The 55,104-nt window shown below is 65.1% G+C and carries 56 protein-coding genes (1 of these 56 running past the window's edge); 28 read left to right on the forward strand and 28 right to left on the reverse strand.

Features of this window, described 5'->3' with window-relative positions:
* Positions 1–206: 206 nt before the first annotated feature.
* Together U5A52_RS05020 and U5A52_RS05025 are read left to right on the forward strand one after the other, a co-directional pair.
* Positions 207–638, forward strand: a complete 432-nt coding sequence (locus U5A52_RS05020; RefSeq protein ID WP_321911447.1) for a DoxX family protein — start codon at positions 207–209, stop codon at positions 636–638.
* Between the two features lie 70 nt (positions 639–708).
* Positions 709–978 carry a hypothetical protein gene (locus U5A52_RS05025; RefSeq protein WP_321911446.1) on the forward strand — a complete coding sequence of 90 codons (270 nt, stop codon included), beginning with the start codon at positions 709–711 and terminating at the stop codon, positions 976–978.
* A gap of 50 nt (positions 979–1,028) precedes the next feature.
* Here U5A52_RS05025 and U5A52_RS05030 read toward each other — a convergent pair whose 3' ends face one another.
* Positions 1,029–2,504: an MFS transporter gene (locus U5A52_RS05030; RefSeq protein ID WP_321934103.1), complete on the reverse strand. Its 1,476-nt coding sequence runs from the start codon at positions 2,502–2,504 to the stop codon at positions 1,029–1,031.
* Between the two features lie 136 nt (positions 2,505–2,640).
* Positions 2,641–3,942 (reverse strand): MFS transporter, encoded by a 1,302-nt coding sequence (locus U5A52_RS05035; protein WP_321911442.1) that lies wholly within the window; start codon positions 3,940–3,942, stop codon positions 2,641–2,643.
* 385 nt (positions 3,943–4,327) lie between these two features.
* On the opposite strand from U5A52_RS05035, the gene U5A52_RS05040 reads away from it, so the two are divergent.
* Positions 4,328–5,062 carry a response regulator transcription factor gene (locus U5A52_RS05040; RefSeq protein ID WP_321911440.1) on the forward strand — a complete coding sequence of 245 codons (735 nt, stop codon included), beginning with the start codon at positions 4,328–4,330 and terminating at the stop codon, positions 5,060–5,062.
* 103 nt (positions 5,063–5,165) lie between these two features.
* Here U5A52_RS05040 and U5A52_RS05045 read toward each other — a convergent pair whose 3' ends face one another.
* Positions 5,166–5,435, reverse strand: coding sequence for a hypothetical protein (locus U5A52_RS05045; protein WP_321911770.1), 270 nt, complete (start codon positions 5,433–5,435; stop codon positions 5,166–5,168).
* A 239-nt stretch (positions 5,436–5,674) separates the two neighbouring features.
* Positions 5,675–6,007 (reverse strand): hypothetical protein, encoded by a 333-nt coding sequence (locus U5A52_RS05050; RefSeq protein ID WP_201697413.1) that lies wholly within the window; start codon positions 6,005–6,007, stop codon positions 5,675–5,677.
* A gap of 229 nt (positions 6,008–6,236) precedes the next feature.
* Between U5A52_RS05050 and U5A52_RS05055 the strand changes: the two genes are divergently transcribed.
* Complete coding sequence (locus tag U5A52_RS05055; protein ID WP_321934104.1) at positions 6,237–9,407, forward strand: transglycosylase domain-containing protein; 3,171 nt, start codon at positions 6,237–6,239, stop codon at positions 9,405–9,407.
* Positions 9,408–9,492: 85 nt separating this feature from the next.
* On the opposite strand, the gene U5A52_RS05060 is transcribed toward U5A52_RS05055, so the two are convergent.
* Both U5A52_RS05060 and U5A52_RS05065 read right to left on the reverse strand, forming a co-directional pair.
* Entirely contained in the window at positions 9,493–10,035 is a 543-nt protein-coding gene (locus tag U5A52_RS05060; RefSeq protein WP_321911432.1) for a glycine zipper family protein, read from the reverse strand.
* 25 nt (positions 10,036–10,060) lie between these two features.
* A complete protein-coding gene (locus U5A52_RS05065) occupies positions 10,061–10,432 on the reverse strand; it encodes a hypothetical protein (protein ID WP_321934105.1) in 372 nt (123 codons plus the stop codon).
* 520 nt (positions 10,433–10,952) lie between these two features.
* On the opposite strand from U5A52_RS05065, the gene U5A52_RS05070 reads away from it, so the two are divergent.
* From U5A52_RS05070 to U5A52_RS05095, 6 genes are all read left to right on the forward strand, one after another.
* Positions 10,953–11,303, forward strand: coding sequence for a DUF2844 domain-containing protein (locus tag U5A52_RS05070; protein ID WP_321934106.1), 351 nt, complete (start codon positions 10,953–10,955; stop codon positions 11,301–11,303).
* Between the two features lie 17 nt (positions 11,304–11,320).
* Positions 11,321–12,553, forward strand: a complete 1,233-nt coding sequence (locus tag U5A52_RS05075) for a DUF3443 family protein (protein ID WP_321934107.1) — start codon at positions 11,321–11,323, stop codon at positions 12,551–12,553.
* Between the two features lie 402 nt (positions 12,554–12,955).
* Entirely contained in the window at positions 12,956–14,653 is a 1,698-nt protein-coding gene (locus U5A52_RS05080; protein WP_321934108.1) for a methyl-accepting chemotaxis protein, read from the forward strand.
* Positions 14,654–14,668: 15 nt separating this feature from the next.
* On the forward strand, positions 14,669–15,511 hold the full coding sequence (locus U5A52_RS05085; protein WP_321934109.1) for a protein-glutamate O-methyltransferase CheR: 843 nt from the start codon (positions 14,669–14,671) through the stop codon (positions 15,509–15,511).
* Positions 15,495–16,049: a chemotaxis protein CheD gene (locus U5A52_RS05090; RefSeq protein WP_321934110.1), complete on the forward strand. Its 555-nt coding sequence runs from the start codon at positions 15,495–15,497 to the stop codon at positions 16,047–16,049. The genes U5A52_RS05085 and U5A52_RS05090 overlap by 17 nt, the downstream gene beginning before the upstream one ends.
* Positions 16,046–17,536 carry a chemotaxis protein CheW gene (locus U5A52_RS05095; RefSeq protein WP_321934111.1) on the forward strand — a complete coding sequence of 497 codons (1,491 nt, stop codon included), beginning with the start codon at positions 16,046–16,048 and terminating at the stop codon, positions 17,534–17,536. The genes U5A52_RS05090 and U5A52_RS05095 overlap by 4 nt, the downstream gene beginning before the upstream one ends.
* A gap of 35 nt (positions 17,537–17,571) precedes the next feature.
* Here U5A52_RS05095 and U5A52_RS05100 read toward each other — a convergent pair whose 3' ends face one another.
* Positions 17,572–18,297 (reverse strand): TetR/AcrR family transcriptional regulator, encoded by a 726-nt coding sequence (locus tag U5A52_RS05100; RefSeq protein WP_321934112.1) that lies wholly within the window; start codon positions 18,295–18,297, stop codon positions 17,572–17,574.
* Between the two features lie 194 nt (positions 18,298–18,491).
* Here U5A52_RS05100 and U5A52_RS05105 point away from each other — a divergent pair, with 194 nt between their 5' ends.
* The 4 genes from U5A52_RS05105 to U5A52_RS05120 are packed head-to-tail and all read left to right on the forward strand — an operon-like array spanning position 18,492 to position 24,167.
* Positions 18,492–19,673 carry an isovaleryl-CoA dehydrogenase gene (locus tag U5A52_RS05105; RefSeq protein WP_158759228.1) on the forward strand — a complete coding sequence of 394 codons (1,182 nt, stop codon included), beginning with the start codon at positions 18,492–18,494 and terminating at the stop codon, positions 19,671–19,673.
* A gap of 35 nt (positions 19,674–19,708) precedes the next feature.
* Positions 19,709–21,316, forward strand: a complete 1,608-nt coding sequence (locus U5A52_RS05110; protein WP_321911415.1) for a carboxyl transferase domain-containing protein — start codon at positions 19,709–19,711, stop codon at positions 21,314–21,316.
* A gap of 19 nt (positions 21,317–21,335) precedes the next feature.
* Positions 21,336–22,124: an enoyl-CoA hydratase/isomerase family protein gene (locus tag U5A52_RS05115; RefSeq protein WP_321934113.1), complete on the forward strand. Its 789-nt coding sequence runs from the start codon at positions 21,336–21,338 to the stop codon at positions 22,122–22,124.
* A gap of 33 nt (positions 22,125–22,157) precedes the next feature.
* Positions 22,158–24,167, forward strand: a complete 2,010-nt coding sequence (locus U5A52_RS05120) for an acetyl/propionyl/methylcrotonyl-CoA carboxylase subunit alpha (protein WP_321934114.1) — start codon at positions 22,158–22,160, stop codon at positions 24,165–24,167.
* 140 nt (positions 24,168–24,307) lie between these two features.
* Here the strand turns inward: U5A52_RS05120 and U5A52_RS05125 are convergent, their stop codons facing one another.
* On the reverse strand, positions 24,308–25,153 hold the full coding sequence (locus U5A52_RS05125; protein WP_321934115.1) for a helix-turn-helix transcriptional regulator: 846 nt from the start codon (positions 25,151–25,153) through the stop codon (positions 24,308–24,310).
* Between the two features lie 37 nt (positions 25,154–25,190).
* Positions 25,191–25,748, reverse strand: a complete 558-nt coding sequence (locus U5A52_RS05130; RefSeq protein ID WP_321934116.1) for a carboxymuconolactone decarboxylase family protein — start codon at positions 25,746–25,748, stop codon at positions 25,191–25,193.
* Positions 25,749–26,082: 334 nt separating this feature from the next.
* Between U5A52_RS05130 and galU the strand changes: the two genes are divergently transcribed.
* The 3 genes from galU (at position 26,083) to U5A52_RS05145 (ending at position 29,271) form a co-directional block, all read left to right on the forward strand.
* Positions 26,083–27,027, forward strand: a complete 945-nt coding sequence (galU, locus tag U5A52_RS05135) for a UTP--glucose-1-phosphate uridylyltransferase GalU (RefSeq protein ID WP_321911768.1) — start codon at positions 26,083–26,085, stop codon at positions 27,025–27,027.
* Positions 27,028–27,208: 181 nt separating this feature from the next.
* Positions 27,209–27,946: a response regulator gene (locus U5A52_RS05140; RefSeq protein WP_028202613.1), complete on the forward strand. Its 738-nt coding sequence runs from the start codon at positions 27,209–27,211 to the stop codon at positions 27,944–27,946.
* Complete coding sequence (locus U5A52_RS05145; protein ID WP_321934117.1) at positions 27,943–29,271, forward strand: ATP-binding protein; 1,329 nt, start codon at positions 27,943–27,945, stop codon at positions 29,269–29,271. The genes U5A52_RS05140 and U5A52_RS05145 overlap by 4 nt, the downstream gene beginning before the upstream one ends.
* A gap of 96 nt (positions 29,272–29,367) precedes the next feature.
* Here U5A52_RS05145 and U5A52_RS05150 read toward each other — a convergent pair whose 3' ends face one another.
* Positions 29,368–30,114 carry a hypothetical protein gene (locus U5A52_RS05150; protein ID WP_321934118.1) on the reverse strand — a complete coding sequence of 249 codons (747 nt, stop codon included), beginning with the start codon at positions 30,112–30,114 and terminating at the stop codon, positions 29,368–29,370.
* 276 nt (positions 30,115–30,390) lie between these two features.
* Positions 30,391–30,867, reverse strand: a complete 477-nt coding sequence (locus U5A52_RS05155; RefSeq protein ID WP_321934119.1) for a carboxymuconolactone decarboxylase family protein — start codon at positions 30,865–30,867, stop codon at positions 30,391–30,393.
* Positions 30,868–30,963: 96 nt separating this feature from the next.
* On the opposite strand from U5A52_RS05155, the gene U5A52_RS05160 reads away from it, so the two are divergent.
* The gene (locus tag U5A52_RS05160; RefSeq protein WP_321934120.1) at positions 30,964–31,440 is read left to right on the forward strand and encodes a MarR family transcriptional regulator; all 477 of its coding nucleotides are present in this window, start codon (positions 30,964–30,966) and stop codon (positions 31,438–31,440) included.
* Between the two features lie 3 nt (positions 31,441–31,443).
* Here the strand turns inward: U5A52_RS05160 and U5A52_RS05165 are convergent, their stop codons facing one another.
* From U5A52_RS05165 to U5A52_RS05195, 7 genes are all read right to left on the reverse strand, one after another.
* Complete coding sequence (locus tag U5A52_RS05165; RefSeq protein WP_321934121.1) at positions 31,444–32,205, reverse strand: CDP-diacylglycerol diphosphatase; 762 nt, start codon at positions 32,203–32,205, stop codon at positions 31,444–31,446.
* Positions 32,206–32,483: 278 nt separating this feature from the next.
* Positions 32,484–33,938, reverse strand: coding sequence for an indoleacetamide hydrolase (gene iaaH / locus U5A52_RS05170; RefSeq protein WP_321911398.1), 1,455 nt, complete (start codon positions 33,936–33,938; stop codon positions 32,484–32,486).
* Positions 33,939–33,997: 59 nt separating this feature from the next.
* On the reverse strand, positions 33,998–34,918 hold the full coding sequence (locus U5A52_RS05175) for a ferritin-like domain-containing protein (RefSeq protein WP_321911396.1): 921 nt from the start codon (positions 34,916–34,918) through the stop codon (positions 33,998–34,000).
* A gap of 64 nt (positions 34,919–34,982) precedes the next feature.
* Positions 34,983–35,198 carry a transcriptional regulator gene (locus U5A52_RS05180; protein WP_321911394.1) on the reverse strand — a complete coding sequence of 72 codons (216 nt, stop codon included), beginning with the start codon at positions 35,196–35,198 and terminating at the stop codon, positions 34,983–34,985.
* A 378-nt stretch (positions 35,199–35,576) separates the two neighbouring features.
* The gene (locus tag U5A52_RS05185) at positions 35,577–36,263 is read right to left on the reverse strand and encodes an NAD(P)H-dependent oxidoreductase (RefSeq protein WP_321934122.1); all 687 of its coding nucleotides are present in this window, start codon (positions 36,261–36,263) and stop codon (positions 35,577–35,579) included.
* Positions 36,264–36,678: 415 nt separating this feature from the next.
* Positions 36,679–37,011 carry a hypothetical protein gene (locus U5A52_RS05190; RefSeq protein ID WP_321911390.1) on the reverse strand — a complete coding sequence of 111 codons (333 nt, stop codon included), beginning with the start codon at positions 37,009–37,011 and terminating at the stop codon, positions 36,679–36,681.
* A gap of 258 nt (positions 37,012–37,269) precedes the next feature.
* Entirely contained in the window at positions 37,270–38,568 is a 1,299-nt protein-coding gene (locus U5A52_RS05195; RefSeq protein ID WP_321934183.1) for a cyanate transporter, read from the reverse strand.
* Between the two features lie 205 nt (positions 38,569–38,773).
* On the opposite strand from U5A52_RS05195, the gene U5A52_RS05200 reads away from it, so the two are divergent.
* Complete coding sequence (locus U5A52_RS05200) at positions 38,774–39,499, forward strand: GntR family transcriptional regulator (protein WP_321911389.1); 726 nt, start codon at positions 38,774–38,776, stop codon at positions 39,497–39,499.
* Between the two features lie 16 nt (positions 39,500–39,515).
* Here the strand turns inward: U5A52_RS05200 and U5A52_RS05205 are convergent, their stop codons facing one another.
* Both U5A52_RS05205 and U5A52_RS05210 read right to left on the reverse strand, forming a co-directional pair.
* A complete protein-coding gene (locus tag U5A52_RS05205; RefSeq protein WP_321911388.1) occupies positions 39,516–39,728 on the reverse strand; it encodes a hypothetical protein in 213 nt (70 codons plus the stop codon).
* Between the two features lie 104 nt (positions 39,729–39,832).
* Complete coding sequence (locus tag U5A52_RS05210) at positions 39,833–40,456, reverse strand: glutathione binding-like protein (protein ID WP_321934123.1); 624 nt, start codon at positions 40,454–40,456, stop codon at positions 39,833–39,835.
* A gap of 79 nt (positions 40,457–40,535) precedes the next feature.
* Between U5A52_RS05210 and U5A52_RS05215 the strand changes: the two genes are divergently transcribed.
* The 4 genes from U5A52_RS05215 to U5A52_RS05230 all read left to right on the forward strand — a co-directional run bounded on the left by U5A52_RS05215 (position 40,536) and on the right by U5A52_RS05230 (position 42,279).
* Positions 40,536–41,213, forward strand: coding sequence for a TetR/AcrR family transcriptional regulator (locus U5A52_RS05215; RefSeq protein ID WP_321934124.1), 678 nt, complete (start codon positions 40,536–40,538; stop codon positions 41,211–41,213).
* 114 nt (positions 41,214–41,327) lie between these two features.
* Positions 41,328–41,522 (forward strand): DUF1653 domain-containing protein, encoded by a 195-nt coding sequence (locus U5A52_RS05220; RefSeq protein WP_321911383.1) that lies wholly within the window; start codon positions 41,328–41,330, stop codon positions 41,520–41,522.
* 45 nt (positions 41,523–41,567) lie between these two features.
* A complete protein-coding gene (locus U5A52_RS05225) occupies positions 41,568–41,762 on the forward strand; it encodes a YqaE/Pmp3 family membrane protein (RefSeq protein WP_028209664.1) in 195 nt (64 codons plus the stop codon).
* 127 nt (positions 41,763–41,889) lie between these two features.
* A complete protein-coding gene (locus tag U5A52_RS05230) occupies positions 41,890–42,279 on the forward strand; it encodes a hypothetical protein (RefSeq protein WP_321934125.1) in 390 nt (129 codons plus the stop codon).
* A gap of 159 nt (positions 42,280–42,438) precedes the next feature.
* On the opposite strand, the gene U5A52_RS05235 is transcribed toward U5A52_RS05230, so the two are convergent.
* Complete coding sequence (locus U5A52_RS05235; RefSeq protein WP_321934126.1) at positions 42,439–42,702, reverse strand: DUF4148 domain-containing protein; 264 nt, start codon at positions 42,700–42,702, stop codon at positions 42,439–42,441.
* A gap of 388 nt (positions 42,703–43,090) precedes the next feature.
* Here U5A52_RS05235 and U5A52_RS05240 point away from each other — a divergent pair, with 388 nt between their 5' ends.
* Positions 43,091–43,378 (forward strand): DUF4148 domain-containing protein, encoded by a 288-nt coding sequence (locus tag U5A52_RS05240; RefSeq protein WP_321911377.1) that lies wholly within the window; start codon positions 43,091–43,093, stop codon positions 43,376–43,378.
* 84 nt (positions 43,379–43,462) lie between these two features.
* Here the strand turns inward: U5A52_RS05240 and U5A52_RS05245 are convergent, their stop codons facing one another.
* From U5A52_RS05245 to U5A52_RS05255, 3 genes are all read right to left on the reverse strand, one after another.
* Positions 43,463–43,789 carry a 2Fe-2S iron-sulfur cluster-binding protein gene (locus U5A52_RS05245; RefSeq protein WP_321911375.1) on the reverse strand — a complete coding sequence of 109 codons (327 nt, stop codon included), beginning with the start codon at positions 43,787–43,789 and terminating at the stop codon, positions 43,463–43,465.
* Positions 43,786–44,916 (reverse strand): VIT1/CCC1 transporter family protein, encoded by a 1,131-nt coding sequence (locus U5A52_RS05250; RefSeq protein ID WP_321911374.1) that lies wholly within the window; start codon positions 44,914–44,916, stop codon positions 43,786–43,788. The genes U5A52_RS05245 and U5A52_RS05250 overlap by 4 nt, the downstream gene beginning before the upstream one ends.
* A gap of 88 nt (positions 44,917–45,004) precedes the next feature.
* Positions 45,005–46,972, reverse strand: coding sequence for a sigma-54-dependent Fis family transcriptional regulator (locus tag U5A52_RS05255; protein ID WP_321934127.1), 1,968 nt, complete (start codon positions 46,970–46,972; stop codon positions 45,005–45,007).
* Between the two features lie 289 nt (positions 46,973–47,261).
* On the opposite strand from U5A52_RS05255, the gene U5A52_RS05260 reads away from it, so the two are divergent.
* Together U5A52_RS05260 and U5A52_RS05265 are read left to right on the forward strand one after the other, a co-directional pair.
* A complete protein-coding gene (locus tag U5A52_RS05260) occupies positions 47,262–47,483 on the forward strand; it encodes a DUF2964 family protein (protein WP_158759257.1) in 222 nt (73 codons plus the stop codon).
* Between the two features lie 355 nt (positions 47,484–47,838).
* Entirely contained in the window at positions 47,839–48,129 is a 291-nt protein-coding gene (locus U5A52_RS05265) for a DUF1488 domain-containing protein (protein ID WP_321911371.1), read from the forward strand.
* A gap of 159 nt (positions 48,130–48,288) precedes the next feature.
* Here the strand turns inward: U5A52_RS05265 and U5A52_RS05270 are convergent, their stop codons facing one another.
* From U5A52_RS05270 to U5A52_RS05285, 4 genes are all read right to left on the reverse strand, one after another.
* Positions 48,289–48,822: a cytochrome b gene (locus U5A52_RS05270; RefSeq protein ID WP_321934128.1), complete on the reverse strand. Its 534-nt coding sequence runs from the start codon at positions 48,820–48,822 to the stop codon at positions 48,289–48,291.
* A 185-nt stretch (positions 48,823–49,007) separates the two neighbouring features.
* Positions 49,008–50,309 (reverse strand): NCS2 family permease, encoded by a 1,302-nt coding sequence (locus tag U5A52_RS05275; protein WP_321911368.1) that lies wholly within the window; start codon positions 50,307–50,309, stop codon positions 49,008–49,010.
* Between the two features lie 331 nt (positions 50,310–50,640).
* Positions 50,641–50,910, reverse strand: a complete 270-nt coding sequence (locus U5A52_RS05280; protein WP_321911366.1) for a DUF4148 domain-containing protein — start codon at positions 50,908–50,910, stop codon at positions 50,641–50,643.
* Positions 50,911–50,983: 73 nt separating this feature from the next.
* A complete protein-coding gene (locus tag U5A52_RS05285) occupies positions 50,984–51,982 on the reverse strand; it encodes an AraC family transcriptional regulator (RefSeq protein WP_321934129.1) in 999 nt (332 codons plus the stop codon).
* Positions 51,983–52,207: 225 nt separating this feature from the next.
* On the opposite strand from U5A52_RS05285, the gene U5A52_RS05290 reads away from it, so the two are divergent.
* Both U5A52_RS05290 and U5A52_RS05295 read left to right on the forward strand, forming a co-directional pair.
* A complete protein-coding gene (locus U5A52_RS05290) occupies positions 52,208–53,341 on the forward strand; it encodes an acyl-CoA dehydrogenase (protein WP_321911362.1) in 1,134 nt (377 codons plus the stop codon).
* A gap of 65 nt (positions 53,342–53,406) precedes the next feature.
* Positions 53,407–55,104, forward strand: the 5' portion of a protein-coding gene (locus tag U5A52_RS05295; protein WP_321934130.1) for an AMP-binding protein. Its footprint extends 15 nt past the window's final position; only the first 1,698 of its 1,713 coding nucleotides appear in the window; its start codon is at positions 53,407–53,409; its stop codon lies beyond the right edge, outside the window.

Below are 55,104 nucleotides of genomic sequence, written 5' to 3' on the forward strand. Positions count from 1 at the left end.
CATCGCGAGCGAATCGCCGCATTCGCTGCTACGTAAATTCCATAGCATTCCGAATCAATTGCCGGCCTGGTTTCCGGGTTCGTTTGCGTCGCTCCGGCGTACGGCACGCCCTGGCGCGTCACGCTTCGTCTGCCGTTCCCGTATCAATTCGAGGGAACTGACCGTGCGCCCCGTGGTCATTCCGATATTGCATACCGGAGCCCTCCATGACCCGTCCCGCCGATTCCTTCATCATCTTCATCGCCCGCATCGCGCTCGCCATTCTGTTTCTCTGGGGCGGTGCCATGAAGCTGCTGGGGTACGCGGGGTTCGTCGGCTACCTGCACTCGAAGGGCGTGCCGTATGCCTCGTATGGCGCAATCGTGGCGACCGTCATCGAACTGCTCGGCGGCATCGCGCTCGTGCTGGGCGTGCGCACACGCGCGGTTGCGTTCCTGCTGGCCCTGTACGCTATTGTCACGGCGATACTGGGCCATGACTTCTGGAACGTGACCCAGGCGGCGGCGCAGCAAGATGCGGTCATTCACTTCTGGAAAAACGTGGCGATCGCGGGCGGTTTCCTGTTGTTGAGCGTGACGGGCGCGGGACGTGCTTCCGTTGATGGCATGCGCGCGCCGCGCGGCGGCCTGCGAGGCTGACGCCTATGTATGGCGAGGCGCGAGTGTCGAATCACAACCACCGGGCAACCGGGTGTAAAGGGAGCAGGCCTTGATACAGAACTTCGACTTCAACGTGGCAGGCAAGACCGGGCAGTTCTGCGCGAGTCTTGCGGAGGACGGCACGCGGCGCGTGTTCATCAGCTATGCGGATACCGCGAAGACGCTGGTGATTCTCGACGCCACCGGGATTCTCGGCGCGCTCAAGGCCGAGCTCGAAGAGCCCGACCAGCTGATTGCCCACGCCATCCGCAAGGCGCAGAGCGATGGCTTGATCGCCCGCGCGATCGACTCCGGCACGATCCAGGAGGCGTCGCTGTAATTTGGCGCCGCAGTGCGCCATCACAGCGCGTCACGACAACTCGCACTGCATCAGCGCGATTCCGGCTCGTTCATCCGCGCAGGCGCGGCACGGCGCACGCGCGCATGCGCCGGATCGGTTTTCACGAACCAGGCGAGCCCGGCCGCCGTGAGCAGAAGCGCCGTCGAAACCGCCGTTTCCGCACGCAGGCCGGCCACCACCTGTGCCGCGAGCGCGCCGCCCGCGAGCGCACCGAAGGCCGCCACTCCCACCGCACCGCCCGCCTGACGCGCCGTATTGAGCAGCGCCGAGGCCGTGCCCGCGCGCGCGGGTTCGACTGAGGAAAGCACGGCCGTCGTCATCGCAGGCACGGCGAGGCCCATGCCCGAGGGAATCAGCAGGAAGGCGAGCAGCACGAAGGCGAGCGGCGTCGCGGCGTCCACGCCGACCAGTAGCGCATAGCCCGCACCCGCGATCAGCGCGCCGACGATCATCGGCCGGCGCGTGCCGTAATGCGCCACCACATGGCCGCTCACGATATTCGAGAGCAGGAACCCGCCGGTGAGCGGAATGAACGCAAGGCCCGCCTGCAACGGCGTTTCGCCGCGCGCATGCTGCAGGTAAAGCGCGAGCACGAACACGGTGCCGTAATACGTGAGATTCACGCAGATACCGAACAGCACGGCCGCGCTGAACGTGCGGTTGCGCAGCATGGCGAGCGGCACCATGGGGTCGCGCGTGCGCGCTTCGAGCGCGACAAACGCCAAACTCGCTACGAACGCGAGCGCAAAGCCGCCGGCCACGGCCCAGTGCGCGAAGCCGAGCGGCCGCCATTCGATCACGGCGCCCGTAAAGGCCGTGAGCGCCACGATGGCGAGGAGCTGGCCGCGCACGTCGAGGCTGCGCGCGGCGGGCGCGCCGGCAGCGGTGGATTCGTGCTGGTGGCGGCGCGGCGCGGGAATCCACGCGAGCGTCGCCCACAGGCCGGCCGCGCACAGTGGCAGGTTGACGAGGAAAATGCTGCGCCAGCCGAATGCCGCGATCAGCAGGCCGCCCGCCACCGGGCCCGCGGCGATCGAGATGGCGCCCGCTGCGGTCCAGAAACCCACGGCGCGTGCCCTCAGCCCGCGGTCGTGGCGGCACGCTTCATTGAGCAACGCGAGCGAGTTGGGCAGCATGGCCGCCGCGCCCGCGCCCTGCACCGCGCGGGCGGCGATCAGCATGACCGGATTGGCCGCGAGCCCGCAGGCGAGCGAGGCGAACGCGAACACGACAAGACCGGCGGCGTAGAGGCGGCGCGCGCCGTAGCGCTCGCCGAGCACGCCGCCCGAGAGCATCAGCACCGCGAAGGCGAGCGTGTAGGCGTCGACGATCCATTGCAGGCCCGCGACGTTCGCATGGAGATCGGTTGCGACGCGCGCGAGCGCGATATTCACAATGGTCACGTCGAGCTGCGTGACGACGAACCCGATGCTGACGGTTGCGACGATACGCGTGAGCGCGGGCGTGAAATGGCCGTGGGCGGGGGTGGGGTGTGAGGTATTCATGCGCCCATGGTAGGACGCTCGCCGGCTTCGACGTTTCAGCGCGAGGTGAATCGTCGAAGCCGCCGGAAAAATGGTGCCGGACCGGCCGGGCGCTCAGTGTGCGCTCAGCGTGCGTTCAGAGCGCCCGGCGGGGCATTTACGACTCCCGGTGCGGGTCCTTGAAGAACAGCGTGGTGATCGCGCCGAGCACGCAGATCGCGGCCACGTAATAAGTGGGCGCGAGCGGCGCGGACTTCATCAGCAGTGCGACGACGATCGGCGTGAGGCCGCCGAACACGGCATACGCCACGTTGTACGAGAACGAGATGCCCGAGAAGCGCACCACGGGCGGGAACGCGTTCACCATCACATACGGCACCGCGCCGATCGTGCCGACCAGCAGCCCGCTCACCGCGTAGAGCGGCATGAGCATCGAACTGTCCACGGCGATCTGGCGGAACAGCACGTAGTACGAGATCGCGAGCGCAATGCCGCCAATGGCCAGCACGCGGCGCGCGCCGAAGCGGTCCGCGAGCGCGCCCGCGCTCACGCAGCCTACCGTGAGAAAGAGCGTGGCCACGCAGTTCGCCAGCAGCGACGTGGTGGCGTCGAGATGGAACTGCTTTTGCAGCAGCGGCGGCGTCATGAGGATCACGACGACGATGGCGGCCGACAGCATCCACGTGAGCAGCATCGAGACGATCACGGCGCGGCCGTGGTCGCGCAGCACGGCCTTGAGCGGAATTTCTTCGGCGAGCGACTTGCGCGCCTTCATTTCCGCGAACACGGGCGTTTCGTGCAGCCACTGGCGCAGATACACCGAGAACATGCCGAACAGCCCGCCGATCAGGAACGGAATGCGCCAGGCATACGCGGCGATGTCGCTCGGGGCGTAGTGATGATTGACGGCCGCGGCGATCAGCGAGCCGAGCAGGATGCCGAACGTGAGGCCCGCCGTGAGCGTGCCGCACGCATAGCCGATATGGCGGCGCGGCACGTGCTCGGAAACGAACACCCACGCGCCCGGCACCTCGCCGCCCACGGCTGCGCCTTGCAGCACGCGCAGCGCGAGCAGCAGCACGGGCGCGAGCACGCCGATCGAAGCAAAGGTGGGCAGGCAGCCCATGGCGAGCGTGGGCAGCGCCATCAGCAGCACGGAGAGCGTGAACATGCGCTTGCGGCCGAGCAGGTCGCCGAAATGCGCCATGACAATGCCGCCGAGCGGGCGCGCGAGGTAGCCCGCCGCGAAGATGCCGAAGGTCTGCAGCTGGCGCAGCCAGTCGGGAATCGTTGCGGGGAAGAACAACTGGCCGATAGCCGGCGCGAAGAACACGAAGATGATGAAGTCGTAGAACTCGAGGGCGCCGCCAAGCGCGGCGAGCCCGAGCGTCTTGTAGTCGCTGCGGGTGAGCGCGCGCGCAGCGGCAGGCGTGCGCACGCCAATGTCTGTTGCTTGCATTTCCGAAAAACCAGGATGTTGTTATGTACGACGTTGCATGTAGCGCGTGAAGAACGCGTGCGGACGTCCGTGATGGCCGAATTTGCCTGGTGCGCGCGTGGCGCGGGGGCGGCGGTCGTCGGATAGGCGGGCGCAAGGGTGGGGGCACGGCAACAGCGCGTCCGCGCGGGTGGGCGGACGTGCCGACGAGTTCAGGCCAGCCGGAGATTCTACAGGAAGCTTGCCGGCCGCCAGACGCGGGCCTGGCCTGCGTCCGTCAGAGCGCGCATGGGCGGCTGTGGGAAAGCGCTGCGGCCGATTGGATTTCGGACTCGTCCGATGGGCAGTTTTTGCACATCTCCACAAAATTGCACGCTTCGATAGTCGATTCATAAAAGGACCCACTATGCGCATCGCGATTTTCCAGCGCGACGCTGCCCATCGCCAGCAACTCGAGCGCGTGTTGACGCAATGCGGTCACGCCTGCGTTCAGTTCAGCGACGCGCTCACACTGGCGAGGACGCTGGCCGCATCGACGGTCGACATGCTCGTGCTCGACTGGCAGGGCTCGCAGGTTGCCGGCGCCGAGTTGCTGAGAACGTTGCGGGCAGTGAACGGCAGTCAGATTCCGGTGCTTTTCGTCTCGGAAGACGCGTCCGACGAGAGCGTGGTGCGCGCGTTTTCGGTTGGCGCAGACGACTATGTGGGCCTGCCAGTGTGCCCTTCGGTGCTGCGCGCGCGCGTGAACGCGCTCTTGCGCCGCGCGTTTCCCGACCGCTACGAGAATATGACGATCGACGCGGGTCCCTATCACTTCGATATGCGGCGTCAGGCTGTCAGCGTGCATCGCAAGCCCGTGGAGCTTTCGACTACGCAATACCGGCTCGCCGCGCTGTTCTTTTCGAACATCGGCCGGGTGCTCTCGCGCGATCATATTTACGCGATGGTGTGGGGGCGCGAGTTGCATACGCTGACCCGCACGATCGACAGCCACGTGTCGCGCCTGCGTCTGCTGCTGGAGATCGAGACGCCGAACGGCTTCCGGCTCCAGCCGGTATACAAGAGCGGCTACCGGCTACTGCGCTTGCAGGACGAAAATGAGGCGTTCGCCGCCGAAAATGAGGAGCTCGAGCCGGCTTGAGGCGACGCGCGCACCGTTATGCGGTTCGGCAAAAAAAACGGCGGCACGCAATGCGTGTCGCCGTCTTTTTTGTTCGACGTGTCCGGTGCGGCGCGCGGCAACCTCAGCGCGCGAGGCCGAGTCCTTGCAGCACGGCGTTGCCTTCCGACGTGAGGCGGATGCGCGCGTCACCGGCGGCGTCCTGCACCTGCTCGACGAGGCCGGCTTCCTTGAGCATGGGAATTTCCGGTTTGGCGTGCGCATCGATCGGCGCATGCAGCAGCAACAGGAGGGTCGCAAGCTCGTGGTGGCTGAGCAAACGGCGCAACAAGGTGCGGCGAACGGGCTTCGCACCGGGCGCTGCCTCGCTGTTGACCTGACTCGTCGTCTGGATCTGCGGATCTTGCTGTTTCACGGAACCTCCTGCTGCATGCGTTTCTTCTGAGTGAAGCGATGATGCGCACGAAGACTTAAGCGATTCTTAAAACGCCTGGCGAAAATGTGTCAGCGCGCTACACAGCGCGCATGAATGTAAAAGGCTGTAATAGACGGGCGTCAAACTGCGAAAAAGCGCAAAAAGGCGCTTTCGGCACGCGCACGTCGCGGCTGCGGCGCAAGCCGCCCGTCAAATGCTCAAGGCGCGCAGGTTTTGCTCGCGCCCTCGATCCACAGGTTCGAGGCGTGGCGTTTGCCGGCGTAATAGCGGTAGGTCGTCGCACCGTTGTCGGTGCGAACCTTGATGACGTTCGAGTCGCCGAACTCGAGCATCTGGCCTTGCGGCAGCGGCGAGGTGGTAAAGCTGGCGCCGTGACGCTGGGCTTCCACGGTCAGGCACGAGATCACGTCCTGGACCGACCGGTTGGTTGTGGAATCGATGACCGGCTGACCCGCGTCCGGGTTGCTCTGAAACCACGCGCACGCGCCGAGCGTGAGCGAAAGGGCAAGGGGCACGGCAAGCTTCTTCATATTTCCCGGTATCCAACCAAATAGTCAGTCAATCATTATATCGGGAGCATCTCCCGTGCCACGGGGCTCGCGCAAAATGCCGCAAAACTGTCACGCACCGGGCATAGGTGTTGCGGCAGTGCGACGAGCGTGCGGAGCCCTACATAGCGGCACGCAAGATCCTACGGAGAGAGATAGACTATCTGAGGGGTGCCGCCTGGAAATCTGACGTGACGTCAGGAGAATACGCATGAACCGCCCATCGGTACGCTTTCCTGTTCGCGCCGCTGGCGCTGGCTCACTTTTCAGGTGGGTCAAGTGGGGATTCGTCGTCGCGTTTCTGGCCGCCCTCGTCATCATCGCGCGCATCGTGCAGATCGAAATCGATACGTCGCGTCTGCAGGCGCGCTACCTTTCCGAACTCACGCGTGACATAGGCTATACGGTCGAGAACGGGCCGAGCCACAGCATCCGCTTTCCCACCACGAACGGGCCGTACGACGTGCGGCTCGGTTATGCGCAATTGCCCACCTTCGCGAACCGGCTTGCGGAACGCGGTTTCGCGATCGCGGCGCAGGCGCGCGATTCGGATCGCATGCTCGCCGTGGCCGACCAAGGGCTTTTCCTGCCCTTCGAAGAAAAGGATCAGGCCGGGATCGTGCTGCGCGACGCGTCGGGTGCGACACTGTTCCATACGCGTTATCCGCAGCGCGCCTACGAGAATTTCGACGCGGTGCCGCCCGTGGTGCGCGACTCGCTGCTTTTCATCGAGGACAAGTACCTGCTGGCCCCGGATCAGCCGAACCGCAACCCGGCCATCGACTGGGGGCGTTTTAGCCGCGCGCTCGTCGACCAGGGGGCGCGCCTCGTGAACCGGCATCAGCAAACGCCGGGCGGCAGCACGCTCGCCACGCAGATCGAGAAGTTCCGGCATTCGTCGGGCGGCCGTACCTCGACGCCGCCGGAGAAGCTGCGCCAGATCGCGTCCGCTTCGCTGCGCGCTTACCTGGACGGCCCGCAGACCATGCCTGCGCGCCAGCAGATTCTCGTGCACTACCTGAATTCGGTGCCGCTCTCCGCCAAGCCGGGTGTGGGTGAAGTCAACGGTCTTGGCGACGGCCTCGCCGCCTGGTATGGGCGCGACTTCCGCGACGTCAACCGGATCCTGCGCGCGCCGCTTACGCCCGAGTCGCTCGACACGCAGGCGTTGGCGTTCCGCCAGGTGCTCTCGCTGCTGATCGCCCAGCGCGCGCCTTCGTATTTCCTGCAAAAGAACAACGACGCGCTCGCGAAACTGACCGACAGCTACATCCGCCTGCTTGGCGCCGGCGGCGTGATTACGCCCGCGTTGCGCGACGCCGCGCTCGCCACGCAACTCTCGCTCGACCGCTCGAAGCCGTCGCAGCGCGCGCCGGTGTCGTTCATGGAGCGCAAGGCGGTGCTGACGCTGCGCACTCAACTCATGCAGGCGCTCGGACTGAAGACGCTTTACGACCTCGACCGCCTCGATCTCACCGCCACGGCTACGCTCGTCGACAGCGTGCAGCAGGCCGTGGCCGAGCGCCTTGCCGACGCCGCGACGAAGGATGGCGCGCGTCAGGCGGGTCTGGTCGGCTTCGAGATGCTGCGCCCCTCCGACGATCCTTCGAAGATCGCGTATAGCTTCACGCTGTTCGAGCGCAGCAACGGCGAAAACCTCGTGCGCGTGCAAACGGACAGCGTGAACCAGCCATTCGACATCAATTCGGGTGCGCGGCTGAATCTGGGGTCGACAGCGAAGCTGCGCACGCTCGTGACGTATCTGCAGATCGTGAGCGCACTGCACGCGCGGTACGCGGCCGATGACGTGAAGTCGTTGCGCGCGATGCTGCCGCAAATCGATCCGAGCGACGCGCTCACGCGCTGGGCCGTCGACTATCTTTCGAAAACGTCCGACCGCTCGCTGCATGCCATGCTCGAAGCGGCCGTGGAGCGCAAGTATTCGGCCAACCCGGGCGAGACGTTCTACACCGGCGGCGGCGCGCAGAGCTTCAACAATTTCGAGTCGAGTGACAACGCGCAGATTCTCACCGTGCACCGCGCGTTCCAGCATTCGGTGAATCTGGTGTTCGTGCGGCTCATGCGCGACATCGTTCACTACGAGATGATCCAGACTTCGGGGCCGCCCGCGCAGTGGCTCGACGACCCGGCCGTGCGCACGCGCTTTCTCACGCAGTTCGCCGATGGTGAAAGCCAGGTCTACATGAAGCGCTTCTACACGCGCTACGCGGGCAAGAGCAACGACGAAGCGCTGGCGATCTTGCTGCAGCACACGCGCAAGGGCCCGGCGCGCATTGCGACCGTGCTGCGCAGCGCGAAGCCCGATGGCCAGCTGCCATGGTTCGACGCACAGATGCGCGCGCAACTCAAAAACACGAAGTTCCAGTGGCTCGACGACGAAGACCTCGCGCGCTACTACGACAAGTACGCAATCGACAAATTCAACCTCAACGATCGTGGCTATATTGCGGGCATTCACCCGCTCGAACTGTGGTTGCTGAATTACTTGCGCACGCACCCGGATGCGACGCTCGCGCAGGTTCAGGAAGCGAGCCGCGACACGCGACTTTATACCTACTCGTGGCTCTTCAAGACGAAGTACCACGCCACGCAGAACCGGCGCATTCGCCACATGATCGAGCTGCGCGCCTATGACGCGATCGGCAAGTCCTGGCGCTCGCTCGGTTATCCGTTCGACAGCATCACGCCTTCGTATGGCGCGGCGATCGGCGCGTCGGGCGACCGGCCCGCGGCGCTCGCGCAGCTCATCGGCCTCATATCGAGCAACGGCGAAAAGCTGCCGACGCATAGTTTCGAGTCGCTCGACTTTGCGCGCGGCACACCCTATGAGACGCACTTCGTGCATGCGTCCACGCCGCCGCAAGCGCTGGTTTCGCCCGAGATTTCGCAGGTGGTGCGCGAGTTGCTGACGGCGGTGGTGGAGGGCGGCACGGCCAAGCGCCTTGCCGAGGGCATGACGCTCCCCGACGGCAAGACGCTGCCGGTCTACGGCAAGACCGGCACCGGCGACCAGCGCTTCAACGTGTACGCGCCGGGCGCGCGGCTGATCGAATCGCGCAAGGTGAACCGCAGCGCGACCTTCGTGTTCGTGATCGGCAACCGCTTCTACGGCACGCTCACGGCATGGGTGCACGAGCCTTATGCGGCGCGCTACACGTTCACGAGCGCGCTGTCTGTGCAACTGCTGAAGTCGCTTGCGCCCGTGTTGCAGCCGCTGCTCGAATCGCGGCCCGCCTCGGATGGCGATGCGAAACCCGATCCCGTGCACGCCGCACAGCAGATGACGCTGATCGACCCGCAATCGGGTGAAATGCACCGTGTGGTGTGGAACGGCAAGGCGCTCGAGCTCGATTCGCACTGAATCGGGCTACTCGGCATCCAAAGCAAAACGCGGGGCTTGGCGCATGCGCCAAGTCCCGCGTTCTTTTTATGCGGTCAATACCGCTTCAATAGCCGCTAGGCGGCGGAGGCGCCGACCCCGGCGGGGGCGGCGGCAAATAGCGGGGCGCTGTCTGGAATTGCTGCTGCGGCGCCTGGAACTGCTGGGGTTGCGACATCGTCATGTTGCCGGGCGCCGGTATGCGGTTGCCGGTGGCGTACATGCATTGCAGATAGGCGTAGTCGTAGCGGCGCTGCACGTCCCACGCGGAGCCCTGGGCGTTGCCCATGCCGACCGCGCTGCCGGCAAGCAGGCCCGCGCCCGCGCCGATGGCCGCGCCCTGGCCCCCGCCGAATGCCGCGCCCGCGGCCGCGCCGAGCGCCGTGCCCACCACGGCGCTGCCGAGGCCTGCGCCGGTCGCCGCCTGGTTCGCGGTGACGCCGCCTACCTGCTGGAAGGCGAATTGGCGGCAATTCGCGTCGTCGGCGCGGAACTGGTCGAAGGTTTTGCCTGTGCCGGGCAAGGCCATCACGCTCGGCCCCGTGGGCGTCACGGCGCATGCGCTCAGGAGCCCCGCGGCGGCGAGTAGCGCGAGATACGTGTATTTCATTTGCGGCTCGATATCGTCAAGGTGGTCAGTTCGAAGGCGCCGGCTGGGCGGGAACCGCGCGCCAGCCCGACGAGCATTGCTTTACATACGGATAGTAGGTTCTCGACTCGTCGCAGTAGTACCAGGTGTCGGCGTTTGCCTGCTGCTCGCCCACTGCATCGCCGGGGCCCGGCTGCGGGTCCATCGGGGCGCCGGCTTGCCCCTGCTCGATGTAGTCGGGCGCCTGTGGCGGCGCGACGATGACGGGCGGCGCGTAGTAGTACGGTACGGGCGCGACCGGGTAGTAATACGGCACACCGCCGCCGATGAACACGCCGACGCGCGCCGCCTGTGCTACCCCGCATACGCCGACAAGCGCGGCCGCTGCGGCCCCGAGAAACAGTTTCGACCTTCTCACACACGATCTCCAGAAACGGGCAGGCTGGGGCAACGGCGCGCGCCAGCCAATTATCGAACGCTAAGACATCGGCGGAACCAATGCAATTACGCGAGTTGCGCCGATTTTTCGAGTTGTTACAAACGCTGGCAGGTTTATGGGGTGCGAAGCTCTCCCGGAGCGCAAACGGCGCGCAACGGCTGGCTTCGTGGCCCATGTTTCACGCAAATGCGCGCAGTGAGGGACGAGCGCGCGCCGCCCGGCTGTAACAATTGGATATCGATCTTCTTGCAGCTTGCGCCCTGCCTTGGCCATCAACAAATCGAAAAAGCCATTTCGATTTTCTGAATGCAGGCCCTTTGTTGGATTGACATAGACTTCTCGCGCCTCACTGCTGCAGCGCGCCGCTGTGCGTTCACATAATTAATAAGGACTACGACATGAGAAAAAATCTTACTTGTCTTGTCGCGATGTCGCTGCTGTCCGCGTCGCCGGCGTGGGCCGCGCTGGGGGGACACCCACCTACGCCGGAGTGCGTAGCGTGCCCGACGCCCGTCTCATGGCAGCCGGCAAGTCGGCCGTCGCCCGCTACACCGTCAATACCTCGACCCTTGCCAATGGCGCGACGATTCGCGAATACCTCGATGCGAAAGGCATCGTCTTCGCGCTCTCGTGGCGCGGCCCGCGTGTGGGATCGCTCGAAACGCTGCTCGGCAGCTATTTCCCCGCGTGGCAGAAAGGACTCGCCAGCGCCCACGCCGCGCGCGGCGGCGGCTATGGACCGGTCGCATTGCGCGAGGACGATCTCGTCGTGGAGTCGGGTGGTCATATGGGTGCGCTGACAGGTCGAGCCTGGCTGCCGCAGGGCTTCAGCACGGACGAAATCCAGTAAGGCAACGGGGAGACGCAATGAAAAGAATCACGTGGATCTCGGTGCTCGTACTGAGCTTCGTCCTGACTGCTTGCGGCGGAGGCGGTGGGGGCGGGGACAGCGTCGTGCCGGCGAAACCGGACGCAGGCACGGCGGGCGGCACGAGAGGTGCGGGCAACACGGTCCCGGTGCGCGTTTCGTCGGCGACGAGCGTGCGCAATTTCCCGCTCGTGAGCGTGACGATCTGCCAGCCGAACAGCAGCGCGCGGGCCAACTGCGCCACGATCGACAACGTGCTGCTCGACACGGGTTCGTTTGGCTTGCGCCTCTATGCCTCGGCGATTCCTTCCGCGACCCTCGCCGCGCTGCCGGTGCAGACCGATGCAGTCAGCGGCAGCAGCGTCGGTGTGTGTGCCGCTTTCGGCTCCGGCCACACCTTGGCCAGTTTGCGCAACGCCGACGTCAAGCTCTCGCAGGAGGTCGCCGCCGCCGTGCCGATCCAGGTGATGAGCGACCCGGCCATCGTGTCCGGCACGCCGGACGCCTGCGTGTGGAACACGGCGCTGAATTCGCCGGCCGTGCTGGGCGCGAACGGCATCCTCGGCATCGGTACCGCGCGCTACGATTGCGGTTCCGCGTGCGCGGCAGCGCCGCTGGAAGGCTATTACTACGCCGATACCCGCCCGGCCAAAGCCGTCGCGATGCCAGTCATGCGGCAGATCATCAATCCCGTCGCGCTGTTTCCCATCGACAACAATGGCGTCATTGTCGATATGCCCGCGGTCTCGTCGCTTGGCGCGAGCGCGGTGGACGGCACGCTCACGTTCGGCATCGACACCCAGGCGAACAACCCGTTGAGCGGCGCCGGCGCGACGGTTCTGGCCACGGACAGCTGCGGCAACTTTGTCGCGAAGTACAGCGGTTCGACGGCAGTCGCCGGATTCATCGATTCCCGATCGAACGCGACGTTCTTCGATGACCGCTCGATCATGCAATACAACGGATTCTTCGCGCCGCCAGTCGACTGGACGCGCAATGTCGTGCTGAACGATTCCACTGGTGTGAGCGAAAACGTGACGGTGAATATCGGCAACGCGTTCGCGCTACTCGCTTCCAGCAATTTCGCCTTCAACAACCTCACGGCTTACATGGCTCAAACGGTCGATCTCGGCCTGCCGTTCTTCCTGGGCCGGCGCGTCTACTACGGGATCGACGGCGCACGTTCCGCCGGCGGTGGGAAGGGTCCCTATGTGGCATACATGAATCGCTAGTTGCACGCGGCGACTTTAAAAGCGAAAGCGCACTGTAAAGTGCGCTTTTTTTATTACTCAATAACTGAGGAAATGGAATCTAAAACGTTTTCAGTATTGATTGCATGAAATGGCGTTTCAATTGCCAATTTTTCATTAAATGAATATTGGAATTGAAGCAGCTGTATCTCATGAAAAAAATATCGCGCGATGGCTAACGCGGGGCCGAACGAAAACGTTTGCCTTAGCACAAACCCCTGGTCAAGTTAACCAGATAGTGAGCCGATAAAACACGGGTAAGAGATGCAGCATCGAGGCGCCACGAGCGCCAAATAAAAAATCCGAGAGAAATCGCCCGAACCTGACGGCGGCACGCCGCAATCCGATTTGCATCGAAAGCGAACCCAATACGAGGGCAGGACCATGGAACAATCGACACCGGATCGTCAGATCGAATTACGCGAATTAAGCGCAGTCAATGCAGCGCTAAATCGTGTTCAGGCAGTCATTGAATTCGACCTTCAAGGCACCATTCTTCACGCCAATGAGAATTTCCTCGCGACGCTCGGCTATACGCTCGAGGAAGTGCGCGGCAAGCATCACCGGATGTTCTGCGATCCTGATTATGTGCGTACCGAGGCTTATCGGCAGTTCTGGGACCGGCTTGGCCGCGGCGAGTTCGACCGCGGCGAATACCGGCGCGTAGGGCGCGGCGGCCGCGAGATCTGGATCAACGCGTCATACAATCCGGTGATCGACGAAAACGGCCGGCCCTACAAGGTCATCAAGTTCGCCACCGATATCACCGCCGCCAAGCAGCAGCACGCGGAATACGAAGGGCGTCTGCGCGCCATCGACAAGGCCCAGGCCGTGATCGAGTTCGACACGGGCGGTGTCGTGCTGCACGCGAACCAGAATTTCCTCGATACGCTCGGCTATCGTCTCGAAGAAATTCTCGGCAAACATCACCGCACGTTCTGCGAGGAGTCGTACGCGGCCAGCCCCGACTATCGCGAGTTCTGGGCCAAGCTCAATCGCGGCGAGTTCGACGCGGGACGTTACAAGCGCATCGCCAAGGGCGGCCGCGTGGTGTGGATCCAGGCGACCTATAACCCGATCTTCGACGTGAATGGCCGGCTCTACAAAGTCATCAAGTTCGCCAACGACGTGAGCGCCCAGGTCGAGCTGGAAGAGAGCGTGCAGCGCCGCGCGCAAGACGATCAGCGCAAGGTCGAGAAGCTGCTCGGCGTGGTGAGTCGCGCGGCCGCCGGCGACCTCACGGGCGACGTCGAGGTCACCGGCGAGGAGCCGATCGACCAGCTGGCCGCCGGCATCAAGGGCATGATGAGCGACCTCGCGGGCGTGATCGGCAAGGTGGTCGAATCGGCGGGCACCTTCAAGGACTCTTCGCAGGACATCGCCGCGCGCGCGGACACCGTGGCGAGCGGCGCACAACTGCTCGGCGCGACGGTCGAGGAAATGAACGCGTCGATCGAGGAACTCACGGCGTCCATCAACTCGATCGCCGACAATTCGCGCGGCGCCGACCAGCTCGCCAAGGACACGCAACAGGAGGCGGAGCGCGGCGCGAAGGCCGTGACGCGATCGATCGAGGCGATGGAGTTGATCAACCGCTCGTCGGAGGATATTGGCGAGATCATCAAGGTCATTGGCGAAATCGCAAGCCAGACCAATCTGCTCGCGTTCAACGCGGCGATCGAGGCGGCGCGCGCGGGCGAGCACGGCCTCGGCTTCTCCGTGGTCGCCGATGAAGTGCGCAAGCTGGCGGAACGCTCTTCGCAAGCGACGAAGGAAATCTCGAAGCTCATCAACGAGTCGGTGAAACGCGTTGCGCAGGGCAGCGAAATTTCGAAGCAGGCGGGCGAAGCCTTCGAGAAGATCGTGGCGGGTGTGAGCCGCACGACCCAGGCGATTTCGGAAATCTCATGCGGCGCGGACGAGCAGCTCATTGCGGCCCGCGAGGTGAGCGCCGCGATTCAGCAGGTCGCCGAAGAAACCGAGAAGTCGGCGGGCGCGTGCGACACGATCGCGCGCGCGGCGGCGTCGCTCAAGGGCGGGGCGGTGGGTCTCGACACGACAGTGGCGCGCTTCGTGGTGTGAAGTCTGGAGGTTGCAGTGGATATCGATCAGGATGCCGAATTGTCGGTGCGTAACGCGCTGTTCGAGAAGGTGCGCCGGCATACCGGCATCGCGATGAACGAGCGCAAGTGGACCATGCTCAAGGGCCGCTTGCGCCGCCGCATCATGACGCTCGGGCTGCCCGACTATGGCGATTATTTGCGCTTGCTCGACGGCAGCTCGGACGAGGTGCGCGACTTCATCGATCTCGTCACGACGAACGAAACGTCGTTCTTTCGCACGCCCCGCATCTGGGAGTATCTGGCGGGCGAATTCCTGCCGCGATGGGCAGCACAGCGCAAGGGCGAGCCCTTGCGCGTCTGGTCGGCTGCAGCGTCGAGTGGCGAGGAGGCGTGGACAACGGCCATGCTCTGCGAGGAGTTGCGCTTGCTGCATCCCTCGCTACGCTATGCGATCGTCGGCACCGATATCTCCGACGGCATTCTTGCGAGTGCACGCGCCGGACACTATGCCGGCCGCAGCATGGAGAGCCTGCGCCAGCAGCGGCCGGAACTCGTGCAGCGGTATTTCCGCAGCGACGCGGCGGGCATCAGCGTGAACGAGCCCTTGCGCACGCACGTGAGCTTTCGCCGTCACAACCTCTACGACGTGCCGCGCGATCTCGGCCAGTTCGATCTGGTCCTGTTGCGCAATGTCCTGATCTATTTCGATCTCGAAGGCCAGAAGGCCGTGCTCGCCAACGTGCGGCGGGCGATGCGGCCGGGCGCCGTGCTGATCGTGGGCGAGTCCGAATCGCTGAGCCGCGTCGCAGCGGGATTCGTCTTCGAACAGCCGCTCATCTATCGCAATGAGGTACGTGAACATGAGCATCCAGCGTGACGTGCAGGTGCGAATGTGTGAAATCGCCGTGAGCAGCGGCGAGGAAGGGAAAATCCTGCGCGCGACGCTGGGGTCGTGCGTGGGCATCGGGCTTCTGTGGCGCTCGCGCGCGACATACGGGTTAGCCCATTGTCTGTTGCCCGAGCCCACGGGAGGCGCACGGGTCGCCGGTGCTCCGCAGGCCGGCAATGGCGCGAAGTACGTGATCGAAGCGTTGCCGAAACTGCTCGCCATGATGCACGCCCACGAGGCCCGCGAAGGCGATATCGAGGCTGTGCTCGCGGGGGGCGCGAACATGATGCACCATCGCACGACAATTCACGAACCGATCGGAGAGCTAAACGTTCGTATTGCGCGCCAGATGCTGGCCGACGCGCGGCTGAAACTCGTGCATGTCGACGTGGGCGGCGAGTGCGGTCGCCAGCTGAGCATCGACTGCGAGCAGCATCACTATGCTGTGCGCCACTTCTCGCGCTCACTCGAGCCGAAGTCCTCTGCGATGCCCTCGCAGTTGCCGGAACAAGGAGTCACTCGATGAGTCTACGCACGCTTGCAGCCGGCCCGAACGTGGAACTGTACGGCTCGTTCCATCTGGCGGGCACCGAACTGGCGCTGCCGGTGTCCGCCTTGCAGGAGGTCGTCAATCCGCCCGAGACGCTCACAGCGATCCCGCTTGCACCGTCGTATTTGCTCGGGCTTTTCAACCTGCGCGGCACGCTGATTCCCGTGGTCGATCTGCGGCAGCTGCTGCGTTTGAACGCCGAGAGCACGAGCGCGGCGCGCAAGGTCGCCATTGTCGAATCCGGCGGCGTACGCGTAGGGCTGCTGTTTGACGCGACGGGCGAAATTTTGCGTGTGCCGCGCGAGCAGGTCATCACGCTCGACGTGCCCGAGGGCAGCCCGCCCATGGCGATTGGCGCGGTGCTCAAGCTCGACGGCGGCGAGCGCATTCTGCAGGTGCTCGCGCCCGCGGTGCTGCTCAGTTTGCGCGACATGCCGCAGCTCGCGCAAACGGCGCCGCGCGCGGCCGAGCGGCGGGCGCACCAGGGGCAACGCCGCCAGAACGTATCGTTCAAGGTGGGCGCCACGGCGCTCGCGCTGCCGATGGACGCGATCCAGGAAATTATCCGCGTGCCGGCCTTGCAGCAGTCGCCGCTCGCCAACGAGGTATGCATCGGCATGCTGAACCTGCGCGGCGCGACGATTCCCGTGCTCGATTTCAGCGCGCTGCTGGGCTTCGCGCGCGCGAGCGGCGACGAGGCGCGTGTGGACGAGCGGCGCATTGTCGTGCTTCATCGCAACGACCTGCATTTCGGCATGCTGGTGGACGAAGTGGCGAGCATCGTTGCGTACCGCGAAGAAGACCTGCTGCCCATGCCGGCTTACGGCGGCAATGCGCAGCGCTCGCTGTTCGCGGGTTATCTGGCGGCCGAAGAAGATGGCGCGGGCGTGCTGCTCATGAACGCCGACGCGCTGTTTGCCAACGAGCGTGTCGTGGCGCTCGCGGCGGGTCATCGCGATCTGTATCGCAACGCTCTGACGCAGGCGGCGCAAAAGCGCGGTGCAGGCACGCGGCAGACGCTCGTTACGTTCCGCATCGGCCAGTTGATCGGCGTGCGCATCGCCCAGTTACGCGAGGTAATCGACTATCGCGACGACATCGTGCATACGCCGGGGCTGCCCGGCGTCGTGCGCGGCATGCTCAACCTGCGCGGCGTGCTCGTGACCGTGATCGACGTGCGCGCGATGTACGGCATGCCGCCGTATGAGGATCTCGCGCGCGCGAAGGTGCTGATTGTCGAATACGAGCGTGAAAAATACGGACTGCTTGTCGATTCGGTCGAAGATATCGTGACGCTGACCGGTTCGGCCCAGCTCGCGTTGCCGCAGTCGTTCACGCGCAGCGAAGGCGCGTGCGTGCGCAACGACATGCGCGAAGCCGTGGAACTGCCGGGCAAGGGCACGCTGATGCTGCTCGACCCCGCTTCGCTATGCGCGCGCGTGGCCGAGGAAGCGGCGGTTTGATGGCTGGCCAACCAGTGTGCGAAGCGGCGCGCCGGCTAGCGCGCGGCGCGTTCGCGCTCGAGCCGGCGCACCGCTTCACCCACGTCCTGGCTGAATTGCGCTAGCGCGGCGAGTTCGAGGTTGGGCGGCTGCAGGGCCGACCAGAGCGCATCCACGAGCCGGTCGGCCGTGGCGTCGATGTCCGTGCGGCGGTTGGCGAGCGTCGCGTCCCACAGCACGTGCTCCATGGGCCCGAACACCAGCGAACGCAGCAGCCGCAGCGGCAGGTCGTTGCGGATCTGGCCGTTTTCCTGGCCGCGCGCGAGCACCCGCATGAGCGGCGCCGTGTAGCGGCGCTGCATTTCCGTGAGCGCGTCGCTCAGATCGTGGTGGCGCGTGCGGCCTTCCGAGAGCACCAGTTCGCAGATGCCGGTGCCGCTCTCCAGCATCAACTGCAGATGCATGCGCACGATGAATGCAAACTGCTGGCGCACGGTGCCGTCGCGCGGCAGGCCGCCTTCGATCGCGGCGATCGATTCGTCATACCAGTCGCCGATCACGCGCGCGCACAACTCCCGTTTGCCCCGAAAGTAGCTGAACACCGTTGCCTCGGACACACCGAGTCGCTGGGCGATCTCGGCCGTGGTGGCGCGCGCGTACCCTTTTTCCGAGAACACCTCGCGACCCGCTTGCAGGATTTCCCGCACGCGCTGCTGCGACTTGCGGCCCGCCGGCTGGCGGCGCGAGGCGGGCAGGACGGCTTTCTGGGCAACGGCTTCCATGTTGAGCTTGATTCAATTTACGTCAGGGTGGAATTCATTATCTACGAAAGAATCGCCGCCAGACAAGGAAATTTCATCTGCATGACAACTTGAGCGTCACTCAGAAATACCTATTGACGTTAACGTAAATGTGGCGTGAAATGGGCGTCCATGGGGCGAAGCACCGCCCGGACCGAGATTCTCTGGAGACACACATGAGCAACGTACCCGGTTTGCAGTTCCCGCTTGGCGAAGAAGTCGAAATGCTGCGCGACAGCATCGCCGGCTTTGCGGCGAAGGAAATCGCGCCGCGCGCGGGCGAAATCGACCGCACCGACCAGTTCCCGATGGACCTCTGGCGCAAGTTCGGCGACCTGGGCGTGCTCGGCATGACGGTTTCGGAGGAATACGGCGGCGCGAACATGGGCTACACGGCTCACATGGTCGCGATGGAGGAAATCTCGCGCGCGTCCGCCTCGGTCGGCCTGTCATACGGTGCGCATTCGAACCTGTGCGTGAACCAGATTCATCGCAACGGCACCGAGGCGCAAAAGCGCAAGTACCTGCCGAAGCTCGTTTCGGGCGAACACATCGGCGCGCTCGCCATGAGCGAGCCGAACGCGGGTTCGGACGTCGTGAGCATGAAGCTGCGCGCGGAAAAGAAGGGCGACCGCTACGTGCTCAACGGCACGAAGATGTGGATCACCAACGGCCCGGATTGCGACACGCTGGTGGTCTATGCGAAAACCGACCCCGAAGCAGGGTCGCGCGGCATTACGGCGTTCATCGTCGAGAAAGGCATGAAGGGCTTTTCGGTTGCGCAGAAGCTCGACAAGCTCGGCATGCGCGGCTCGCATACGGGCGAACTAGTGTTCCAGGACGTGGAAGTGCCCGAAGAGAACATCCTGGGCCAGCTCAACGGTGGCGTGAAGGTGCTGATGAGCGGCCTCGACTACGAGCGCGCCGTGCTTGCGGGCGGCCCCACGGGCATCATGGCCGCGGTCATGGACGCCGTGGTGCCGTACATCCACGACCGCAAGCAGTTCGGCCAGGCCATCGGCGAATTCCAGCTCATTCAGGGCAAGGTTGCCGATCTCTACACGACGTACCAGGCGTGCCGCGCATATCTCTACGCAGTGGGCCGCCAGCTCGACACGCTCGGCAAGGACCACGTGCGCCAGGTGCGCAAGGACTGCGCGGGTGTGATTCTCTACACGGCGGAAAAGGCCACGTGGATGGCGGGCGAAGCCATTCAGATTCTCGGCGGCAATGGTTATATCAACGAGTATCCGGTGGGGCGTCTCTGGCGCGACGCGAAGCTCTACGAAATCGGCGCGGGCACGAGCGAGATTCGCCGCATGTTGATCGGCCGCGAGCTGTTCGCGGAAACGATGTAATCCCAGGCAACTCAGGTTAATCAAGGGAGGACGGGATGCCGGTCATCGAATCGAAGCTCAATCCGCGCTCGGAAGACTTCAAGGCCAATACCGCGGCACTCGAAGCGCTCGTCGCGGACCTGCGCGAGAAGATCCAGAAGCTTTCGCTCGGCGGCGGCGAGGCCGCGCGCGACAAGCACCTCTCGCGCGGCAAACTGCTGCCGCGCGATCGCATTGCGCAACTGCTCGATCCGGGCACGCCGTTTCTGGAGTTCTCGCAACTCGCGGCTTACGGCATGTACAACGACGACGCGCCGGGCGCGGGCATCATCACGGGCATTGGCCGCATTGCCGGCCAGGAGTGCGTGATCGTTTGCAACGACGCCACGGTGAAGGGCGGCACGTACTATCCGGTCACCGTGAAGAAGCACGTGCGCGCACAGGAAATCGCGCAGGAAAACAACCTGCCGTGCGTGTATCTCGTCGATTCGGGCGGCGCCAACCTGCCGAACCAGGACGAGGTGTTCCCGGACCGCGATCACTTCGGCCGCATTTTCTACAACCAGGCGAATCTGTCTTCGCAGGGTATTCCGCAGATCGCCGTGGTGATGGGCTCGTGCACGGCTGGCGGCGCCTATGTGCCGGCCATGAGCGACGAGTCGATCATCGTGAAGAACCAGGGCACGATTTTCCTTGGCGGCCCGCCGCTCGTAAAGGCGGCGACGGGCGAGGAAGTGAGCGCCGAGGACCTGGGCGGCGGCGACGTCCATACGCGTCTTTCCGGCGTGGTCGACCATCTCGCGCAGAACGACGCCCACGCGCTGGCGATTGCGCGTTCGATCGTCGGCAATCTGAACCGCACGAAAACGCCGCCTGTTGTGCTGCGCGAACCGCTGCCGCCGCGCTTCGACGCGAAAAGCCTCTACGGCGTGATTCCCGTCGATACGCGCAAGCCGTTCGACGTGCGCGAGGTGATCGCCCGCATCGTCGACGACTCGGCTTTCGACGAGTTCAAGGCACGCTACGGCACCACGCTCGTGACCGGCTTCGCGCACATCTGGGGCCACCCGGTCGGCATCATCGCGAACAACGGCATTCTGTTCTCCGAATCGGCGCTGAAGGGCACGCACTTCATTGAGCTGTGCTGCCAGCGCAAGATTCCGCTCGTGTTCCTGCAGAACATCACGGGCTTCATGGTGGGCCGCAAGTACGAGAACGAAGGTATTGCGCGCAACGGCGCGAAGATGGTGACGGCGGTGGCCACGGCCAAGGTGCCGAAATTCACGGTCATCATTGGCGGCTCGTTCGGCGCAGGCAATTACGGCATGTGCGGCCGCGCGTATTCGCCGCGTTTCCTGTGGATGTGGCCGAACGCGCGCATTTCGGTGATGGGCGGCGAGCAGGCCGCATCCGTGCTCGCCACGGTGCGCCGCGACGGCATCGAAGCGAAGGGCGGCACGTGGAGCGCCGAAGAAGAAAATGCATTCAAGCAGCCGATTCGCGATCAATACGAGGTGCAGGGCCATCCGTACTACGCGAGCGCACGCCTTTGGGACGACGGCGTGATCGACCCGGCGCAAACGCGCGACGTGCTCGGCCTCGGCCTTTCCGCCACGATGAATGCGCCGATCGAAGAGACGCGCTTCGGCGTGTTTCGCATGTGATGCATTGAGGACGAGAACCATGCAATACGAAACGCTCACCGTAGACATCGTCGGGCACGTGGCGACTGTCACGCTCAATCGCCCGGACGTGCGTAACGCGTTCAACGAGACGATGATCGCGGACGTCACGGCGGCATTCACGGCGCTCGGCGCTCACGACAACGTGCGCGCGATCGTGCTCGCCGGCAATGGCAAGGCCTTTTGCGCAGGCGCGGACCTGAACTGGATGCGCAAGATGGCCGGCTATTCCGACGAGGAGAATCGCGCCGACGCCATGCGTCTCGCGCAAATGCTCTCGGCGGTCTATCGCTGCCCGAAGCCGGTCGTCGCACGCGTGCATGGCGACGCCTATGCGGGCGGCATGGGTCTCGTTTGCGCGGCGGATATCGTCGTAGCCGTGGAAACCGCACACTTCTGCCTTTCCGAAGCGCGCCTCGGCCTCATGCCCGCCACGATCGCGCCTTACGTGATCCGCGCGCTTGGCGAGCAGGCATCGCGCCGCTACTTCGTCACCGCCGAAGCCTTCGACTGCGCCACCGCGCAGCGGCTTGGCCTCGTGAGCGAAGCCGTGAGTGCGCAAGCACTCGACGCGACCGTGCAACGCATTACCGAAACGCTTTGCACGAACAGCCCGAACGCCGTGCGCGAGTGCAAGCAGCTCGTGCAGGACGTCGCGGGCCAAACGATCGACAACGCGTTGATCGAAGACACCGCCGTTCGTATCGCGCGTATTCGCGCGAGCGAGGAGGGGCGCGACGGCGTCTCGTCGTTCCTTGAAAAGCGCACGCCGCGCTGGCGCGATCAATAAGGCAAGAAGCAGGAAACGAAGCGAGGACAGCACATGTTCAACAAAATCCTGATCGCCAACCGCGGCGAGATCGCATGCCGGGTTGCGGCTACGTGCAGGCGGCTCGGCGTGAAGAGCGTGGCCGTGTACTCGGACGCCGACGCGAACGCCAAGCACGTCGCGGCCTGCGACGAAGCCGTGCATATCGGCGAAGCGGCCGCCGCGCAAAGCTATCTGCGCTTTGAGCGCATTATCGAAGCCGCACGCGCCACGGGCGCTCAGGCCATTCACCCCGGCTATGGCTTTCTTTCGGAGAACGAAGACTTTGCCCGCGCATGCGAAGCAGCGGGCATCGCCTTTATCGGGCCGCCGGTCGAGGCAATCGCCGCCATGGGCTCGAAGGCGGCCGCGAAGGCGCTGATGCATGCGGCGGCCGTGCCGCTCGTGCCGGGCTATCACGGCGACGACCAGGACCCCGCGCTCCTGCAGCGCGAGGCGGATGCAATGGGCTACCCCGTGCTGCTCAAAGCAAGCGCGGGCGGCGGCGGCAAGGGCATGCGCGTGGTCGAGCGCAGCGAAGATTTCGCGGCGGCGCTCGCTTCGTGCAAGCGCGAGGCGGCAAGCAGCTTCGGCAACGATCGCGTGTTGATCGAGAAGTACCTCACGCGGCCGCGCCACGTTGAAGTACAAGTGTTCGCCGACAAGCACGGCGGCGCGGTCTACCTGTTCGATCGCGACTGCTCGGTGCAGCGCCGTCACCAGAAAGTGCTCGAAGAGGCGCCCGCGCCGGGCCTGGCCGACAGCGTGCGCCGCGCCATGGGCGAGGCGGCCGTGGCCGCGGCGCGTGCGGTCCATTACGAGGGTGCGGGCACAGTCGAATTCATCATGACGGGCGCCGACTTCTACTTCATGGAGATGAACACGCGCCTGCAGGTCGAGCACCCCGTGACGGAAATGATCACGGGCCTCGACCTCGTCGAATGGCAATTGCGCGTGGCCGCGGGCGAGCCGCTGCCGCTCGGGCAGTCGCAGCTTTCGATCACGGGCCATGCACTCGAAGCGCGCATTTACGCGGAAAACCCGGCGCGCGGCTTCCTGCCCTCCACAGGCACGCTCAAGCATCTGCGCATGCCCGAGGGCGTTGAGTTCCGGCTCGGCGACGCGGGTCAGCGCGCGAGCGTGCGCATCGACAGCGGCGTGCGTGAGGGCGACACCATTACGCCGTTCTACGATCCGATGATCGCCAAGCTGATCGTGCACGGCGCGACGCGTGACGACGCGCTGGCGCGCATGAAACGCGCGCTCGAAGCGTGCGAGGTGGTGGGGCCGCATACGAACGTCGAGTTTCTGCACCGGCTCGTGACCTGTGAGCCGTTTGCGAGCGCCGATCTCGACACGGGCCTGATCGAGCGCAACCACGACGCCTTGTTCTCGCCGCAGCAGAAGCCGGTTCGCGAAGCGCTTGCGCTCGCGTGCGCGGCGCTGCTTGGCCGCGAGGGTGGGCTGACGACGGGCACGTCGCCGTGGCAGTCGCTTTCGCATTGGCGCTTGAATAGCGGCTTTTCGCAATCGCTTGCTTGGCGCGACGTCGAAAGCGACACGGCGTTCGCCGTGGCGCATACGCATGACGGCAGCGAACAGACGCTCGCCTATGCGGGCCACGCGGCGCGTTACACATGGTGGCGCGGCGACGGCGCGGACGAATACGGCGCGACCATCGGCGACAGGCACGTAAAGGGTCGCGTATTCATAGACGGCGACGTGTTTCATGTGTTCTGCCTCGGCACGGCAATGGCGTTCGAGTGGCAGAACCTGCTCGCGCACGCCGCCGACGCGGAGCACGGGGAGGGCCGCCTGACCGCGCCCATGCCGGGCAAGGTGATCGCCGTGCTGGTGGAGCCGGGCGCCGTGGTCGAAAAAGGCACGCCGCTCATCGTCATGGAAGCGATGAAAATGGAGCACACGATCGGCGCACCGGCGGCTGGTAAGGTAACCGAAGTTTTGTACGGCGTAGGCGACCAGGTGGCGGACGGTGCGCAATTGCTCGTGCTCGAAGCCGCTTGACGACGCTTGATGAGAGTTGACTGGCTGGGCCAATGAGTTCTTTCCGGTTTCCCTGTAGCCGGAGAACGACGTGAGAGTTTTACCCTGGGGCGCTCTGTTATGACGGAGCGCCCTTTTTTTCGCTTGCGGCCAGGAACCGCTCAGCGTTGCTTCGCATGCGCCGCAAGCAGTTCCCGATGCCGCGCTTCGGTGTCGTCGTCGGCTGGGAACATGCATTCAAGGCGCAATTCCTGAGCGGCGACGTTTTGCGGCGCGCCTACGCTTGTCACCATCGAAAAATAGCGAAGCACGTTGCCGTTGCTGATGAAACTCAGTGGAATGACTGGCATGCCAGGCGTGCTGCTCGATCCGTGATGCGCTTTCCAGTCGCCCGGCACGCCGGGATATGCAAGCAATTCATCGAGAAGCATACGGGTTTCGTCGTCGATCACGCGGCCAACCGCTTCGCGATATACCCGTTGCAACAGGCTTCGCGAAACGTTCTCCCAGTCGGCAAGGAAGGGGCGTAGGCCCTGAGGATCGAACATCAAATGCAACATGTTGCGCCGGCCCGTGCGCACCGCCATATCGATGAAGTGGCCGAAGAAGCGCGGCGCGGCGTCGTTGGTCATCAGCACGTTCCAGTGCCGGTCCATGACGATGGCCGGAAACGGATCGTGCTGGCGAATCACGCGCTCCAACGCCCGCACGACGTGCTGCATTTCCTGTGCGTTCCAGGGCGCTTCCGAATAAACGGGCGCGTAGCCGGCGGCGAGCAGCAGGGCGTTGCGCTCGCGCAGCGGCACGTCGAGTGTCTGTGCCAGGACAAGCAGCGTGTCACGGCCCGGCACGCTGCGCCCGCTTTCGATAAAGCTGATCTGCCGCTGGGAGATTCCCGCATCCAGTGACAGATCGAGTTGACTCACGCCACGCACATCCCGCCAATAGCGCAGCAGGGTGCCGAGTTCGCTTTGCGTCGCGTGTGGGACGGCTCGCGTGGCGTTCATCAGTTCTCCGTAGTTGAAGTGAACCACGATAGCGGACTCACGCCGCGTTCGCACGCCAGGCAAATGGCTCGAACTGCGCTTCGAGCGCCGGGTGTGTCACGCTCGCGACGTAGTTCGTGATGGCCGAAGCGGCGACCACCGCGATGACCTCCAGCGTCTGCTCGGCGCTGAACCCTGCATCGAGAAAGCGCTGCTGGTCTTCGCCGGAGATACGGCCGCGCTTTTCGATCAGCGTGCGCGCAAGCGTCGACAAGGCAGCGAGTTGCGCGTCGGCCGGCGGGCGGCCGTGGCGCATCGCTTCGACGTCGGCGCGACTGACGCCTTCCTTCAAGGCTAGCGCCGTGTGAAACGCAACGGGCCATTCGGCTGCATTCGTGACCGCATTGGTGAGCAGCAGTGTCTGGATCTGCGGCTCGCTCAGGCTGCTCGAGTGGACACGCTGGAACACGCTGAAAAAGCCGCCGATCAGCACCGGCGAGGTGGCCATCTTCGCCGCGACGTTCGGGATCATGCCGAACGTCTGCTGCAGTTGCTGGAGCACGGGCTGCGATTGCGCGGGTGCGGACTCGATCGTGTGTTGAGGATAGGTGGACATGCTGACTCCTGGGTGTTGGGCGTCACCCGATTGGCGACGCGACAGCCGAAGAGTAGAAGCGACGGCGCGCCGCGCCAATTACATGCCATGTAATAGCGGCGCTGCAGTGAATCGCGAACTTTGGCGTGCAGGGCGTGGCCGCGTTTTCGAGCGCGCATTTTTCAGGAAAACAGTGCGATCATGTGTGCAGGCTTTTCGGCAGACCTTTCAGGTCGAACCCTGGGACGCCTGCTGCCGAGCCAACTCCCCACTCGGGGAGATGCGGGGTCGGAGTGCAAATCTTCTGCAACCCACCATGGCCATACCACCGCTCTACCAGACAGGTGAGGTCATCATGCTTGGTGTTCGTAAAGCTGTGTTCCCGGTGGCGGGAATCGATATGAGCTTTCTGCCGGCAACGAAGGCGAGCCCGAAGGAAATGCTGCCCGTTATCGACAAACCGCTCATTCAATACGCTGTTGAAGAAGCAATAGCCGCAGGCATTACGGAACTGATATTCGTCACGGGCCGCGGTAAGCGTGTCATCGAGGATCATTTCGACAAGTCCTACGAGGTCGAACATCGGCTGAGGGCGCGAGGCAAGCAGAATCTCGTCGAGCTCGTGCAGGACATCAAGCCGGCCAACGTCGAGTGCATCTACGTTCGGCAAGCCGAGCCGCTTGGGCTTGGCCACGCCATACTCTGCGCAGAAAAGCTCATTGGCGACGAGCCGTTTGCAATCGTGCTCGCTGACGATCTGCTCGATGGAACGCCCCCGGTTCTCGCGCAGATGGTGCATATATTCAGCCACTACGATTCCTCGGTTCTCGCCGTCGAGGAATTCGATTCGCGAGAGTCCACGACGCACGGCGTGATCGATGGCCGCCATTGGGACGAACGCGTGATCAGCGTCAGCCGCATCATCGAGAAGCCTTCGCCCGAACTGGCGCCGTCGAGCTTCGGCGTTGCCGGACGCTATGTGCTCATGCCAAGCATCTTCGCGCATTTGCGTTCGGTGAAGCCCGACTTGAATGGCGAGATTCAACTCACGCCCGCCATCCATTCAATGCGCGAGGGGGAGCAGGTGCTGGCCTACGAGTTCGTTGGCAAGCGCTATGACTGCGGCACCAAGCTCGGCTATGTTCAGGCGACGGTTGATTTCGCCCTGCGGCATGCGGAGTTGCACGAGACCTTCGACGCATGGCTGCGTGAGCGCGTTGGCGCGTTGCAACTGGGTGCGTGGGCACCGGTTCCGATGCTCAACCAGCTGGCTCCGGGCGTGCAGGAACTCGCGCACTGAAGTCATGCCAGGTTGCATAGGAGAATTGAACGATCCGTGCGAACGTGCAGGCTCCATTGCAGGGTTTCATGCTATCTGGATGAAACCCGATGATTCCGCCCTTTTTCAAAGGTGATGCGAGGAAAGGAAAGGTAAGAAACGTTGCAAGGTTCCGCCCGCCCCGCTGCTTTAAAATCGCGGCATGAACCCCAGCGTCCTCATTGTCGACGACGATCCCGTCGTGCGCGACCTGCTGAGCCGTTTTCTGCGCTCGCATAACTTCGATACGGCCGTGCTGCACGACGGCGTCCACCTCCAGCGCCGCCTCGAGCGCGAACGTCCGTCCATCGTGGTGCTGGACATCATGATGCCCGAGACCGACGGCCTCGAGGCCATCGCCGCCCTGCGCGCGGCCGGCGACGACATTCCCGTGATTTTCGTTACGGCGCGCGGCGCGGTGAGCGATCGCATTCGCGGGCTTTCGCTGGGCGCGGACGACTATTTGCCAAAGCCTTTCGATCCGCACGAACTGCTCGTGCGCATTCAGAACATTCTGCGCCGGCGCGGCCCGTCCACCGCGAGCGCGCCGGAAGCGCGCCGGCGCTACCGGTTCGGCGACTTCGAACTCGATTTCACGATGCGCACGCTCTCCTGCGGCGACACGCAAATCCCCTTGCGGGAAAGCGAATTCGCGCTGCTGAAGGTATTCGCCACGCATCCCTACAAAGTGCTTTCGCGCACGCTGATCCACGATATCGTGCACCGCGACGAGCGCGAGTTTCACGAACGCAGCCTCGACGTGCCGATCTGGCGCCTGCGCCGCGTGATCGAGGCCGATCCGTCCAATCCGCGCCACATTCAAACGGTGCGCGGCAAGGGCTATGTATTCGTGCCGGATCCCGCGAATTATTCGGAGGCGCACGGCGCAGCAATTCAGTGAGAAGTCCGTTGAATACGCTGTTCGGGCGCATGGCATTGCTCTCGACGGCGGTTTTGCTTTCCATGCAGCTTGGTTGGTTTTTGCTGCTTGCCCGCCAGCCGCCGCGCCATGAAGTCGACGGTTTCGCCCGCGGCGTGCTGCTCGCGCTGCGCGTGGCCAGCGAGGAGCACGTCGGCGGCGGCACAGTGCCGCCACCCGTGCATCTTGGCGGCTCTCTCGAGCCGCCGAAGGACGGCGACCTGAGCGCCGTGCTGCGCGTGCACCGCGTGCCGGTGTGGAACGTGCCCAAGGACGTTCACTTGCACGAACCGACGCGCCGGCCGCTAGTCGACTTGACGCGCCATCTACGCGAGCAATTGCCGCCCGGCACGCAGTTCGCCGTGGACGATGGGCGGCCGCCGCAACTATGGGTACGCTTTCCGGGCAGCACGACCTGGGTCGTCGTGCCCGTCGATATTCCGCCGCCGCCGCGCTTTGTCATCGAAGGAATCTCGATGCTGCTGGCAGCGCTTACGCTGTCCTTCCTCGCTGCCTGGCAGATCCAGAAACCGCTTGCGAGTCTCGCGCAGGCGGCGCGCCGGTTCGGCACGGGTGAGCGCATTGCGCCGCTCGAAGGCAAGGGGCCACGCGAACTGCGCGATGTGAGTACGTCGTTCAACGACATGATGCGCTGTGTGAACGAGGCCGAAGACGACCGCGTGGTGATGCTGAGCGGCATTGCGCATGATCTGAAGACCCCGCTTACCCGGCTGAAACTGCGTGCGACGCTGATGGCCGAGGAGTCGGAGCGCAATGGCATGCTGCGCGACGTCGACTCGCTCACCCACATCGTCCAGCAGTTTCTGGAGTTCGCGCAACAGTCGCCCGACGCGGGCAGGCTGCTGAGCGTCGATGGCTTTCTGCAAAGCCAGTTTGGCAATCCTGACGAAATCGAGGGCGGCAACGGACCGCTATTCGTGCTCGATTTGCGCGCGGGCCCCCGGTTCAAGCTGCCGCAGGTGACGTTGGACCGGCTCGTCACGAATCTGGTCGACAACGCGCTTGAGTATGGCGCACCGCCGGTCGAAATTTCGACGGCGATCGAAAACGGATCGTGCCGGATAAGCGTGCGCGATCACGGCGCAGGTATCGAGCCCGAGCGGATTCCGGCGGCCATGAGGCCGTTCGTACGTCTGAGTGCAGCGCGTGGCGGCGAAGGCCATTGCGGTCTCGGGCTGGCCATCGTCGCGCGGCTCGCGCGCGACTGCGGCGGCCATTGCGACGTCGAGAACCATCCCGAAGGCGGCCTGCTCGTGCAGCTCAGCTTTCCCGTCACCCACACCTGACACGCCCACACGAAAAAAGCGCGCCGAGCCCTCGCGGACCGGCGCGCAAACAAACGTACCAACGCTTGAAAAGCGGGCGCTTGTGGACGGATTGGGTCAGGCCGTCGTGCTCACGAACAGGCCGCTCGCGGCGCCCGAGCCCTGCTGTTGCAGGTTGCTGGCGAGCGTCGTGAGGAATTGCTGAAGCTCGGACGTCGTGTCGCTTGTGGAACTGCTCGACGATGCGCCCATGGCCGTCAAGAGGTTCTGGAAGTCGGACGTCAGTTCGCTGTCCGAACTGCTGCCGCTCGATGTGCTGCTTGACGCGCTCGAATCGGAGGACGTGCTGCTCGAAGCCGAGGAAGCCGAAGTAAGCGACTGCGCAAGGTTCGAGATCGCCGAGGCCAGATCGTTACCGTAGCCGCCCGCCGACGAGGGCGGCGGAGGCGGCAGCGGAGGCATCATCGCGGCTGCGCTGCTCGTATCGCTCGACGCGGACGACGTGCTGGAACTCGAAGAACTCGAAGCCGCGCTCGTCGCAGACGCAGCGCTTGCCGACGAAACCGTGCTGCTGTCGCTGCTGTCGTCCGTGCCCGTCACGGTGGCGCCGCTTTGTTGCGCGGCCGCCTGGAACAGCGCGCCGAGGAATTGCTGAAGCGCGGCGGCCAGTGCATCGGGCGAAGTGGCCGACGTGCTCGACGTCGAAGCGGTGGCGCTCGACGACGAATCTGAACTGCTGGTGCTAGCGGAAGCACTGGCCGTGCTGTCGGTCGTGAAGCCGAGCGATGAGAGCGCCGAGGCGATGGCGGCAACGAGCGGATTGACGTTGTTAGAGTCCGACGAGGCGTCCGAGGACATGGGCATGACCGGCGTCTGGCTGGTGCTTGTGGTTTGTCCGTCTGCCTGGTAAGCCGCCCAGGTGGAATACAGCGAGTTTGAGTTGGATAACGCGCTTATCGACATGTTTAACCCCCCGGTAAATGTGCGATATGGTCGATGCTCGACCGAGATGGCTGGTCAGGCCACTCAGTTGGCGCAATCGTATGTCGCCTTTCGCCGCAGGGGGCGGCTTTGTAATTGGAGGAAAGAGTTCTGGTAAGAATCTCGCGCAATCCTTACCTTTCCTTTCCTTGGCGGCAATCAGGCCGCTTCGTCGCGCACCGGCGGCGCAAAACGCAGCGCCACAGCAATGCGGTTCCACGCATTGATATTCGCCACGGCGGCGGTCAAGAACGCCATCTGTTCGCCGGGAAATTGTCGCGCGACTTCTTCGTAAAGTGCATCGCTCACGCCTTCATGGAGCTTCGCGCTCAGCGCCTCGGTGTAGGCCAGCGCGGCGCGCTCGCGCTCGCTGAAGCACGCCGGCGCCTCGTGCCATGCGGCCACGAGATCGAGCTTGACGCGCGGCACGGCATTTTCGCGCGCAATGTTGAGGTGATACTGAATGCAGAAGGCACAGCCGTTGATTTGCGAGGCGCGGATTTTCAGCAACTCGGTGAGCGGCTTTTCGAGCCCGGAAGCATCGACCGCCTTGCTCATGGCGGAGAGCGCGGTGGCCACGGGAGCGGCGTCGCGCACGAAAGCTTCATAAGCAATACGGGTGGAAGCGCTGGACATGACTGGACCTCGCGAAGTTTGGCAGTTAATATCAGAGCACGAACATCATATTCGAACTCTGACATTATGCGCAAGACTGCGAAGAAAGAGCCGGCTATGAAGAGGGGCGAGCCCGTGAGCGCCATTCCGGAGGTCGGTGAGGGCAAGCGCGGCGAGGCGGGCTATTTCGGCTACCTGCTGCGCCAGGCGGGTGCGGCGCACCGTTTGCGCATGGAACGCGCGCTCGACGATATCGGCATTACGCCGCCGCAGTTCGTCGTGCTGACGCTGCTGGTCGCGTACCCCGGCATTTCGGGCGCCGATCTCGCGAGGCTCGCGGCGCTCACGCCGCAAACGGTGAGTGTGATCGTCGCGAATCTCGAACGCGGCGGCGCAATCGTGCGTCGGCCGCACGCGGTGCATGGGCGCATTCAGCAGATCGACGTGACCGACGAGGGCGAGGCGCTGCTCAAGCAGTGCCGCTCGCGTGTGAAGAAGCTGGAGGCGCGCATGGCCGCGGGCTTCACGGCCGAAGAAGAGCAGGTGATACGGCGCTGGTTAGTGAGCGTCGCGCGCGAGGACGACGCCGGCTAAGTGTTACAGCGAGGCGCTTTTCTCATGCGCGAGACTGCACGAATGGTCGAGCAGGCCTTCCGCCGTTCCTGTTCCGCCATCGACATCGAGCCCGCTGTTCACGACGAGCCAGCCGTTGCGCTGCGCATCGGGGCCTGCGCCCGTCACGAGTATCGTCTGCACGGCCATGGTCTGTTTCGGGCTGAGATCGCGCTCGACTACGCGGAACGGGTTGTTACGGTCCGAGAGGCTCGTCACGCGCGTAACACGGTAGCGCGAGCCGTCGAGCGTCGTCCAGCGCCATGTGCCCGGCGCGATGTCGCCGTACGGCGCGAGCGCTTTCGTAATGTCGGGGCGCATGCAATCGACGTGAATGTGCAGTTGATTCTGCGTGCGGCGCTCCGAGGAGTTGATCTCCAGGCCGAGCTGGTTGCCGGCGAGCGGCATGCCGAGTTTCGCTTCCACAAAGCGTCCGGCTCCCCATGCGCCTACCCAGTACTCCGGCGCGCCGCCGTAAAGAATCTCCGGGCTTTCGATGCCGGCCACGCGGTCAGTGGGAATCACGAGATATTGCGCGCGGCCTGCGATGTCCTTGAGCACGGCATAGCGTTTCTGGAAGTCGACGGTGGTGCAGGGGCCGGGCTGGCCCTTGTCGCGCATGTTCGGCACGCACTGGCCGCCCACGACTTTCCAGAGACCGTTGGAGTCGACCGCGGAGAGGCGTACGCAGGCGCCCGTGGCGGCGAGCGCAACGACTGCCGCCGTGGCCGCGGCAAGGCGGGACATCCGTATGAAAGGGGCAAGGCGCAGGGATCGCATTGGCACGAAGGGTCTGGATTCATTCGATCAAACGCGCCGCGGTGCGAGCCTGCTCACGTCGCGGCGCGACGCAGCGCGCAGTGTAGCGCAATGCCCGTGACAGTCACGAGGCTCGCGGCGACGAGCAGCGTGATCATTGAGTTTTGCGCAACGAATCCGGTGTTCATACGACGTGCCTCGCGATCCAACACGTGAGGAACGACGCCACAAAGGCCACGACGAACTCGCCAGGTTGCGTCGTCGCCTCAAATTTCAGGCGCAGGCAGCGTCCCCAGAATCGCTTCGAACGCGAGACCGATCGCGAGCAGCCTGCGGTCGCCGCCAGCCGGTCCGTCGAGTTCGAGACCGACTGGCAAGCGCGCGTCGATTAGGCCCGCCGGGAGCGCGAGGCCCGGAATGCCGGCGTTGCTCGCGGGATCGGTGTTGCGCAGGTACGCCTCCAGTTCGTCGATCGGCGCCGCGCCGTCGATCGACACGCGAGACGAACCGTTCAGCTCGTCGATCGGCACGGCGGCGAGCCGCGTCGTGGGAAAGAGCAGCGCGTCGAGGCCGCTTGCGGAGAAGGTCTGTGCATAGAGCTGCTGCAGGCGCGGCCGCCACACGGTCATCGCGCCGTGGTAGTCGCCGCCGCGCGCGTCGGCGAGCACGGCGTCGTAGGCCGCGCGCACGTCGGGGCTCGCAATACGCGCGGCGACCTCGGCCACGGTTTGCGCGGGCGCGTGGTTCGCAACGAGCCACGCGGCGAGATCGTCGATGGGCTCGTGCAGCGCGATCGCGTAGCTCACGCGGTCGTTCAGCGCGAGCAGTTCGCGCATTTCGACAGGCACGAGCGTGACGCCCGCAGCTTCGAGCTTCGCGAGCGCTACGCGCGCCACATCTTCGAGCGCGGTTTCGAGGCCTTCCCACAGCGGCGCGGGCAGGCCAACACGCAGATTCGGCACGGCGGCAGGCGAGAGCGGACCGTGCCCCGTGATCACGGCGTCGAGCAGCGCGACATCGGCTACGGTGCGTCCCATCGGCCCGACCGTGTCGCGCGTATGGCTGATCGGCACAACGGCTTGCGGGTCGTGATAGCGGCGTTGCGTGCCGCCGTCGCCCACGCTCGGGCGCAAACCGACGATGCCGCACAGCGCGGCGGGAATGCGCGTGGAGCCGCCCGTGTCAGTGCCCAGTCCCGCGGGCACGATGCGCGCCGCGATGGCGGCCGCCGTGCCGCCTGACGAGCCGCCAGGAATTCGTTCGGGATCCCAGGGGTTGCGCACGGGCCCGGCATGCGGCGCGAGATTCGTGCTGGTGATGCCGAACGCAAGCTCGTGCATGTTGGCTTTGCCGAGCACGATTGCGCCGGCGTCGACGAGGCGCTGCACCGAAGGCGCGTGACGCGCGGGCAGGAAGCCTTCGAGCGCGGGTGTGCCCGCAGAGGTTTGCAGACCGCGCGTATTGATGTTGTCCTTCACGGCCACGGGCAGCCCCGCAAGCGGCAGACGCGCACGCTCGCCTGGCGCTAGCGCGTCGATACGTTGTGCGGCGGCGAGCGCGCCTTCCACGTCGAGCACGGTGAACGCGTTGAGGTTGGAGAGCGCTTGTGCGCGCGCGAGCAACGTGGCGACGTAGTCGGCGGCCTTCAGTTGTCCTGCGTGGATGGCCTCGACGGCTTGCGTCGCGCTCAGTTCCAGTTGCTGGTCGACAGTCCAGGTCATGCGGCGTTCTCCTCGTGCGGCCATGTGGCCATGCACACAGCGCGTGAGACGTTGTGGCGCTACTTCTTCAGCAAGCGTAGCGCGAAGCGTGCGAGCGTGGGCACGAGCGTTGGCCGCAACAGGCGCGCGTCGTAGCCGCTCATGCGCGCGTCGTTTTCCTCGAGGCAGAGTTCGATCATTTCGCGCGGTTCGAGCGAGTCGCCCAGCACCTCGCGGTTCGCGGGCAGGAAATTCGAGTCGCGCGCGTTGCCGCTGGCGTCGATACCTCGAGCGATAGCGAGCCGCTCCCACACCAGCATGAACCAGATAGCGGCTACGCGCACGGAGTGCCACGGCCTGCGCCACCAGGGCATGGTCTTGCGATACCACGCCACCCAGTTCACGAAGAAGAGGATATGACGCGCCTCTTCCTGGATCACGGGCTCGAAGGTTTCGACGAGGTCTGCCGGAAAAAAGCCCGAGCGCTGCGCCGAGCGAAACAGGCCGAACGCGAAGAAGCTGTCGATGCACTCGCTATAGCCGGTGAACATCCACGCCCATTCCGCTTTTTTGGGCGGCGGGTACGCGGGTTCCGGCGCAAGTTCGATGCCATAGGCCTGCACGAGGTGCGAGAGCACGACCTTGTGGCGCGCCTCTTCGGCGGCGTCCATTTCGATCGCTTCGCGCAGCAGCGGGTCGTTCAGGGTTTGCGCGTAAGTCTTCACGCGAATCGAGGCGCGGCCCTCGGTTTGCACCGCGATGTCCCAGATCGGCAGCGACGTGAGCCTCCCGAGCGCGTCGGGTTCGAGCTTGGGCCAGTCGAGCACGGCGGGCCGATAAGGATCGTGGGTGTCGAGCAGCATCCGGCAGAACATCTTGCGGTGTTCGTCCGATCCGATTTTGATGGGCCCTGGCGTGGCGTGAGTCCAGTGCCGCAACGCGGCGTCCTGCTCGGAGATGAAGGCTGCGCCTTCGTCCGGATGCGTCAGGGTTTCGGACATGGGCATCGAAATTTGAACGGGGTATGACTCCTATTCTGTCACAACCGTAAGGAAGCAGGCGCGCTCACGCGCAGTGGCGCTGCTGGTCGATCCACATGCGCGCCCAGCGGCAGGCGTAGGCGAGCGCGTGTCTTTCTTCGAAGAAGTAATCGAGTGCGTCGAACGAATACTGCGCGCCCGGCTGCGTGCCAATGGTGAGATTGGCGGCGAAAAGGCCGTTCGGGAGTTGCTGCGCGCTGGGGGCGACGACGTAGCCTTTGTAGCGTAGTGGAGTGTTCATGGCCGCGCTTCCTGCTGATCGACTGCTGATTTGCTCGGGTTCTCTTCCTGGGTGGCGCGTGTATTTGCAGCCACTCGCTGTGCCGACACGGACCAGCGTACGAGCCGCCGCGTGTCGATGGAACCAATCATTCGTCGCAAGCAAATCAAGTGCGGCCTGGGACGGTCAGCAGAATGATCCGGATGAGGCGAGGGGTGAATCCGGCTTCAATGTGGACCGGACGAAATGCGCAGTCTGTGGGATGGCGCACGCGATGCGCGCCACGCGACATGCGCAATGTGGGTTAGGGAACGTTTCCCGTCCCGCGCGCGCAGCGGCGCGCGGGTGGGCAGGCCGCAGAGCCCGGTTAGTGCGTCAGCTAGCGTTTCAGTTAGTGCTTCAGACAGCGAGGCTCAGGCGCTTTTCGGTGCGCGCAGCGTTGGCGGCCTGTGTGCTCCCAACGCCGTTCACGGCGCTCGCAACCGGCGCCGCTTGCTGGCCCTGAGTGCCGAACGCGAGCGCGAACTGCGCCGCCTGACGGCCGACCGTCGCGAGCTGTTCGGCGACCTTCGCGTCGGAGCACTGCTGTGCACTCTCGAAGCGCGTCTCGAGCGTGTTGATGCCTGCGCCGAACGGCGTGGGCCAGCCGCGCAGCGCGTGCACGATCGAGCGCAGCGAGGTCAGCACGGAACCCGCGGCCTGCCAGCCATAGGCCGTGACGATGCAGCCCACGGCACGGCCGTCCAGGTACGGGCGATGGTCGGCACGCAGTTCTTCGAGCGTGTCGAGTGCGTTCTTCACGAGCCCGGAAACGCCGCCGTGATAGCCCGGCGTCGCGATGATGACGGCGTCGGCGGCGCGCACGGCTTCGATCAGCTCGAGCTGGGCGTCGGTGCGAGTGGGGTCTTCGGGCGCATAGTGCGGCAGCGTGTGCAGGAACGTGCCGCCGAACAATTGCGTGCGCGCGCCGGCTTCTTCGGCGCCGCGCAGCGCGAAAGCAAGCGCGCGCTCGGTCGACGAAGCGGCGCGGGTGGTGCCGCCAATGCCCACGACGAGCGGGCGGCGTTGCGAATCGGAAAGGCTCAAGGGGACTCCCTCAAATGCGATGAGGCCTGGCTCGCGCGTGATCGGGCAACGCGGCCACGAAACCTGGAAAGGGTCATCTTAGAGAGCGCGCCGCGCGGCGCGAAACGACTTTTTGTTCTAACCATATGCCGGCAGCGCTACGTTGCGCTGCGCCATGCCGCCCGAAATGCATATGCCAAACCATTGGTTGGACGCGCGGCGGGCCATGGCTAAGATGAACCCGTCTCCTCCATGACATCTCCTTGACATGGGATTCGGCCCCGCACTTCTCCGGTGACGGGGCTGTTTTTTTTCTGGAGTCGGGAAGGAGTGGCGCTTCGAGGGGTTCGAGGCCGGGATCGCGGCAGATTCGCGCCGCGCTGAATGTCGTGCTATGTGCTGCTCGGTGTGCTGCTCAATACGGCCGGGCGCCAGATCAAACCGTGAGCACGTTGCCGTCGGGGCCGATTTGCGGCGGAATTTCCGGCAAGGTTCCGTTGCCAGGCGCGGTGCGCGCGGGCGCACCCGGCGTGGCCGGCAGCGTGGGCGCGGGCTCGCGCACAGCCGGTTCGGCGACCTTGCGTGTGGTGAGCTTGTCGGCGGAGGCGAGTTTGTGCTTCGTGCCGTGATGCGCCTTCTTGCCGGCATTGGCCGCATGCGCCGAGGGCGTGCGCGCTTCCGGCGGATTCCAGATCTCGATGTAGTGTTCCCCGGCGAGCGCGGTGGACGCGAGGACGCCCAGCAAGGTCCCCGTGATGAAGAATCGCACGTCGTGTTCTCCGTTTCGATGTACAGGCCGGGGCCGCGCCATGCAGCAAGGTGCGATGGGGCGGCGCAAACTGGTACGGCGCCGGTACGGCGACCGGGCGGCACGAACGGCCGGCTGCCACGCACTGTACATTCATACAGGCGCTTATGCAAACGTTTCACGACGTGCCGCGGGCGATCTGTTGCATGGGCGCGCCGCAGCCCGGCGGGGCGCCCATGCGGGCTTGTGCCGGTGCTGAATCTGAGGTGTGCGCTCGGCTCAGGCGTCGAGTGCGGCCCGGTTTTGGGCAACTGCGCCGTCCGCCGTCGATGCAGGCGCGGCCGGGCCGTGAGCGCCGAGCCAGCGCCCGTAGCTGCGCGGCGAGAACGCGAGCGTGAGCACGATCATTGCGCTGATCGATACAGCGAGCATGATCCACGCGCCCGTAAAGCCGCCCGTGAGGTCGCGCACGCGCCCGGCCACGATGGGGGCGAGCGCGGCGATCACGAAGCCCAGACCCTGAACGAAGGCAACGAGTCGCGCGGCCACGCGATGGTCGGCCGAATGGTCGAGGGCGGTGACGAGCGTGACCGAGAACACGCCGCCGAGCCCCGCGCCGGCCGCCGCGACCCACAACAGCGGCGCGGCCTCGGGCCACGCGGCGAGGCCGATCACGCCGAACAGTTGGGCGCACAGCCCCAGAACGAGCCACGGTCGCCGGTCCGTGAACGCTGCTGCGGCAAGCGGCAGGAGCAGCGCGCTGGCGGCCTGGAACACGGTCATCGCGGCGAGCAGCGAACCGCTCGCTTCCACGCTCGCGCCGTGCTGCTGATAGTAGGCGGGCAGCCACGCGACGAGACTCGTGTAGCCGCCGTTGACGAGCCCGAAATGCAGTCCGAGCGTCCACGCCCGGCGCTTGCGCCAGACCGGCACCATTGCCGCTTTGACATGCTCCGGCGAGGGCGCAGCGGCGGCCTGCTGTGCGCGGCGGTCGCCGCCGCTCCCGCTGTTCAGCGTCCACCAGGTCGCGAGCGCGGTCAGCGCGGGCAGAGACCACACGGCGAGCCCCGCATGCCACGAGCCGCTGATGCGCGCGACGAGCGGGCTCAGGCTCGCGCCGAGCCCGCCGCCGCCCATGATCGACGCCGAGAACAGGCCCATTGCGAGCGGCACCCGCGCGGCGAAGCGTTGCTTCATGACGGCGGGCAGCAGCGCCTGGATGGCCGCAACGCCCGCACCGGCTGCCGCCGCCGTGAGCATGAGCGCGCCGCCGCTGGCGGCGAACGCGCGGGCCGCGCATGCCGCGGCGATCGCCACGAGCCCGAGTGCGACGCCGCGCGTCTCGCCAAGCCGGCGCGCGAGCAGGCTGGCGCCGAACGCACCGAGCCCCATCGCGACGACGGGCAGGCTCGTGAGTAGCGAAGCGCCGTAGAAGCTCAGGCCGGTGTCGTGGCGAATGGTTGTCATGAGCGGGCTGATCGAGGTGAGCAGCGGCCGCAGATTCAGGCCGATGGCGACGATCGCGGCATACCACGCAAGCACGCTGGCCGACTCGCCGGACGGCGTCTGGGGGCGAATGGAGCGGTTTTGAGGGTTCAATGCGGTCAACCTTTTTACTACCGTATGGTTGACCATTATACAAAAAAATTGTCAACAATCGGCCGATGCCGGCTATCTCCGGCATGCGGGATCGAGTATGGGAGCGGGTCTGTATCGCCGCGTCATTCCGCTCGCTACAATGCGACCTGACCCAGCTGCCTGACCTACATAGCGCGCGTTTTTCATGGCCCAATCCTCCCGCCTCGCTTCGCCCCGCGACACCGACGAACCGTCCGACGTCGAAGCGCATGTCTACGCGTCGATTTCTTCTGCGCTGCTGGAGGGCAAGCTCGCGCCGGGCCAGCAACTGGTGGAGCGCGAACTCGCGGCGGCGTTCGGCTGCACGCGCGGCGCGCTGCGCAAGGTGTTGGCGCGCCTTGGCTACGAGGGCAAGCTCGTACTCGAACCCAATCGCGGCGCATTCGTTCCGTCGCCTTCGGAGGACGACATCCGCGCCGTGTACCGCGCGCGCCAGGTGGCCGAAGCGGGCGTGATGGTGAGTTTGTGCGGCAAGCTCGACGCCGCGATGCGGCGCAAGCTCGCGGCCCATGTGCGCAGTGAGAAAAAGGCGTTGCGCGAGGCACGCGTGGACGACGCGGTGCGCCTCGCGGGGCGGTTTCATCTGCTGCTGACCGAGCAGGCGGGCGGCGCCGCGCTCGTGGATGCGCTGGCGCAACTGGTCGCGAAAACGGAACTCTACAAGGCGTTGTTCGATCCGTCGAAGGCGTCGATGTGTGCGCCCGACGAGCACGCACAGATCATCGAAGCGCTCGAAGCGGGAGACCTGGCAGCGGCGCTCGCCACGATGCGCGCGCATCTGGCCGAGCTGGAAGAGCGGGTGGTGCAGCAGGCGCGCGTGCGCGCCGGGCGCGATCTCAAGGCGGTATTCGCCGATCTCGCAAACGGTTGAGCCTTCAGGGTAAGCGTCAGCCTCCGCCTACGCGCCGGCGCAGTTCCTTCGAAGCCGCGAGCGGAATGCGCGCGTCGTCCCATGTGGCGAGCCATTCGACCTCTTTCGCGGCGAACACCTGGCCGTGATTGCGCAGCGCGTACTGCAATGAATCGATGACGTGATTGCGGATGATTTCGGGCGTATGCGGGTCGTCGAGGACGATGCGCAACGCTTCGAGCGTGGCCATTGTGCGGCTCCGGCGAATGTGGCAACCGCAACGTTATCTCACGACAAAAATGCACGCCAAAAAAAGCGCTTGCCGGGCGGCAAAAAAGGCCCGGCAAGCGCGCCTCAGTGCCGCGTGCGCTTGAAGATCTCATACTCCTCCGCGAAAGCCCGCGCAACGGCGGGCCGCTCGCGCACGCGTTGCGCATAGGTCGCAATGGCCGGCCATTGCGACACATCGATGCCCACGTACGGCGCCCAGTTCAGCACGGTCACGAGATAGGCGTCCGCCACGCTGAAGGCGTCGAGCAGGAACGTGCGCGATTCGAGGTGATGCGCGAGCAGGTCGAAGCGGCGCGCGATCTTGCCGCGCGCATAGTCCTTGACGGCTTCGTCCACGTCCTTGGCGAGCAGCGGCACGAACACGGCCTTATGCAACTCGGTACCGATAAAGCCCAGCCAGTGATGCAGATGCGCGCGCTCGCGTGTGCCCGCTGGCGGGGCGAGCCGCGCCTCGGGAAAGCGGTCGGCCACCCACGGCAGCACTGCCGAGTTTTCGGTGAGTGTCCAGCCGTCGTCCTCGCGCAGCACCGGCACCTGTCCGAGTGGGTTGACGGCGAAGAAGTCACCGCCTTCGGCGAGCTGCTTCGTGAGCGTATCGACCTGAACGTAGCGTGCTTGTGCGCCTGCCTCGTAGAGCGCGATGCGCGTGGCGAGCGAGCACGCCAGCGGGGCGAAATACAGATCCATCGTCATCCTCCCTTGCGGTTTTTTCGGGTTCTGTGAGTTTTGTACTATAGTGAACAAAAATCGACGATCCAATATTTCTATGCAATCCAGTACAAAAAAGGATAGCCGCCCGCGTGGACGCCCGCGCGCCTACGATCCGGAGGAGGCGCTTGCCCGCGTGCGTGATACGTTCTGGCGCAATGGCTACACAGGCACATCGCTCGACGACCTGAGCGAGGCGACGGGCATGAACCGGCCGAGCCTGTATGGCGCGTTCGGCGACAAGCACGCGCTCTATCTGCAAACCATGGAGCGCTACGTGGAGGCGGGGCGCGTGGCGATGGAGTCCGCGCTCGACAGCGCGTTGCCGCTGCGCGAGGCGCTGATGCGCGTATTCGACGGCGCGCTCGGCTGGTATTTGCCGGCGCACGACGCGGCGCGCGGCTGCCTGCTGATCGGCACGGCGGCGGTGGAAGCCGTCAACGACGACGCGGTACGCGAGCGTCTTGCCGCGGGCTTGCGCACATTCGACAAGGCCTTCGAGCGGCGCCTGCGCGCAGCGCTCGCGCAAGGCGAGCTACAGCCCAGTGCCAGCGCGCCGATGCTTGCGCGTCTCGCGTCGGCGGTATTGCACAGCATGGCGCTGCGCGCGCGGGCCGGCGATTCGCGGGCCTCGCTGCGCGCCATGGCAGTGGCGGGCGTTGCGCTGATCTGCGGCGAAGCGCCCGCTGCGATCGATGCGACCGCTGCGCGCGCGGCGCGGCGGCGCACGAAGTGATACACGCTGAGCGCCGTTTGACGGCGCCTGCGGCACGGGTCCGTACGCCGCTTTCCCTTGTTACACTGGCACGGTCGCGCAGGGACGGCTTGCGCACTCTAAGAGGGGAAGACGATGGTGCGCTACAGGCACTACAAGGGTGGCATTTACGAACTGGTATGCGAGGCGACGCTCGAATCGGATCCTTCCGTCACGATGGTCGTGTATCGCGCGGCGAACGGTACGATCTGGACGCGACCCGCAACGGTGTTCTTCGAACTCGTCGAGCACGAAGGCGGGCTTGTACCGCGCTTTGCGCCCGTCAACTGATTCTTTCCAGACTCGTCTTTTTCCACGCTTAAGAGGTTTTGCCGAATGCGTTTACTGATTGCGCTGATCCTGCCCTGGCTCCTGTTCTTCACCATTGGGCGTCCGATTGCGGGCATCGTCTGCCTGATCCTGCAGATCACGTTGATCGGCTGGATTCCCGCTGCGATCTGGGCCGTGTACTCGCTCAGCCAGTACAAGACAGACCGGAAAATAGAGGACGCACTCGGCCGCCGCGGCTAAATTTCGCACTCAGCGCCTATGCGCCGCGCAGCGGCGCGTTGCCGGTTACAACGGTAATCCATGCTCACAATTCAATAAGAACTTAATGCTGGTTTTTCTTTCTTACAAATAGAAAGGAGGATCAGCAATGTTCAAGTTCGTTCTCACAGCAGGGGCCATTGCGCTCCTTGCCGGGTGTGCGGTTGCCCCCGGCTACGACTACGGCTACGGCGGCTATGGCCAGCCGTACTCCACCGGGTATTACAGCGGCTACGCGCCGGGCTATGCGCCGGCATATGGCAGCGTCAATATCGGCGTCTGGGGCGGTGGCGGCGGTCGCGATTATCACGGCGGCGGCGGTGGCTGGCACGGTGGTGGTCAGGGTGGTCCTGGTGGTCACGGCGGCGGACACGGTGCACCCTGGGGCCCGCCGCCCGGTGGTGGTCATGGAGGCGGCCCCGGCGGAGGCCATGGCGGCGGAGGCCACGGCGGCGGCGGTGGCGGTCACGGCGGCGGCGGTCCGGGCGGCGGCCGGTGACGCAGGCTTGCCGCTCGCACAGGCGGATTCCAGGGCGCCGCCATGATCCGCCCCGAGCAGGAAACCGCTTTCAAAACGCATCAGGCCCGCCACTCTCACGAGGGCGGGCCTGATGCTTTGCACGGGAACCCGGCGTCACAGCCGGGGTTGCCGCGAAACTTACTGGCTCGACTGCGACGTACCGCTCGTCGAAGGGCCGTACGCCGTCGCGCGCTGTGCCGCGACCTTGGCTTCGGCAGCCTGAATGTTTTCCGGGTAATGCATCCAGTCGCTCGGATCGTAGCCGGCGGCGCGCAGTTGCGCGAGATCGGCGCGAACTTCGGCGCGGGTCACGGGTTGTTGCTCGGGTTGTGCCTGCGCGAATGCGGCAGCGGGCACGGCGACGATGGCGGCAAGCACGGCTGCCTTAAGAAACGACTTCATGACTGACCTCCGATATCTTTTGTGAGGAGCCATCGCATCGGCGCGGCCCATGTCGACAATGTATGCGGGCTGAGGGTCAGGGTAAATACTTAGAAGACGAATTCAGTGTTCTCCTCGCGACAACAATCGGGTTCGAAATCTTCAGAAGTATTGCGCCACGCGCGTGCAATCGGCCGAGCAGGCCGCAGACTAGCTGGCCCTAAAACCTTACCGATTATTGCGAAATCTGTAATTCCAATTCGCCTGAAACAGTCTGTATCCGGCGGGGCCGCTTGCCTAGAATCCACTCACAGCCAGCCGTTGCGGCGATTGCAGCGAGCCGGCCGAGCACGACACGATGTGCACCGTCATTGCGCATCGACGTTAAAAAATTTCGGAGGTTGTGATCATGAAGTCGCTTCTCAAGGCTGTTGCGCTTACCGTAGCTCTCGCTGCTCCGCTGGCCGCTTTCGCCCAGGCCGATCAAGGTCTGACCCGGGAGCAAGTGCGCGAGCAACTCGTCGAATTCCAGCAAACGAGCCGCAACCAGGGCGCAGTGGCCGCCCAGGCAACCGCGCCGGTCGCACAGACCGATGGCTCGTTCGGCGGCGTGAGCACGTCGTCGGCAGCGGGTGCCCGCTATGTGTCGGAAGCGGCGCGCACGGGTCCGCAATCGGTGTACTTCGGCGGTCAGTAAGTCCGTCGGCAGTCAGCAGATAAAAAACGGCCCGCGAGTTTGCTTCGCGGGCCGCTTCGCATTTGCGCTCCCCGTTCACTGCCGCTACATCTCTTCTGCCTCCGGCACGTCGAGCACGAGATCCGTGCGCGCGACGGCCACGCAGGTCAGCACATAGCCCTCGGCTTTTTCTTCGCGGCTCAATCCGGGCCACTCGATCGTGAAGCTCACTTCGCCGCTCACCACGCGGCACAGGCAGGCGCGGCAGGTGCCGTTGCGGCACATGCGCGGCAGGCGGATGCCTTCGAACGCCGCCGCTTCGAGCAAACTCAGTTCGGGTGGCGCTTCGAAGCTGCGCCCGAGCGGCTCCACGCGAACGACGGGCACGCGTGGCGGCCCGTCCTGCAAGCCTTCGTGGCTCGTGTCGTTCATGAAATCGATACCCCCAGCAGCCGCCCCGCGCCTGCGGTGAACGCCGCCGCGGCGAGCCCGATCACGATCTGCCGCAGCGCCGAGAACGTTGCGCTGCGCCCGTTGAAGAGCGACGTGAACACGCCGACAAGGGCAAGCCCGCACGCGCTCAGCGCGACCGACTGCGCGATGGCCGTGACGCCGTGCGCCCACAGGAACGGGGCCGTCGGAAACGCCGCGCCGAGCGAAAAGAGGCAAAACGATACAGCGGCGGCCGACCACGGATTGCCGCCCAGTTCCTTCGGGTCGATGCCCAGTTCCTCGCGCGCGAGCGTATTGAGCGCCTCGTCCTTGTTGCGCATGATCTGGGCGGCCACGCGGCGTGCTTCTTCGGGTTCGACACCCTTCGCCTCATAGATGAGCGCAAGCTCGTGGCGCTCGGCGTCGGGCGTATGTTCGAGCTCGTCGGCTTCCTTCGCGAGTTGCGTGCGCGCCAGCTCGCGCGCGTTGGTCACCGAGAGCCATTCGCCGAGCGCCATGGAGCAGGCGCCGGCCACGAGGCCCGCGAGCCCCGTGAGCAAGATCGTGCGATTGGCGCTGCCCGCGCCCGCCACACCCATGATCAGGCAGAAGTTCGAGACGAGCCCGTCGTTCGCACCGAGGACCGCTGCACGCAGGTCGTTGCCCGACGTCGCGCTCTTGTGCCACGACTCGGCCGCGCCGATCGTCTCGCCATGGCCGTGTTCCGGTTCGCGCTTTTTTGCGACGATCGCCTGCACGATGGCGGCGTGCTGCTGTTCCTGCGCGGAAAGCGTTTCGGCGCCGGGTTCGTGCGCGTAGCGGTCGCGGTCGGCGTATTCGGCGGCGGCGACCGTGGGTAGCACGAGCGAAGGACCAAAGGTGCGCGTGAGCGCTTGCAGCAGGCGAGTTTTTGCGCTGCGCCGGTGCGGCCGGGGTGTGACGCCGTTAGCCGCGAGCTTGTCGCGCCAGACGCTCGCGTGCTCGCGCTCGGAGGCAGCGAGTTCGGCGAAGATGCGGCGGCGCTCTTCGTCCTTCTCTACCGCGGAAAGCGTGTCGTAGACGGCCGCGCTGTCAAGTTCGTCGGCGAGATTGCGCCGGAAGCGGTTGATTTCCTGAGCGGAGGCCATGGGGCGCGATGCGTATTGCGATCCACCAAGCTTACCCTGGCGCCGCTGCGGCCAGAAGCAGCGCTTCCAGCCGGTTTGACCTGTGTGCTCAGCGGCGCTGTCGCAAATGCCGATAGACCGTGTTGCGCGCGAGCCCAAGTTCGCGAGCCGCCGCCGAAACATTGCCGCTATGGCGCGCGAGGGTCTCTTCGATGAGCCTCGACTGCCAGACGGACAGGCGCGCGGGTTCGCGGTCTGTGTCGCTCGCCTCGCAATCGGCCGTGGCATCGCCGGACGGCTGCGCGCATTCGCTCGCGGGGTCGCAATCGTGCATGAGGTCTTCGGGCAGATGCTCCATGTCGATGGCGTCTTCGCCTTCGGCCATGATCGCCGCCGTGCGCAGCGTGCTGGCGAGCTGACGCAGATTGCCCGGCCAGCGGCAGCGCGCAAAGCATGCCCGCACAGCCGGCGTGAGGTGCATGGGCGCGCCCGGCACCTCGCGTCGCACGATCTCGAGCATGCGGGCGACGAGCGCGTCGAGGTCGGTGCGCTCGGCCAGCGACGGCAGCGTGACGACGAGGCCGTTGATGCGGTAGTAGAGATCCTCGCGGAATGTCCCTTCGGCGATCATCGCGCGCAGATCGCGGTGCGTCGCGCAGACGATGCGCAAATCCACCGGCACCGCACGCGTACCGCCGAGCGGCACGACGGCGCGCTCCTGCAACACGCGCATGAGCCGTACCTGTTGCGCGAGCGGCATGTCGCCGATCTCGTCGAGAAAGAGCGTGCCGCCATGCGCCTGCGCGATCTTGCCGGCGCTGCCGCGGCGCTTCGCGCCCGTGAACGCGCCGTCCTCGTAGCCGAACAGTTCCGCTTCGATCAGCGTGTCGGGCAGCGCCGCGCAGTTGAGCGCGACAAACGGCCCGTCGCGGCGCGGCGAATCGCGATGCAGCGCCCGCGCGAGCCATTCCTTGCCGGTGCCGGTGCGCCCGAGCACGAGCACGGCGATGTCGCGTCCGCGCACGCGCGCCACGCGCTGCAGCGCTGCGGCGAGCCGCTCGTCGCCCGTATCGAGTTCGGCGAGCGTGGGCTGCGGTGTCGTGTCGGCGTTGGGCGCTTTCGCCTGGGCGGGCGCAGGTGCGAATGGCGCGCGGGACACTTCAGGCACGGCGCTTCGCGCAAGCGTCGCGACGCCCGACATGGCGGCGCCGGGCGTGGCGCGCGCGATCACGCGCACGCCGCTTGGCAGCGCGAGTGTGAGCGGGTCGCCGCTTGCGCGCATGACCTGCTGCATGAACGCCGCAAATGGCTGGCCGAAGAGCGCCGCGAACTCGCGCTGCTGCAGTTCGGCGAGCGGCGCGCCGAACTGGAACAGAGCGCTGCGGTTGGCGCACAGCAGCGTGCCGTCGGCTGAGAAGGCGGCCAATCCTTCGTACAGCGTACCAATGAACTCCGCGCGCGCATGAAACTGGAGCCGGATGGCATCGGCGAATTCGGTGTTGAACAGATGGTTCTCGATCATCTGCGCCGACATGCGCACGAGTGCGAGCGTGTGCTTGTGAAAGCCGCGCGACTCGCCGCTCACGTCGAGCGCGCCGAGCGTGCGCCCGTATGGATCTGCAATTGGCGCGCACGAGCAGGTGAGGATGTGATTGGCGCGCAGAAAGTGCTCGCCCGCATGCACCGTGGTCGGCTGGCCTTCGACGAGCGCCGTGCCGATCGCATTCGTGCCGCGATGCTGCTCGGCCCACGACACGCCGGGGCGCAGCGCCACGCGCTGCGCTTTCTCGACGAAGTCGCTGTCGGCAAAGCTGTGGAGGATCACACCGTTGCGGTCGGTGAGCAGCACCATGCTCTGCGTATCGACGATCTGCGCGTGCAAGGCGTCCATCACGGGACGCGCCTGGTGATAGAGCGTGCGGTTCGTGTCGATCAGCTCGCGCAGGTCCGCGGCGGCTAGTGCGTCGAATTCGGGCGCTTCGGTGGCGCGCAGTCCGAGTGCGCGCGAGCGCGCGTGAGCCTGCGCGATGGCGTCCGCGCGGGCCGCGTCGTGCGGCGTGACGGGGCGTCGGGTCACTCGTGTCTCCAGTCGTTTTGGGCGCTACGCTGCGTCGCAGCATGACACATGCACGTCAGCTGCGCGTGCGGCGCCTCTGGGGCAGTTCATGGTACAGGATCTGCGGCGGCTGCCAATCCGGGTTGCAGCCGGGTAGAAGCGGCGGCGCGCCAAAGCAACTGCGCCTTGAGTTTCCTCGCGTGAGTGCCATGATGAAGGTGAGGGCGCATTCGCGTCGCGTCCCCAGCGGCGGGCGTTTCCGGCCACTGCGGTTGGCAACCGCGCCGCCTGCTTCGTAGCGGAGTTCGTCATGGTGCACGGCGAATTGAGGATCGTGGTGGCGGTGCTTGCCACGTTCGTTGCGCTCTTTGGCCTCGGGTATGCGATCGATGGATTGATCTTCGACGAGAACAACGTCGTGCTGTCCGGAATGCTGACCGTGGCCCTTGGGATCGTCGCGTTCGTGGTGATGCTCACCTTGCACCCAAAAGACCTCGAACATCTCGATCAGCACCGGCATCGCGAATCTTGACGCGCCCGAGCGGCGTGCATGGTGCGATGCGGCAACCGGCGCAGCGCGTTGGCGCAGGGCCGGGAGGAGGATGTTTGTGCGCGCAACGGCAGCTGCGAATGCTGCATTTGCAAAACAGGGAGCAAAGCAAGGTGCAAACAAGGGCCACGCTGGCTATTTCAGGCGTGTGACAACGTCGACCTTGCGGGCGGCGGGAAGTCGTCTAAAGTGAATCCAATCAACCTGCGCGAACGCGTGGTTCGCGGGGGTTGGTGTTGATCCGCGCATGCCGGATCGGGGTGTGCCCAGACAATGTCGTGGGGCAGCCCGGGAAGGTTGAGCGCGGCCTTTTCACCCTCCACCAAAGGCGACTCCCATGCAGATCATGTTTCCGAATGAGGTGCCCGAATACTCGGGCCCAGACCTGACTTTGGCGTTTCCGGCGATGATCGATGGCGAGCGGGTGGAGTGTCTGATCACGGCGGCGGCGCTGGAAGACCACTTCGGAGCGGCCTCGCCGCGTGCCGAAGACATGCTCAGCGCGTTCGACCATCATCGCGACCGCATCGAGGCTTGCGCGCGCCGATTGCTCTCCGAAACACGTGCGCAGTGTCTTGTGCTGCGCAGCGGCTACGTGCGTTTCGTGCAGGCGCACGGTACCGCGTAGTCGACGCAAAAGCGCGACGCAAAAGCGCGACGCAAAAGCGCGACGCAAAAGCGCGACGCAAAAGCGCGACGCAAAAGCGCCCGCAAGAAGCGGGCGCCTTCCGTTCAACTGAATTGATTGCCGCGCCCCTCGGGGCGCGGCTTCGTTTAGCGTGCGCCACTAGATCATGCGGCGCAGGGTGTTGTCGCGGAACACGACGTGATGCGCGATGGCCGCGAGCGCGTGCAGGCCGATCACCCAGTAGAACAGATTGCCGATCAGCACGTGCGCGTCCTTGAGGAACTGGCGTGCGGCCGGATCGGGGCCAACGAGTGTGATCTGCAGATCGAGTCCCGCGAGCGTAACCGGATGGCCGCCTGTGTTGATCATCAGAATGCCGAGGAGCGGCTGCACGAAGATGAACAGGTAGAGCGCGAGATGCACGAGGCGCGAGAGAAACGACAGCAAAGCGTTCGAGTCGATGTCCGCGGGCGCGCCGCGCCACAAACGCCACGCAAGGCGCAGCACCGCGAGCGCGAGCACGAGCGTGCCCGCCCAGAAGTGCACGTTGCTCCAGAACGCGCGGCTGTCCGTGCCCTTGGGGCCGCGCACCTCAATCGCGAGATAGGCGAGCGCGACGAGTACGAAGATGGCCCAGTGAAAGAAGATGGCGGGCTTCGTATAGCGTTCGGTTGCGGCGGGGTACGTTGCCACGTGGCGGCTCCTTTATGCGGGGAATCTGGCGATGGTTCCCTATGATAAGGAGGACGCCCCGCGCGGGGGCAGCTACGCGGCCGGGAAGTTTGATGCTGCGGGGTGGCGGCGGCGAAAAAGTGGCGAGTTGCCGGCGAACGGACCGAACAAGCAAAAAGGGTGGCACTCAGCCACCCTTTTGTGTTTTACGCGTTGCCGAGATAGAAGTACCGGAACAGGAACACGGCGGCGATGATCCACACGATCAGCTTCACGTCGCGCACGCGGCCCGTGAGGAGCTTCAGGCCCGCATACGAGATGAAGCCGAACGCCACGCCATTGGCGATCGAGTAGGTGAACGGCATGGCGAGCGCCGTGAGGGCGGCGGGCACGACTTCGGTCGCGTCGTCCCAGGGCAGATCGGCGAGTTCGCGCAGCATCAGGCACGAGACGTACAGCAGCGCCGGCGCCGTGGCGTAGCCCGGCACGACGCCCGCGAGCGGCGCAACGAACAGGCACGCGAGGAACAGCACGGCAACCGTCAGCGCGGTCATGCCGGTGCGGCCGCCCGCCTGCACGCCCGAGGCGCTTTCGATATACGCCGTGGTCGACGAGGTGCCGAGCACCGAGCCCGCGAGAATCGCGGTGCTATCGGCGAGCAGCGCGCGGTTCAGGCGGTGCATCTTGCCGTGCACGAGCAGGCCCGCGCGATTGGCGACGCCCATCAGCGTGCCGGTCGCATCGAACAGTTCGACGAGGAAGAACACGAGCACGACGTTGAGGATGCCCGTGGAAAGCGCGGTCTTGATGTCGAGTTGCGCGAATGTCGGCGCGATCGAAGGCGGCGGGGAGAAGATGCCGTGGAACTGGTTGCCGCCGAAGAAGAACGACAAGACCGTGACGCCCACGATGCCGATCAGGATCGCGCCGCGCACCTTCAGCACGTCGAGTGTGACGATCGCAAAGAAGCCGATGATCGCGAGGATCGTATGCGGATCGTGCAGGTTGCCGAGTTCGACGAGCGTGGCCGGGCTGCCGACCACCACGCCCGAAGTCTTGAGCGAGATGATCGCGAGGAAGAGGCCGATACCCGCGGTGATCGACACGCGAATCGAATGCGGAATGCCATTGACGATGGCTTCGCGCACGCGCAGCAGCGTGACGATGAAGAACAGGCACCCGGAGATGAACACCGCGCCGAGCGCGGCTTGCCAGGTGAAGCCCATGCCCTTCACGACCGTATAGGCGAAATACGCGTTCAGGCCCATGCCGGGCGCGAGCGCGATGGGGTAGTTCGCGTAGAGGCCCATGACGAGCGAAGCGAGCGCCGCGACGAGACAGGTGGCGACGAATACGCTTTCCTTCGGCATGCCGGCGTCGCCGAGGATGGCCGGGTTCACGAAGATGATGTAAGCCATCGTGAGGAAAGTGGTGAAACCGGCGAGCAGTTCGGTGCGCAGGTTGGTGCCTGCTTCTTCGAAACCGAAATAGCGTTTGATGGCGTCCATGAAGATCGGGCCCTTGAGAGTCGAGCGGGTTGTTCGCTGCTTGTTGGTGTGGTGTCTTGCGTGTAGCGGGCGCCGGCAGGTCGTCGGCATGCCCATGCACGCGCCTGCCTTGGTGCGTGGCTACGGGCGCGATTGTAAACAATTGTCTGTCGAGCGCAGAAAAGCCGTTGTGAGCGTGGAACACGTACAACAGCGCGCGCGTTGCGTCAGCAAGCGGGGGCGAGGGCGGCGAATGCGCCCGTGGTGGCAGGAAATCGGCGCAACGGCTCGCGGGCGCCGGGCGTTGCGTGTCCCGGTGCCGGTTCACTGCGGCCGTACTGCCATCAAGCGATTACTGCGTCATTTGACCGGCGGGAGCGCCATATCCGCCACGCGCCGCGCGTCGCTGCGCGACGATCGCGCCCGCACGTTGAGCGTTTTCCGGATAGTCGATCCAATCGAGCGGGTCGTAGCCCGCCTGCCGCCATTCAACCAGATCCGCACGGACCTGGGCGCGAGTGAGCGGTTGGGAGGGATCGTACGGTTGGGCCACCGCCGCAGCCGACGCGAAGCAGCACGCTGCGGCAACGATGCCGAGCGCTACACGCGGAAGGGAGTTCATGGCAAGGCCTTTCGTATTAGGGATATCCCTGAAATTATAGGCGCTATCTTGATAACCGAAAGGTGGATCGAGGCTATCGCTTGCTGCCGCGGGAGCGGGCCGCGCGGAAGTCGGTCGGGCGCTGTCCGGTCCATTTGCGGAACGCCCGGTGAAACGCGCTCGGCTCTGCAAACCCGACCGCCGCCGCGACGTCGGCGACCGAGCGGCCCGGCTCCTGAAGCGCCGCGATCGCAAGGTCGCGGCGCAACTCGTCCTTGATCGACTGGCAGCTGTGGCCCTCCTGGCTCAAGCGCCGGCGCAGCGTGGCGGGCGCCACGTTCAGGCGTTGCGCGATGGCATCGGCATCGGGCCACGCGGCGACAGGCAGTGCGCGCAGCGCACGCCGCACGCGCGCCGCGAACGAGCCCGGATTGCGGTACTTCACGACGAAGTTGCCCGGTGCGTTGCGCAGAAACGCGCGCGCCGAGCTGGCGGTCTGGATCACGGGCAGCTCGAGAAAGCCGGGTGCGAATTCAAACCAGGTGGCCGGCTGGTCGAACGTCATATCGTCGCAGAGCATGAGCTGGTATTCGTGCGCGGCGTGCGGCTGCGGGCAGCGAAAGCGCGCCGCGAGCAGCGGAATGCGCCGCCCGACGAGCCAGCACACAAGTCCGTAGACAAGGATGAACCAGGTGGCATACGCGAAGAGGGTGGGCGCGGGTTTGCCCGCGCGATGCGAGAGCGTGACGCGCACGCGCGTGGCGTCGATGTCGATCTCGCCTGCCAGGTCGTCGAGCACGAGCCGCATGAAGTGCACGGCGCGCTGCAGCGCCTGGCGGCCGGTGCTGGCGCCAAGCGCCGAGTGCGTCATGGCGATGAAGCTGCCGCTTTTCATCGCGTGCGAGTCCTGGCCGAAGAATTCGTCGTCGAGCGCGCGCGCGATGCCCGACCACAGCTGGCCGTATTGCGCCGCGCTCACGCGTGCCTCGGGTGCGCGCAGCACAGCCGGCGCGATGCCGGCTGCCTCCGTGAGCGGCGCGATTTCGAGTCCGCCCGCGCGCGCCAGCGCGAGCGTCTCGTTCACGAGGCTCATCGAGATTGTGCCTTTTTCGCTCAGTGTATGGATTCGCGTCGGTTGCAAGGAGCCGCCTGCTGATGGGTTGTCGCAGCCAATATGGTAAATCCGATCAGCGACTTTGAGCGTGGCGGGCATCGAATACGGTCGCCTGCGTGCCTACACTTTTCGCAAACCTTGCAGCCGGGGCCGCATCGCGCCACAGTGGAAGGCAAGCGCAAGAGACAAAGGAAGGAGACACACATGGACGAGTTCTACACCGACGACCAGCGCATGATTCGCGACGCCGCGCGCGACTTCGCAAGCGAGCAGCTGGCGCCGAACGCGGCGCAATGGGACCGCGACGGCAAGCTGCCCGACGAGGTCGTCAAGCAACTGGGCGAACTGGGCTTTCTCGGCATGATCGTGCCGCAGGAGCAGGGCGGTTCGTACACCGACTACGTGGCCTACGCGCTCGCCATGGAAGAGATCGCGGCGGGCTGCGCCTCGTGCGCGACGCTCGTCAGCGTGCACAACTCGGTGGGCTGCGGGCCGATCCTGCAGTTCGGCACCGACGTGCAAAAGGACCGCTGGCTCGGCAAGCTCGCAAGCGGCGAGCTGATTGGCGCGTTCTGTCTGACCGAGCCGCAGGCGGGCTCCGAGGCGAACAACCTGCGCACGCGCGCCGAACTGCGCGACGGCAAGTGGGTGCTCAACGGCAACAAGCAGTTTGTGACCAACGGCTCGCGCGCGAATATCGCCATCGTGTTCGCCGTGACCGATCCCGACGCGGGCAAGCGCGGCATTTCCGCGTTCATCGTGCCGACCGATACGCCGGGCTTCAACGTCGGGCCGCACGAGAAGAAGATGGGCATCCGTGCTTCGGACACCTGCCCGATTTCGCTCGTGGACTGTGCGATTCCCGAAGCGAACCTGCTCGGCCAGCGCGGCGAAGGATTGAAGATCGCATTGGCGAATCTCGAAGGCGGACGCATTGGCATTGCCGCGCAGGCGCTCGGCATCGCACGCGCGGCCTTCGACGCGGCGCGCACCTATGCGCACGAACGCGTGCAGTTCGGCGAACCGATCATCAAGCATCAGAGCGTGGCGAACATGCTCGCGGACATGCATACGCGCATCAACGCCGCGCGGCATCTCGTGCATCACGCGGCACGGCTGCGTTCGCTTGGCAAGCCGTGTCTTTCGGAGGCTTCGCAGGCTAAGCTCTATGCCTCCGAAATGGCCGAGGAAGTGTGTTCGCACGCCATTCAGATCCACGGCGGCTATGGCTTTCTGAACGACTATCCGGTGGAGCGCCACTATCGCGATGCACGCATCACGCAGATTTACGAAGGCACGAGCGAAGTGCAACGGATGGTGATTGCACGGCAGCTTTAACAAGTAGTAAGGATGGCAAAGTAAAAATAAGCGCGCGTACGCGCCGATGAAATAAGGAGACGACGATGACCGGGTTCACCCCTTCCGCGCAGGCCTTCATCGACGCACGCGAATTGCTGCTGCGTCACCGCACCGACTACGTACGCGCTTACGACGAGTTCGCGTGGCCGAAGCTCGACACGTTCAACTGGGCGCTCGACTACTTCGACGTGATGGCGCGCGGCAACGACAACCCGGCGCTCTGGATCGTCGACGACCTCGCGAACGGCGGCACGCGCTATTCGTTCGCGCAGATGTCCGAGCGCTCGTCGCGCATGGCGAACTTCCTGCGTGAGCAGGGCGTGGTGCGCGGCGACCGCTTGCTGTTGATGCTGCCCAATCGCGTCGAACTCTGGGACGTGATGCTGGCGGCAATGAAGCTCGGCGCGATCGTGCTGCCCGCGACGACGCAGCTCTCGCCCGACGACGTGCGCGAGCGCGTGGAAACGGGCGGCGCGGGCTACGTCGTGGTGGACGCCGCCGAACTCGGCAAATTCGATGCGCTCGACAAAAGCGTGAAGCGTATCGCGGTTGGCGCGGCGCCCAATGCCTGCGAAGGCTGGATCGATCTCTCGCGCGCGTACGAAGCGAGCGCCGCCTTCGAACCCGACGGCCCGACGCGCGCCACCGACCCGCTCCTGCTCTATTTCACCTCGGGCACGACCTCGAAGCCCAAGCTCGTCGAGCACACGCACGAAAGCTACCCCGTAGGCCACCTTTCGACGATGTACTGGATCGGCCTCATGCCGGGCGACATCCACTGGAACATCAGTTCGCCGGGTTGGGCCAAACATGCGTGGAGCTGCTTCTTCGCGCCGTGGAACGCGCAGGCGTGTGTGTTCGTCTACAACTACGCGCGCTTCGTGCCGAAAGACACGCTCGCCGCGCTCGTGCAATGCGGCGTGACTACGCTGTGCGCGCCGCCCACGGTGTGGCGCATGCTCGTGCAGGAGCCGCTCGCAACGTATGCGGTGAAGCTGCGTGAGATCGTGGGGGCGGGCGAGCCGCTGAACCCCGAGGTCATCGAGCGCGTGCGTCACGCGTGGGGCATCACGATCCGCGACGGCTACGGCCAGACCGAAACGACCTGCCAGATCGGCAATTCGCCGGGCCAGCCCGTGGTGGCGGGCTCGATGGGGCGCCCGCTGCCGGGCTATCGCGTGGAACTCGTCGATGCCGACGACCATCCCGCGAGCGAAGGCGAGATCGCTCTGCCGCTCCTGCACCGTCCGCTCGGCCTCATGACGGGCTACGCGAACAACGCGAAAGCGAGCGAATACGCCATGCGCAACGACTACTACCATACGTCCGACGTGGCGCTGCGTCGTGACGATGGTTACTACGTCTACGTGGGCCGCGCCGACGACGTGTTCAAGTCGTCCGATTACCGCCTGAGCCCGTTCGAACTGGAGAGCGTGCTGATCGAGCATGAAGCGATCGCCGAAGCGGCAGTCGTGCCGAGTCCGGACGAACTGCGCCTTTCAGTGCCGAAGGCGTTCGTCATCGTGCGCCAGGGTTTCGAAGCGAGCCCCGAACTCGCACGAGAGGTGTTCCGCTTCTCGCGCGAAAAGCTCGCGCCGTACAAGCGCATTCGCCGCCTGCAGTTCAGCGACTTGCCCAAGACCATCTCGGGCAAGATTCGCCGCGTGGAACTGCGCCGCCGCGAAATGGAGCGCAGCGCCGAACCCGCGCGCCAGCCCGACGAGTACTGGGAAGAGGATTTC

The sequence above is a fragment of the Paraburkholderia sp. J8-2 genome (assembly GCF_905220195.1).
GTDB lineage: Bacteria > Pseudomonadota > Gammaproteobacteria > Burkholderiales > Burkholderiaceae > Paraburkholderia.

Bases quoted from the DNA above. Each gene is read 5' to 3' on its own strand.
- U5A52_RS05225 (WP_028209664.1), top strand. From the start codon at position 41,568: ATGCGTTTACTGATTGCGCTGATCCTGCCCTGGCTCCTGTTCTTCACC.
- U5A52_RS05200 (WP_321911389.1), top strand. From the start codon at position 38,774: ATGGCCCAATCCTCCCGCCTCGCTTCGCCCCGCGACACCGACGAACCG.
- U5A52_RS05020 (WP_321911447.1), top strand. From the start codon at position 207: ATGACCCGTCCCGCCGATTCCTTCATCATCTTCATCGCCCGCATCGCG.
- U5A52_RS05140 (WP_028202613.1), top strand. From the start codon at position 27,209: ATGAACCCCAGCGTCCTCATTGTCGACGACGATCCCGTCGTGCGCGAC.
- U5A52_RS05125 (WP_321934115.1), bottom strand. From the start codon at position 25,153: ATGAACGCCACGCGAGCCGTCCCACACGCGACGCAAAGCGAACTCGGC.
- U5A52_RS05230 (WP_321934125.1), top strand. From the start codon at position 41,890: ATGTTCAAGTTCGTTCTCACAGCAGGGGCCATTGCGCTCCTTGCCGGG.
- U5A52_RS05165 (WP_321934121.1), bottom strand. From the start codon at position 32,205: ATGTCCCGCCTTGCCGCGGCCACGGCGGCAGTCGTTGCGCTCGCCGCC.
- U5A52_RS05220 (WP_321911383.1), top strand. From the start codon at position 41,328: ATGGTGCGCTACAGGCACTACAAGGGTGGCATTTACGAACTGGTATGC.
- U5A52_RS05210 (WP_321934123.1), bottom strand. From the start codon at position 40,456: ATGGATCTGTATTTCGCCCCGCTGGCGTGCTCGCTCGCCACGCGCATC.
- U5A52_RS05245 (WP_321911375.1), bottom strand. From the start codon at position 43,789: ATGAACGACACGAGCCACGAAGGCTTGCAGGACGGGCCGCCACGCGTG.
- U5A52_RS05175 (WP_321911396.1), bottom strand. From the start codon at position 34,918: ATGTCCGAAACCCTGACGCATCCGGACGAAGGCGCAGCCTTCATCTCC.
- U5A52_RS05290 (WP_321911362.1), top strand. From the start codon at position 52,208: ATGGACGAGTTCTACACCGACGACCAGCGCATGATTCGCGACGCCGCG.
- U5A52_RS05120 (WP_321934114.1), top strand. From the start codon at position 22,158: ATGTTCAACAAAATCCTGATCGCCAACCGCGGCGAGATCGCATGCCGG.
- U5A52_RS05155 (WP_321934119.1), bottom strand. From the start codon at position 30,867: ATGTCCAGCGCTTCCACCCGTATTGCTTATGAAGCTTTCGTGCGCGAC.
- U5A52_RS05280 (WP_321911366.1), bottom strand. From the start codon at position 50,910: ATGAACTCCCTTCCGCGTGTAGCGCTCGGCATCGTTGCCGCAGCGTGC.
- U5A52_RS05075 (WP_321934107.1), top strand. From the start codon at position 11,321: ATGAAAAGAATCACGTGGATCTCGGTGCTCGTACTGAGCTTCGTCCTG.
- U5A52_RS05090 (WP_321934110.1), top strand. From the start codon at position 15,495: ATGAGCATCCAGCGTGACGTGCAGGTGCGAATGTGTGAAATCGCCGTG.
- U5A52_RS05160 (WP_321934120.1), top strand. From the start codon at position 30,964: ATGAAGAGGGGCGAGCCCGTGAGCGCCATTCCGGAGGTCGGTGAGGGC.
- U5A52_RS05050 (WP_201697413.1), bottom strand. From the start codon at position 6,007: ATGAAGAAGCTTGCCGTGCCCCTTGCCCTTTCGCTCACGCTCGGCGCG.
- galU (WP_321911768.1), top strand. From the start codon at position 26,083: ATGCTTGGTGTTCGTAAAGCTGTGTTCCCGGTGGCGGGAATCGATATG.
- U5A52_RS05095 (WP_321934111.1), top strand. From the start codon at position 16,046: ATGAGTCTACGCACGCTTGCAGCCGGCCCGAACGTGGAACTGTACGGC.
- U5A52_RS05115 (WP_321934113.1), top strand. From the start codon at position 21,336: ATGCAATACGAAACGCTCACCGTAGACATCGTCGGGCACGTGGCGACT.
- U5A52_RS05060 (WP_321911432.1), bottom strand. From the start codon at position 10,035: ATGAAATACACGTATCTCGCGCTACTCGCCGCCGCGGGGCTCCTGAGC.
- U5A52_RS05040 (WP_321911440.1), top strand. From the start codon at position 4,328: ATGCGCATCGCGATTTTCCAGCGCGACGCTGCCCATCGCCAGCAACTC.
- iaaH (WP_321911398.1), bottom strand. From the start codon at position 33,938: ATGACCTGGACTGTCGACCAGCAACTGGAACTGAGCGCGACGCAAGCC.
- U5A52_RS05180 (WP_321911394.1), bottom strand. From the start codon at position 35,198: ATGAACACTCCACTACGCTACAAAGGCTACGTCGTCGCCCCCAGCGCG.
- U5A52_RS05260 (WP_158759257.1), top strand. From the start codon at position 47,262: ATGGTGCACGGCGAATTGAGGATCGTGGTGGCGGTGCTTGCCACGTTC.
- U5A52_RS05150 (WP_321934118.1), bottom strand. From the start codon at position 30,114: ATGCCCATGTCCTCGGACGCCTCGTCGGACTCTAACAACGTCAATCCG.
- U5A52_RS05080 (WP_321934108.1), top strand. From the start codon at position 12,956: ATGGAACAATCGACACCGGATCGTCAGATCGAATTACGCGAATTAAGC.
- U5A52_RS05105 (WP_158759228.1), top strand. From the start codon at position 18,492: ATGAGCAACGTACCCGGTTTGCAGTTCCCGCTTGGCGAAGAAGTCGAA.
- U5A52_RS05250 (WP_321911374.1), bottom strand. From the start codon at position 44,916: ATGGCCTCCGCTCAGGAAATCAACCGCTTCCGGCGCAATCTCGCCGAC.
- U5A52_RS05265 (WP_321911371.1), top strand. From the start codon at position 47,839: ATGCAGATCATGTTTCCGAATGAGGTGCCCGAATACTCGGGCCCAGAC.
- U5A52_RS05235 (WP_321934126.1), bottom strand. From the start codon at position 42,702: ATGAAGTCGTTTCTTAAGGCAGCCGTGCTTGCCGCCATCGTCGCCGTG.
- U5A52_RS05285 (WP_321934129.1), bottom strand. From the start codon at position 51,982: ATGAGCCTCGTGAACGAGACGCTCGCGCTGGCGCGCGCGGGCGGACTC.
- U5A52_RS05055 (WP_321934104.1), top strand. From the start codon at position 6,237: ATGAACCGCCCATCGGTACGCTTTCCTGTTCGCGCCGCTGGCGCTGGC.
- U5A52_RS05205 (WP_321911388.1), bottom strand. From the start codon at position 39,728: ATGGCCACGCTCGAAGCGTTGCGCATCGTCCTCGACGACCCGCATACG.
- U5A52_RS05240 (WP_321911377.1), top strand. From the start codon at position 43,091: ATGAAGTCGCTTCTCAAGGCTGTTGCGCTTACCGTAGCTCTCGCTGCT.
- U5A52_RS05035 (WP_321911442.1), bottom strand. From the start codon at position 3,942: ATGCAAGCAACAGACATTGGCGTGCGCACGCCTGCCGCTGCGCGCGCG.
- U5A52_RS05030 (WP_321934103.1), bottom strand. From the start codon at position 2,504: ATGAATACCTCACACCCCACCCCCGCCCACGGCCATTTCACGCCCGCG.
- U5A52_RS05130 (WP_321934116.1), bottom strand. From the start codon at position 25,748: ATGTCCACCTATCCTCAACACACGATCGAGTCCGCACCCGCGCAATCG.
- U5A52_RS05100 (WP_321934112.1), bottom strand. From the start codon at position 18,297: ATGGAAGCCGTTGCCCAGAAAGCCGTCCTGCCCGCCTCGCGCCGCCAG.
- U5A52_RS05215 (WP_321934124.1), top strand. From the start codon at position 40,536: ATGCAATCCAGTACAAAAAAGGATAGCCGCCCGCGTGGACGCCCGCGC.
- U5A52_RS05110 (WP_321911415.1), top strand. From the start codon at position 19,709: ATGCCGGTCATCGAATCGAAGCTCAATCCGCGCTCGGAAGACTTCAAG.
- U5A52_RS05275 (WP_321911368.1), bottom strand. From the start codon at position 50,309: ATGGACGCCATCAAACGCTATTTCGGTTTCGAAGAAGCAGGCACCAAC.